We start from the raw sequence: 56,063 nt of genomic DNA, 5'->3' as shown, positions 1-56,063 counted from the left end.
CGCGCGTGGAGGACGGCGAGGTGCGGCTCGAATACATCGGCCGCGACAAGGTCGCGCGGCGCGTGCGCATCGAGTTCTCGCCCACGCCGGACAAGCTCTTCGCGGACCGCGCGGACTTTTCGGTGGCGCTTCCCGCCCAGGCTTGCGACTCGGTCTACCTGACCGTGGCGATCGCGGTCGAGCCGCTGGAGGGCGCCGCGCCCGACGCGCCGAGCGCGAGCATCATCCAGCCCGAGCATTGCCTCGCCGACGGAAAAGGGCTGCGTGTGGGCCGGGCGGCCGTGCGCGCGGCGCTCGTCGATTCGCACATCGTGATGCGCGAGCGCCGCCGCGCGACGGCGCGCGTGCGTTCGAGCAACCCGCTTTTCAACGCGTGGATCAACCGCTCGATCGCCGACCTCGGCCTGCTGACCACCGATCTGCCGACGGGCCCGTATCCCTATGCGGGCATTCCGTGGTTCTCCACGCCGTTCGGGCGCGACGCGGTCATCACCTCGCTGCAGACGCTGTGGCTCACACCCGCGCTCGCGCGCGGCGTGCTGCGCTTTCTCGCGGCGCACCAGGCGCGCGAGAACTCCGCGTTCCGCGACGCGGCGCCCGGCAAGATCATGCACGAGATGCGCAAGAGCGAAATGGCCGCCACGGGCGAGGTGCCGTTCGCGCTTTATTACGGCGGGGTGGACACCACGCCGCTCTTCGTTGTGCTGGCGGGCGCGTATGTTGAGCGCACGGGCGACACGGCGCTGATCGACGAACTGTGGCCGGAGCTCGAACGCGCGGCGGCGTGGGTATCGGGCGTGTGCGACCGCAACGCGCTCGGTCTGCTCGATTACCGGCGCGAATCGGAAGGCGGCCTCGCGAACCAGGGCTGGAAGGACAGCCACGACTCGGTGTTCCACGCCGACGGACGCTTCCCCGACGGTCCGATCTCGCTCGTGGAAGTGCAAGCCTACGCGAGCGCCGCGTTCGACACGATGGCGCGTTTCGCGACCCACCGTGGGCTGACCGAGGAAGCCATTCGTTACGCGGCGCGCGCCTCGAAAATCCGCCAGTGCGTGGAGGAAAAGTACTGGATGCCGGAGTCGGACTTTTACGGCATCGCGCTCGACGGCCACGGCGAGCTATGCCGCGTGCTCGCTTCGAACGCGGGGCATCTGCTCGCCTTCGGCCTGCCCGAATACGAGCGCGGCCGCAGCGTGGCGCGCACGCTCGAATCGGCGCTGTTCCATACGGGCTGGGGCGTGCGCACGCTTGCCGCCGGGCAGGCGCGCTTCAACCCGATGGCTTATCACAACGGTTCGGTCTGGCCGCACGACAACGCGCTCTGCGCGCGCGGGCTCGCGCGCTATGGCCACAAGGAGGCTGCGGTGCGTCTGCTGCAGGCGCTCTTCGAAGCGGCGGTCACCTTCGACATGCGCCTGCCCGAGCTCTTCTGCGGTTTCCCGCGCCGCCGCGGCGAGCCGCCGACGGCTTATCCGGTCGCCTGTCTGCCGCAGGCCTGGGCGGCCGGTTCGCCGTTCATGATGCTCGAAGCGTGCCTCGGCATTTCGATCGATGCGGCGCGCCACGAAGTGCGCGTCGAGGAGCCGATGCTGCCCGAAGGCATCGACTGGCTCGAGATCGGCGATCTGCGCGTGGGCAAGTCGACGGTCACGCTCACGTTCCGGCGCGTGGACGGCAAGGTGGTCGCGGCGGCGGACCGCAGCGACGTGAAGGTGGTGGCGTTGCTTTGACGGGCGCGTCGGGGCAGGCAGCGAGTACCGTTCCGGTAATTCCGTACCGGTTTCAGGTACGCGCCCGCAGCGCAAGCCTCGCCGTGACCTGCCCGGTTTCGACCCCCTTCGTGTTGGAAATCCGCGGCGCGTGGAAGCGCGCGAGCGCCGCGTGCTGGGCCGGCGTGCCAATGCCCAGCTGGGCCAGCACGTCCATGACGACCGCGTAGAGCGCCGTCTGGTTGCCGTCCTCCATCTTGACCGCGAGCCCCAGCGCGCGCGGCCCGGCGTGCGGGGCGGTTTGCGTGGAAGCGCGCACGCCGATCGCATAGCTGCCTTCCGCGCCGACCTTGCCGACCAGCGCGCCTTCAAACGTCTCCATGAGCGCCGTGCAGAAGCGGCCTTCGCCCGCGACCATCTCCGGGTGCGAGGTCATGGCGCGGTAGAGGCGCGCGAGCGCCGCGGTGCGTGCAGGGGCTTCGGCGGCGCCGTTCGCCTGGGCGCCGGCACTACGGTCCGCGGCGTCGGCGAGCTTGGCGTAGAGGCGCGCCAGCCGGTCGAGGGGAAAGGCGGGCGTAGGCAGGTTGCAGCCGTCGATGGCCCACTGCACGCCGTCGTCGGGCAGGCCGCAGACCTGCGCGACGGTCTGGCGCACGCGCGTTTGCAGCGGATGCCCCGGAAGGTGATAGTCCTCGATCGGAGCCTCGATGGCGCGCGCGCCCGCGAGCATGCCCGCGTGCTTGCCGGAGCAGTTGCTGCATGCCGGTCCCGGCGTGAAGTCGCGCTTGATCCAGTTGCGGTAGACGGCGTCCGACAACGGCGTGTGCGGGCCGCAGCGCATGTCCGATTCCTCGGCTGCCGCCTTCGCGAGCATCTGGCGCGTGCGTTCGACGTGCCGGTCTTCGCTGCTGTTCGAACCGCACATGAGCGCGAGGTCGGCGTCGTCGAAGCCGAAACGCTCGAGCGCCCCCGTCTCGACGACGGCCAGCGCCTGCGCAGGCTTGGCCGCCGAGCGCACGAGCGTCACGCGGTGCGGATCGCCCCACGCATAGAGCAGCCGGCCGTCGGCATCGACCACGGCGACATGGGCCCGGTGGGTGTTTTCGACGATGCCGCCACGATAGACGGTGACGGCGGGTTCGAGAGCAGGTGTTGCCATCTGGGGTTCCCCGGCGAGAGGTGCGTGAGATCGGAACGATGGTACACGAGCCGCTTATCGGTCATGGTGGTCATGGCGGCCATGGCGCGCATAGCGGCTGGCGATATGTTCCGGAATGCTTTCGGGCGTGACCACCACCACCGACGACGAAGGCGACACGGCGGCGGCGGGCAGCAGCTTGTGAAAGCGCATGACGTGCTGGCAGGCCGAGCGCATATCCTGCCGAAGGTCGTGATGCAGGATCGCCTGGATCCGGCCTTCGCGCAGCAGGCGCACATTGTCGCGGTCGAGATCGTGACCCACGAAAACCACCGGCTCGCGCTGCAGCGCTGCCAGCGCGCGCAGGATCGCGACATTCCCGCCGCCCATCGAGTAGACCGCGGTGATATCGGCATGGCGGGCCAGCGCGGCGCGCACGCGCGCTTCGGTGGCCTCGTCGAGACCATGGCCGCCGCTTGCGTCGACCAGCGCGAGATGCGCGTAACGCATGCGCAATGCCCGCCGAAAGCTGATCTCCCGTTCCTCCTCGCCACGGAAGCGTTCGTCGCTCATCGTGATCAGGACGCTGCCGGGCCGCGTGCCGGCCCACTGTCCCACGAGGTAGGCCGCCGTGGCGCCGGCGACGCGATTGTCGAGGCCCGCATAGGCGATGCGGCCCGAATGCGGAATGTCCGTGAAGATCGTGACCACCGGAATGCCGCGCTGCTGCAATTCGCCGATCGCCTCGGCGATTTCGGGGACGTCGCGCGCCTTCAGAAATACCCCGTGGCTGCCGCGACGGCCGATTGCCCGGAGGGCCGCGATGACGTCCTCCGTGGTCATGGTCTCCTGCATCAGGAAGCGCGGCCGGAAGACGGCAGGATGCAGGCCCGGCAATTCGGCTTCGAGGGCATCCCGGATTTCGTCGGCGAATCGCGAGGGCGCCTCGACCAGCACGTCGACCACGAGTTTGCGGCCGGCCGTGGCCAGTTGCAGCTCCTGCTTTTCGAGCTCCCGGATGGCTTGCTCGACGCGCTTGCGCGTGTGTTCGCGCACATGCGCCCGGCCGTTGAGCACGCGATCGACCGTTGCGAGTCCGACTCCCGCCTGTAGCGCTATCTCCTTGACCAGAAACCGGTGAGCCACGTTCGAGGCCTCCATTTTGAGGTGTTTTTGATCGATTCATGATAGCTCACGCTTCGCTCGCGCCGGTATGCTTGTTTGACACAAAAGCGGACAGGAAGGAGACGCGATGAACCGGCGTGAAATGCATGGAGAAGCAGACACAGAAGCGGACGCAGGAGAGCTTGGCCAGGGCTGGTACACGGAGTCCGGCTGCTCGCTGCACGAATTTGCGGCGCTGCTCGCGCGGCGGGATTCCCCGCCGCTGCGATTTGCCGGCGCCGTCGGGCAACAGATTCCGTTGTACGACTGCCGCGCCCTGCGTCGCGTGGTGGCGGACGAGCGGCAGCGCGCCAGGCTGCAGGCGGAATGGGCGGGCGTTCTGCGCGACGGGGCGGGCGTGCTGGTGCTGCAGCGGGCCTATGAAGACGTGGGCCCGATTGACGAAGCGACCGCCGTGTTCGAATCGATCATCCGTGCCGAACGTGCCAACGGGAACAGTGCGGGCGACCATTTCGCGAAGGCTGGCGCGAACGACCGCATCTGGAACGCCCAGGAGAAGCTCTGTCTGGAGGCGCCCGCCGTATTCGCACGCTATTTTGCCAATCCGATGCTCGCGGCGGTTGCCGAAGCCTGGCTCGGGCCCGCGTATCAGATGACCTCGCAGGTCAACGTCGTTCGTCCCGGGGGGCAGGCCCAGCTCGCGCACCGCGACTACCATCTCGGCTTCCTGACGGCTGAAGAGGCGGAGCGCTTTCCGGCGCACGTGCACCAAGTCTCGGCGTTCCTCACGCTTCAGGGCGCGGTTGCTCACAGCGACATGCCGGTCGAGAGCGGGCCCACAAAGCTCCTGCCGTATTCGCAGCGCTATGCCGAGGGGTATCTGGCGTGGCGGCGCCCGGATTTTCGCGAGTATTTCGAAGCGCATTGCGTGCAGCTGCCGCTCGAAAAGGGCGACGCGCTGTTCTTCAATCCGGCTCTGTTTCATGCCGCCGGCGCGAACCGGACGGCAGACGTCCAGCGCATGGCCAATCTGCTGCAGATTTCGTCGGCGTTCGGTCGCGCGATGGAAACGGTGGATCGCCGGCGGATGTGCGAGGCACTATTCCGCGTCCTGCGTGACGACCGCGAGGCCGCGCGGATGACCGATGCCGAGATCGAGGCAGTGATTGCGTCTTGCGCCGAAGGCTACCCGTTTCCGGCCAATCTGGACCGCGACCCGCCCGTTGGCGGCCTCGCGCCGAAGAGTCAGCAGGCCGTGCTGCGCCAGGCACTGGATGAGCGTTGGTCCGATGCGGCGCTTGCCGAGGCATTGCGGGAATACGACTGGCGGCGCCGGACCGACTGACCGACTGACCGGGCGGCAACATCCCGCAACACCGGTGGTAACATTTGTTGTCGCCTACCCAACCGTTGCCCGCATGCCCGATAGTTTCGATCAGCTTGCCGCGCTGATCCGAGCGCGCTTTGCCGAACTGAGCCCGCAGTTCCAGACGGGGGCCGCGTTCCTGCTCGATCACCCGGACGAAGTGGCCGTCTCGTCGATGCGCAAGATCGCCGAGCGCGCCAACGTGCAGCCCGCTTCGCTCGTTCGCCTCTCGCAGCAGCTGGGTTTTCCTGGCTGGAACGAATTGCGCAACCTGTTCGTCGCACGCGTGCGCACGCGGCCCGAGCCGCTCACGAGCCGCGCCCGCTCGCTCGTTGCCGGCAGTGCGAAAGACGCGCTGGCGCGCGATCTGCTCGCGGCGCAGCAGCACAATCTCGTGGCCAGCGCCGCACAGAACGCCCGCGCGATCGTCGAGGCCGTGCGCGCGCTGCGCAAGGCGAAGCATGTTCATGTGGCGGGCTTTCGCTCGTGTTACGCGGTCGCCTTCGGGCTCGTGTACGAATATCGGCTGTTTCGCCCTTCGGTCTCGCTGCTGGGCGGCGAGGCGGGCACGCTCGAAATGCAGCTGCTCGGCATCGAGCGCGACAGCGCGACGATCGTGGTCAGCTTCGCACCGTATTCGGTCGAGGCGGCGCGGGTGGCCGAAGCAGCCCTGGAGAAGGGCAGCCGGCTGATCGCGATTACCGATAGCGCGGTTTCGCCTGTCGCTCTGAATGCTGAAACGGCCCTCATCTTCACGCACGAGAGCCCGTCGTTCTTTCCGTCGCTCGTGGCCGCGACGGCATTGGCCGAATCGCTGGTCGCGCATTTGCTCGCGCTCGAAGGCGCGGAGGCTGTCGCGCGGCTCGAGCAGGCCGAGCGCTCGCTCAATGCGCGCGGTGCTTATGTGCCCTGAAGCGCGCTGAACGCGCGCTTTTCCCCCTTTTCGACTGGCAATCGCGGTTTCACCGCGACGGGGCTTTGCGCCGCCCTGTAATTCATTTGTTGTTGATGATGTAATATTGACAACATATGTTGATGAGGCGTATAAATCGCCCATAGGCAATGGCGGGCTGTCTCTCGGCGTCCTTTCCCGATCGGAAAGGCGCCAGAACGCGGGCCCGATGGAAACAGGAACATCGATGCAGGCACTGAAGTGTTACCAGTTGGGCGGCACGCCCGAGGCGATAGGGCGGCAGCTTGGCCTTCTCGCCGCCCCTATCTTCAACGCCTACATGGCGCAGAGCGCGGCATGGCAGGCGGTGAGCCGCTGGCGCGGCAGCGTGTTCGCGCAGCAGTTGCGCGTCGAGGCACAGCGTCATTTCCCGGCGTGCGTGGCCGAACTCGATGCCATGGCCGAAGCGCTGGGCTGGCCGGCCGAAGATCTATTCCTCTGGAATTGCCGCGGCGAACTGATCCACCGCGTGCCCGACGGGTGCACGACCGTTGCGACCCCTACGCCGGCGGGGGCGCTGATCGCGCACAACGAGGATGGGGATCCGTATCTGCACGGCCGCTGCTTTCTCGTCGATGTGCAGCCCGACGGCAAGCCTGGCTTCGTCAGCTTCTGCTACCCGGGCTCGCTGCCGGGCCACACCTTCGCGGCCACGCGAGCCGGCCTGGTCCAGACGATCAACAACGTGCGCATTCGTGAGCCGCGTGCCGGCGTGCCGCGCATGATGCTCGCGCGTGCCGTGCTCGACGCGGCGACGCTCGACGAGGCGCTTGCGCTCTTGCGCGACACGCCGCGCGCAAGCGGTTTTCATCACACGATAGGCGGCGCGCTGGCGGATGGCGTGCGCGTCCACAGCGTCGAGGCGACCGCGCAACGCTGCTCGATCACCGCACTGAACGCGCCGTCCGGCCACGCCAACCACCTGATTCATGCGGGTTGCGAGAGCGAAGCGCAGATCGTGACCGATTCGTCGCGCGATCGCCAGATTCGCCTCGCCGAATTGCTGCCGGCGCTGGGCGCACAGCCGGGCGGCGACGCGCTCGTCGGCGTACTGCAAGACCGGGCCGGAGGCGGCCTGCCGATTTTCCGCGACGACCCGCACGACCCCGACGACGAGAACACGCTCGCAACGGCCTGCTTCGCGATCGGCGCCGAGGGTGTCGGCTTCGGCGTCTGGCAGGACGGCCGGCGCGTGTTCGATCGTTTCATCGCTGCCGACGCGCGCCGCTAACGGCCCCGTTCCGGCGAATTCCATTTCACCGCATCGAGAGAGAATTCCATGACCCACGTCTTTCATCGGATGCCCAGGCAGACGCTGCCCGTAGCGGTTGCGGGCGAAGGCATCGAAATCGTCGACTCCGCCGGCAAGCGCTACGTCGACGCGAGCGGCGGCGCGGCAGTCTCGTGCCTTGGCCACAGCAATGCACGCGTGATCGGCGCGATCAAGCGCCAGGCGGAGCAACTGCCTTACGCGCACACGTCGTTCTTCACGACCGAAGCGTCCGAGCAACTGGCCGACCATCTCATCGCCGCCGCGCCGGCCGGCCTCGACCACGTTTATTTCGTGTCGGGCGGCTCGGAGGCCATCGAGGCCGCGCTCAAGCTCGCGCGTCAGTACTTCGTCGAGAAAGGCGAGCTCGCGCGCCGCCACTTCATCGCGCGCCGCCAGAGCTACCACGGCAACACGCTCGGCGCGCTGGCGATTGGCGGCAATGCGTGGCGCCGCGAGCCGTTCCTGCCGATCCTGATCGAGTCGCATCACGTGAGCCCTTGCTACGCGTATCGCGAGCGTCGCGAAGGCGAATCCGACGAGGTCTACGCCCAGCGCCTTGCCGACGAGCTCGAACACAAAATCCTCGAGCTGGGAGCGGAGACGGTTGCCGCGTTCGTGGCGGAAACGGTTGTGGGCGCAACGGCTGGTGCGGTGCCGCCGGTGCGCGAATACTTCCGCAAGATCCGCGCGGTGTGCGACCGCTACGGCGTGCTGTTGATCCTCGACGAGATCATGTCGGGCATGGGCCGCACCGGCTACCTGTTCGCCTGCGAAGAGGACGGCGTGAGCCCGGACCTGCTGACCATCGCCAAAGGCCTTGGCGCCGGCTATCAGCCTATCGGCGCGACGCTCGTCAGCCAGCGTATTTACGACACGATTGTCGGCGGCAGCGGCTACTTCCAGCACGGCCATACCTATATCGGTCACGCTACTGCCTGTGCGGCGGCACTCGAGGTGCAGCACGTGATTGCCGAAGAGAAGCTGCTCGACAATGTGCTCGCGCGCGGCGAGCAACTGCGGGCGAATCTGCGCGAACGGTATGCGGCGCATCCGTATGTGGGCGACGTGCGCGGACGCGGACTCTTCGTGGGCGTCGAACTGGTGAAAGACCGCGAGACGAAGGCGACCTTCGATCCTGCGCTGAAGCTGCACGCAGCGATCAGGCGCGAAGCGTTCGCGCGAGGCCTGATGGTGTATCCGATGGGCGGTACGGTGGACGGCAAGCATGGCGACCACGTGCTGCTCGCGCCGCCGTTCATCTGCACGGCGCGCGATATCGACGCCATCACGGAGCGCCTTGCCGACGCGATCGACGGCGCGCTCGTCGCAACGGGTGTGTCGCGCGCGGCGTGAGCGCGGACTTGTGCTTCTTGATCGATGGAACACTCACGGAGTTCATCCATGACGCAATCGCGGAATCCGCGGCTTCCCGCCTTCGAGGCCTCGCAGGCAACGCCGGAACAGAAGGCCGTGCTCGATGAAATCCTCTCAGGCCCTCGCGGCAACCTGAACGGGCCGTTTCTCGGCTGGATCTACAGTCCCGAGCTGGCCCAGCACGCCCAGCGCCTGGGCGCGTTCTGCCGCTATCGCACGGGCTTGCCGCTGCGCCTCTCGGAACTGGCGATACTCGTAACGGCTGCGCGCTGGCAGGCGCAGGCCGAATGGTATATCCACTATCCGATCGCGCTGGAGGCGGGTGTGCCCGTGGCGCTGGCGGAGCAGATTCGTACAGGCGCGGCTCCGCAGTTCGACGATCCCGACGATGCGCTCATCTACGCGTTCGCGACCGAGCTATACGACGCCAAACGCGTATCGGACGCGACTTACGCGCAAACGATGGAGCGGTTCGGGCGCGAGGTGACGGTGAATCTCGTTGGTTTGCTGGGTTACTACGCACTGGTGGCCATGACGCTCAACGTGTTCGACATGCGCGCCGAAGGGCAGCAGGAGCAGGGCAAGGGCGCTCTCCCGTTCCGGGAATAGGGCGCCGGTCAGGCGACCAGCCCCTCGAGTTCGCGGCCGGCGCGAGGTTCTCTTTCCCGCGCCTCTTTGGCCAGATTGACCTGCTTGGCGGAGCTGGCGACGTCGAGCAGATCGGCGTCGATGCTATAGCCGTCCCGATCGTTCAGCCAGGCAAGAATGTCGGAGAGGTGCCACAAGGAGGGGTTGCCCTCATGCACCGGTGCGGGAAAGTCCGTGGCGTGCGCGAGCATCAGTTTGCGCATGTTTTGACGAGACATTCCGGTTGCGTCGGCTGCGTCCGTCAAACCGACGAAGTCCGGCGCCGCCTCGATAAGGCGAGCGGACGGAATGGCCTGTTTGACATCCTGCAGAGCGGTACGGATAGCTGTCCAGGCGTCGGGACTCTCGCGTGTGAACGCGAGCGCGATCCGCCCGGGTTGTCCGATGCCCGGGGTGGCGTCATCGCAGCCAGCTTCGCCAAGCCGCTCGACGAGCGTTTCATGGTCGCAATCGTTCGCTGCCAGCTGGTATTTGAGGGTGAAAACGTATTCCATGAGTTACTCCGGCCCGTGAGCGCCTGCGCCACGTCGGGCATGTTCTGGTCGGTGAGTCGTGCAGTTGTTGACGACCCGCATCAGGTGCGCCGCATGATTCGCAGCGCTGCGAGGCGTGCTCTATACGCTCGTAATGCAAAATTCTCCGCAACGACAGTCCGCGTCGTTGTAGGGACAGTAAATCCGCCCCCACGCATGGCCATTGCCCTTCTTTGGCCGTACCGCCCAGCCATTCGACTCGGCATATTGCAGCGCAGCTTCTATCTCTTTTCGTGGATGCGGACGTCTCATCAACTGCCTCAGTGTATGTTTGGTGATGAAAGTTGTCAAGTGACAACCTTGCGAGAATTTCTTGGGGTGCAGGCTGATGCCGATGTGGTTCCAGAGCGGCGTGCCGTCTGGATCGGATGCTTTTTAGGGGCGAAAGAATCGGGCAATGTGACACGTATTCATTTCTGCTTGTCCCGCGGCAAATACCATGACTAATGCCGGTGGGTCTGGATTAATGAATTGTTCAAAAGATGCTTCATAGCGCATAACAAACAGTTCACAGACCGGAAAACGTTTCAGCCAGCAGTGAAGATTTCAGGTGGGAGATTATGCTGAGCGTTGCGCGAGATGACTTCAGCCAGTAACAGGCAGATTATTGCGGCACTGCAAAAGAAAATGCCGCGGCGCACGGCGTCGATTATTCACCGGGCTCCTGCTGGAGGTTTTTCCTGTCGCGGCGGCATGCCCGGTAATTCGTGCTGCTGCCACCGGAGCGGCCTCATTGGCTAATTCCCTTTTCATTCGCTTTCATCTAAAAATAACTTGCGCGAAATAATGCGTGTTGCTAGTCTTGCGAGACTTATAAAAAAAGCCGGCTGCGATTATTGTCAGACCGGTGCGCAAGCGGGGAAACGTATAACCCAGCCGGGTATGCATCAACCCATTTTCCGGGGAATCACATGCTTGATACGACCATCGACGTTGCCGAAAGTCAGCGCGCCGCCATGGCCGGAATTGGCGACGTCGTCACCCTCAAATCCGGCGGTCCGCGCATGACCGTCATGTATGCCGGCCCGGTGGGCTTTGCAGCCGGCCACTGGCTGATCTGCCAGTGGTTCGACGAGCAAGGCGAGCTGCGGCAGGACATGTTCGCTCAGGACATGGTCCAGATCGAACCTCGCTCCATTCCCGCCGGCTCGGTCAAGCTGCACGCGCCCGCTATGCGTTCTCCGTTGGGGCGCGTTTGAATTTCGCCAGTCGTTTTCGCTCGAAATTCGCTTGAAGTTCTCTCAAGGCATCCACTAGCGCCGGCGGGACGGGCTCGCCTTAGCGCTGGCCTTCGGCCGCGATTCTGACGGCGAGTCCCGCCAATACCGTTCCCATCAGCCAACGCTGGATCGTGAGCCAGGCGGGACGTCCCGCGAGGAAGGCCGCGATCGTGCCCGCTGTCATGGCTACCGTGGCATTCACCGTGATCGAAAGCGCGATCTGGATCAAGCCGAGCATGATCGACTGGACGAGCACGCTGCCGTGGTGCGGGTCGATGAACTGCGGCAGCAGTGAGAGATAGAGGATCGCGATCTTCGGATTCAGCAGGTTCGTGACGAAACCCATCAGAAACAGCTTTCTCGGACTATCCGGCGCCAGCTCGCGGACCTGGAACGGCGAGCGGCCGCCCGGCTTGAGCGCCTGCCATGCGAGCCACGCCAGGTAGAGTGCGCCGCCAAAGCGCAATGCGTCATAGGCGAAAGGCACCGTCATCAGCAAAGCGGTAATGCCGAACGCCGCGCACAGCATGTAAAACACGAAGCCGAGCGCGACGCCCCCGAGCGAAATCAGGCCGGCCTTGCGCCCCTGGCAGATCGAACGAGAAAGCAGATAGATCATGTTCGGCCCGGGGGTGAGGGCCATACCGAGCGAGACAGCGGCAAAGGCGAGGATCGGGGCGGCGTGATGCATCGTGGGCTCCGGAAGGTGCAGGGAAAGCGGGCCGGTTCGTGTGACCGGAGGGGCTTCGAGTCATTATTTCATGCCTCCGCGGACCACGGAGGCCCGTGACGCATCCGTTGGCCATCTGGACAAGCCGGCCGGCGCGGCAATCCTCAGCGCAAGCTGAATGGCGCCGTAGTCCTCAGCGTGACGGACCCTTGCGATCGCCGCTCCCACGCGCGGCTATGCGATCGGAGAGCATGCGCGAAAATCCCCCCATGCCAAGGCGCCGTTGGCGATCCCTGGTTTCCTTGGCGAGGTCTTTGGGCGGATTCGGCTGGATCGACCAGTAAAGCGCGGCCAACCAGCCGACGATGGACCAGCCGAGCACGGCATTGAAGAGCGCGATCGTCAGCAGGTCGTGACGCCTGCGCCGGTCTGCGATCAGCGCGGGCAGGAAATAGAGCACCACCGTCGCGACGAGGACGACGATATCGAAGACGGAATGGTTTGCCATGTCGACCTCCCTTTATGTGAACGTCAGCGCCGGGCTGCAGCGTAAATTCGTATTGTCGCCCTAAATGGCACGGCGCGCAGCCCCTGGCCGATCGGCCAGGGGGATATCGGCGGGCGGATGAACGGGTCTATCATCGGAGTTTTCATCGCGGGGACACAAACCATGATTTCCGATTCGACCCAGGACAGCCGGCAACTCGATCACGATGCGCTGCGCGCCTTCGTCGAGCGCAAATGGAACGACGAGATCGTTGCCGCGCTGACCGACTACATCGCGGTGCCGGCAAAGAGCCCGGCCTTCGATTCGGACTGGGCGAAGCACGGTTATATCGAGCGCGTCGTGCAGGACGCGGCATCCTGGGCTGAGCGGCAGCCGGTGCGCGGTCTGAAGCTCGAGGTCGTCCGGCTCGCGGGCCGCACGCCGGTGATCTTCTTCGAAGCGCCGGCCACGCGCTCGGGCAGCGAAGAAACGGTCGTGCTCTACGGTCACCTCGACAAGCAGCCGGAGTTCGCCGGCTGGCGCAATGACCTGGGCCCGTGGACGCCGAAGCTCGAAGACGGGCGGCTGTACGGCCGCGGCGGTGCCGACGACGGCTACGCCATCTACGCGAGCATCACGGCGCTGGCGGCGCTGGACGCGCAGGGGATCGAGCGGCCGCGCTGCCTCGGGATCATCGAAACCTGCGAGGAGTCGGGCAGCTATGACCTGCTGCATTATGTCGACGCGCTGAGCGAGCGGCTCGGCAAGGTCGGGCTCGTGGTTTGCCTCGACTCGGGCGCGGGCAACTACGATCAGCTCTGGCTTACCACGTCGCTGCGCGGCCTCGTCTCGGGCGATCTCGAAGTGGAGGTGCTCGACGAGGGCGTGCACTCGGGCTCGTATGGCGGCATCGCCCCCTCCAGCTTCCGCGTGATGCGGCAACTCTTCGAGCGGCTGGAGGACGCGGGGAGCGGCACGCTCCTGCCCAAGGGCTTCCATTGTCCGATCCCGCCGCAGCGCCTGCGCGAAGCGGAAGCCACCGCGAAGATACTCGGCGACGGCGTCTGGAAAACGCTGCCTTGGGCATGCGGCCAGGATGGTCGCCGCGTGCTGCCCACGACTACCGATTCGCAAGAGGCGCTGCTCGATTCCACGTGGCGGCCCTCGCTTTCCGTGACGGGCGCGGCCGGCTTGCCTGCGCTGACCAACGCGGGCAACGTGCTGCGTCCGCGCACGGCATTCAAGCTGTCGCTGCGCCTGCCGCCGCTCGTGGAGGCGTCGAAAGCGGTGGCCGAACTGAAGGCGCTGCTCGAGTTCGACCCTCCCTACAACGCGAAGGTGACCTTCAAGCCCGACACGGGCGCGGCGAACGGCTGGAGTGCGCCCGAACTTGCGCCGTGGCTGGCGGACGCGCTCAATGCGGCTTCGCGCGAGCATTACGGCGCGGACTGCGCTTACCTGGGCCAAGGCGGCACGATTCCGCTGATGAACGTGCTGCAGGCAGGCTTCCCGAAGTCGCAGTTCATGGTCTGCGGCGTGCTCGGGCCGAAATCGAACGCGCATGGCCCGAACGAATTCCTTCACGTGCCTTACGCGAAAAAGCTAACCGCCACGGTAGCCGAGGTGATTGCCGCCGCGCCTTGATGTACTCCAAAACGCCCTGAGCGCGCCGTTCAGGTGCGCTCGGGCGGCTGCGCGTCCGCGTGACAGGAGCAGGACTCTTCGTCCATGGGTTGCTCCAGATTCTTCATGATTCCGCATTCGCTGGTGCTGCTGTTGTGCGCGTGGCAGGTGTCGCGCAGCGTGCGCAGTTGTTGCTCCAGCGTCCGCATCGACGCGATCTGCTGGTGGATGCGCTCGATCTGGCAGTCGATGAGCTGGTTCACCTCGTCGCACGGCTGGCTCGGGTCCACCTGAAAGCGCCGCAGCATGCGGATATCGGCAAGCCCGATACCGAGCGAGCGGCAATGGCGGATGAAGTTCAGCTGCGCGACATGTGCGCCTGCGTAGCTGCGGTAGCCGTTGGTTTCGCGCGCGGGCTCGTCCAGCAATCCCTCGCGTTCATAAAAGCGCACTGTTTCGACATCGCAATGAGCGAGGCGCGCCAGTTCACCGATCCTCATGCTCGTGGCTCCCAAAAATGGCTTGACCCTGTAGCCGCTACAGGCTGTTCAATGATTGTGTCATTTTTGGGAGAAATCGGCCATGGTCACGGCTTTCAGGTTGCGGCATGCCGCGGAACGCTATCGCGCGCGCATCGAAGGGCTGGCGGGAGATCCGTCCGGCGGGGCAGCGGCGCGGGACGAGGGGCACGAGCATCGTCATGGCTGCGATCACGATCATGCCCACGGCCATGAGCATGATCACGACGACGAACACGACCAGGGTCATGAGCACGACCACCATCGCGAACACGAGCGCAACCACGAGCATGGCCATGCCAACACGCCGGCCCACGCCTGCTGTCACGGCCACGACCACGCCGCGGCACCCGGCGAGCCGCCGCCCCCGGCGCCCGACGGCACGCAACGCGCGCGCTATCGCATCGACAACATGGATTGCCCGACCGAGGAGCGGCTGATCCGCAACCGCCTCGAACCGATGCCGGGCGTCGTGCGCCTCGATTTCAACCTGCTCGCACGCGAGCTGACGGTGCACCACCGCCTCGACGATACGCAGTCGTTGATCAAGGCGCTACGCGCCCTCGACATGGCGCCGCGCGTGCACGACGAGACCGCGCCCACCACGGCCCACGTCGACGCGCCGCGCTTTGCGGGCCGCCAGAAGCTGCTGCTGGCAATCAGCGGCGTCGCGGCCGCGCTCGCCGAAGTGCTCGCATGGAGCAGCGGCCACGAGACCGGGCTGCCCGTGCTCGCCTGCGCGCTCGTTTCGCTGCTGTGCGCCGGCCTGCCGACGCTGCGCAAGGGCTGGATCGCGCTGAAGAACTTCACGATCAACATCTACTTCCTGATGTCGCTGGCGGTGACCGGCGCGGTCGTGATCGGCAAGTGGCCCGAAGCGGCGATGGTCGTGTTCCTGTTCGCGCTCGCCGAGGAGATCGAAGCGCTGTCGCTCGAACGCGCGCGCAACGCTATTCGGTCGCTGACGGCGCTCGCCCCCGATACCGCTGAGGTCTGGCAGGCGGAAGACGCCGCCCCACGTGCCGATATCGCCCCGCGCGGCCCCGGCCAGTGGCTCACGCGTGCGGTCGGCGAGGTGGCGATCGGCAGCCGGATTCGCGTGCGTACCGGCGAGCGGGTGCCGCTCGACGCCCGCGTGGCGGATGGCCGTGCCGCCCTCGACCAGGCGCCCATCACCGGCGAAGGCCTCCCTGTCGACAAGGCCGCGGGCGATACGCTCTACGCGGGCAGCATCGTCGTCGACGGGGTGGTCGAAGCCGTCGTCACGGCGACGGCGCGCGAGAGCACGCTCGCGCGCATCGCGGCCGCGGTGCAGGATGCTCAGGCGCAACGCGCGCCGACCCAGCGTTTCGTCGATCAGTTCGCGCGTTTCTACACGCCCGCCGTGGTCGCGCTGGCGGTGCTGATCGCGGTGGCCGGCCCGCTCGCCATCGGCGGCGCCTGGACCGGCTGGCTCTACAAGGCGCTCGTGCTGCTCGTGATCGCGTGCCCGTGCGCGCTGGTGGTCTCGACGCCGGTGACGGTCGTGAGCGGCCTCGCGGCCGCCGCGCGTTTCGGCATGCTCGTGAAGGGCGGCGTCTGGCTCGAACGCGGGCGGCTCCTGAAGGTCGTCGCGCTCGACAAGACGGGCACGCTCACGCGTGGCAAGCCGGTGCTCACCGACGCGCTTGCCATTGCCGGGCTGCCTGTCGAAGCGGCGCTGCGCATTGCCGCGAGTCTCGACGAGTCGAGCACCCATCCCGTGGCGCGCGCGCTCGTGTCCGGTTGGCGCGAGCGCCAGCCCGGCGGCACGCTCGAGCGCATCGACGATTTTGCCGTGCTGGGCGGCCGCGGCGTGAAGGGGCGCATCGGCGGTTCGTTCTGGCATCTCGGCAACCACCGGCTCGTGGAAGAGCTGGGACTGTGCTCGCCCGAGCTCGAAACGACGCTCGCCGTGCTCGAAGGCGAGGGCAAGACGGCCATCGTGCTGTGCTCGCCGAAGGAAGCGGTCGCCGTGTTCGCCGTAGCGGATGCCGCGCGGCCCGAAAGCAGGGCAGCCGTGCGCGCGCTGAAGGCGCTGGGGGTGCGGCCCGTGATGCTGACGGGCGACAACCCGGCAACCGCGCGGGCGATTGCGGGGCAGCTCGGCATCGACGAGGCTCGCGGCAATCTGCTGCCGCAGGACAAGCAGGATGCGGTCGCGGAACTGTCGGCGCAGTCCGGCATGACGGGGATGGTCGGCGACGGCGTGAACGACGCCCCGGCCCTTGCGCGCGCCGACATCGGCTTCGCGATGGGCGCGGCGGGCACGGCGACGGCGCTCGAAACCGCCGACGTCGCGATCATGGACGACGATCCGCGCAAGATCGCGGCGTTCATCGGCTTGAGCCGCAAGACCGCGGCGGTGCTCACGCAGAACATCGCGCTCGCGCTCGGCATCAAGGCGGTGTTCCTCGCGCTGGCGCTGGCCGGCGAGGCGACGCTCTGGATGGCGGTGTTCGCGGACATGGGCGCAAGCCTGCTCGTGGTGGCGAACGGCCTGCGCGTGCGGCGCCATTTCGGGGCGGCCCGCTGACGGGGCGACGCCGGGGCTGGGGCTACGCTCCTGGCGCTAGTGCGAAGGCCGCATCAGCCGCGCTTGCAGGGCCGCGCGCGTCGCTTCGTCGAATTCGCCCAGCAGGCTGAAGCGCCCGGCCACGAGCGTCGCCGCGGGCACGCCGTCGCGAAACACGATGCGATTTCCCGCGAGCGCCGGCACCTTCTCTCCGGGCAGCAGCGTGCCGACCAGATTGAGCGGGTCGGTGGCCGCGAGGCAAACCAGGGCGCCGTCGCCAGGGCAGCGCCGGCGCACCTCGCGCAGCAGCGCGACAGCCTCGGGCAGCGCGAACTGCTCGCCCGAAAGACCGGTGACGAAGCGGCCGCCGCGCACGTGCCCGCGCGCTTCCATGCGGTGCAGCACGCGCAGCAGATCCCGCCACGGCGGCAGCCACTCCGCCTCGCGTATCAGCAGTTGCCAGCACACCACGCCGTAGCGGCGCAGCAGCACATTGGCCACGTGCTCGAGCAGATCGGGATCGGCGCCTGGCTGGGTGCGCGCATCCGGAAGCGCCGCGACGCCTTGCTTGTCCGAAGGTTGGCCCAAAGCGGCCGCATCGGCGGCAGGCAACGCGATACGCCTCACCACCGCCCAGCGCCCCGCGTCGGCCATGCCGCCCACGAGCGGCGCAAAGCCGCGCGGGCGCCGCCGCCCCGCGTGCGCACTGCGCTTTGCCGCGGGCTTCACCAGCGCGCGCAGGCCCGCGAAACTATCGGCGTTCACGAGTCCCGCCGCGACGAGCTCGCCCAGCGCGGTTTCCAGCTCGACGCCCAGCAGATGCGCGTCGGCGGCCAGTTCGTCGAAGAACATCGCGCCGTGCCGGAGCATGGCGTCGTAGACGCGCCGCGCTCTGGCCGGCAGGCCGGCCGCGTCGGGTGTTGCGGCGAGCGCGGTCCAGCGCGCGAGCTCACGCCGCGGCAGAAGCACGACCGGCGTGCTGCGCACGGCCGACCCCGCCGTCGTGCGCGAAGGCAGGCGGCCCCACGCGAGCCACCCGGAGCGGCACAGCTCGTCGAGCAGCATGGGCGTGAAGTCGTCGATGCGCGCGGGCAGGATCTCGTCCTCCCAGGCGAGCGCCGAAGCCTCCCAGCCCTCGAATTGTGCGAGCACGGCGGCGAGCGCGTCGCGCCCCGAGCCGCGGGTTGGGGCGGCAACGTGCTGCCACTCGAACAGAAAGCGCATGAAGTCGCGGCGCTCGACCGGTTCGATCTCGCGACGCAGCTTGCGCACGGTGTAGCGATGGATGCGCGCGAGCAGGTGACGCTCGCACCATTCCTCCTCGCGCGCGCCCGGCGTGAAGCGGCCGCGCATCACCGAGCCCTGGGCTTCGAGCGCCGTCAGGGCCTGCGCGACGACGCTTGCCTCCAGCGCGAGCGGCCGCGCCACCTGCGCGAGCGTGAGCGGACCGAATCCCGACAGCCGGGCGCGCACCACTTCGACGAGGGCAGCGTCTTCGGTCCAGGTCTCGTCATAGCCAGGGGGCGCCTGTAGCGGCGGCTCGGCGCGCGCCTGCGGATAGATCGCGCGCACGCAGTTCAACCGTTCGGCTGCAATCCAGAGCGCGTCGTGCTCCGCGACCGGCAAGCGCGTCGCGCGGCCCGAGCGCGCCAGCTCGCGCAACCAGTCCGGCCAGCCCGGCTCGCGTTGCGTCTCGCTTTCGGCGAGGCACGCCAGTGTCGTGAGCGCGTCGTGCATCTCCTCGACGTCGCGTGCCTGCGGCCACGCTTCGTCACGCACGCCCGCGATGGCTTCGGCGTCGAGCGCCCCCAGGTCGTCGGCCGTTTCGGGATCGCTCCAGCGACGGCTCAGCACGGCCTGGGTGCGGCGCTCCTCGATCGGCGCGTCGTCGAGGAATGCGTAGGGGCGCGCCGTGAGGATTTCGGCGGCGAGCGGCGACGGCCCGTTCAGGTCGCGGGTCACGAGCCGCACTTTGCCCGCCTCGATACGCCGGAGCAGAGCGAGCCATGCTTCGGTATCCATAGCATCGTGCAGGCAGTCGTCGAGCGTCTGGTCCACGAGCGGATGGCGCGGAATTTCGCGCTCGCCCGCGAGATTCTCCACGCAGGCCACCTGGTCTGGAAAAACTGCCGCGAGCAGGTCCTCGCTGCGCATACGCTGGATCTGCGGCGGCGTTTTGCGGCCGCCCGTCTGACGCGGCAGCGCGAGGGCAGTGGTGGCGTTCCAGCGCCAGCGCACGCCAAAGAGCGGGGCGTCGAGCAGTGCCTGCACGAGCAGGTGTTCGGCGGTATTCGAGTGCAGGTAGCGCCATACCTCGTCCAGCGCGAAGCTGTGCGCGCCGGTGAGCGAGAGGATGATGGCGTCTTCGGTTGCCGCCGCCTGCAGTTCGAAGTTGAACTGGCGGCAAAAGCGCTTGCGCAGCGCGAGGCCCCACGCGCGGTTGATGCGGCTGCCGCAGGGCGTATGGATCACGAGCTGCGTGCCGCCCGATTCGTCGAAGAAGCGCTCCATCACGAGCGTGTCGTGGGTCGGCAGCGCGGTGAGGGCGGACCAGGCGCGCGCGAGGTAGTCGGCGATCTGGCGGGCGGCGGCCTCGGGCAGGCCGATCGTCGCGGCAAGCCAGTCGCATACGCGCTCCACGCCGGCCCGAGGCGCCTCAATGTCAGTCTTGTTTGAAATGCAACTAACAGCCAATTCCGCCTCACGCTCGACTTCTGGCGACGTCCGCGCGCGATGATCGACTTTGTCTACAGAACCAGGGGGCGCTTGCTCACCCGCCAACAGCCTTTCGACGTGGGACCTGAGGCGCCCGATGGCGACAGAAAGCTCGTCGCTGCGTCCCGGCGCCTCGCCGAGCCAGAACGGAATGTTCGGCGGCTGCCCTTGCGCGTCTTCCACGCGCACGCGTCCCGCTTCGATGCGCAAAATGCGATACGACGCATTGCCGAGCTGAAAAACATCGCCCGCGAGGCTCTCGACCGCAAAGTCCTCGTTGACCGTGCCGATCTGCAGGCCCTGGGGCTCGAGCAGCACGGCATAGTCGGCGTTATCGGGAATCGTGCCGCCGGACGTCAGCGCGACGAGCCGCGCGCCGCGGCGCGCGCGCAGCACGCGGTGCACGGCGTCGCGATGGAGGTACGCGGCGCGCGGTCCGTGCCGGCTCGTATAGCCCTCGGCGAGCATGCGCAGCACCGCGTCGAACTGTTCGCGTTCCAGCCGGGCCCAGGGCAGTGCCCGCCGCACGAGCGCATAGAGGGCGTCTTCGTCCCACGCTTCGCAGGCCACTTCGGCGACGATCTGCTGCGCGAGCACGTCGAGCGGCGCGCGCGGCACGCTCAGCCGGTCGAGTTCGCCGCGCCGCACGCAGTCCAGCAGCGCGGCGCATTCCACGAGGTCGTCGCGCGAGGTCGGAAAGAGCCGCCCCTTCGGCATGCCGCCAACCTGGTGCCCCGAGCGTCCCACGCGCTGCAGGAAGCCGGCGATCGAGCGCGGCGAGCCGATCTGGCAGACCAGATCGACGTCGCCGATATCGATGCCCAGTTCGAGCGACGCCGTCGCCACGAGCACGCGCAGCGCGCCGCGTTTCAGGCGCTGCTCGGCGTCGAAGCGATGCTCGCGCGCGAGACTGCCGTGGTGCGCCGCGACGGCTTGCGCGCCGAGCCGGTCGCTGAGGTGGCGCGCGACGCGTTCAGCTATGCGCCGCGTGTTCACGAATACGAGCGTCGTGCGGTGCTGCGCCACGAGTTCGGCCATGCGGTCGTACACGCGTTCCCAGACGTCGTTGGCCATTACCGCTTCCAGCGGCACGGGCGGCACCTCGATCGCGAGATCGCGCTCGCGCACGTGGCCGACGTCGACGATCTCGCAGACCGGCGGCGTCTGCGGCTCGGGGCCCATGCCGACGAGAAAGCGCGCCACGACGTCGATGGGTTTTTGCGTCGCCGAAAGCCCGATGCGCAGGAGCCGCCGTCCGCACAGCGCATCGAGCCGTTCGAGGCTCAGCGCGAGATGGCAGCCGCGCTTGTTGCCCGCGAGCGCGTGAATTTCGTCGACGATCACGCTGCGCGCCGTCGCGAGCATGCGGCGGCCCGATTCGGAGCCCAGCAGCACGTAGAGCGATTCGGGCGTGGTCACGAGGATGTGGGGTGCGCGCTTGCGCAGGGCGGCGCGCTCGGGCTGCGGCGTGTCGCCGGTGCGCACCGCACTGCGGATCTCGACGGGCGGCAGAGCGAGGCGCGCGAGCTCTTCGGCGATGCCTTCGAGCGGCCGTTCGAGGTTCAGGCGAATGTCGTTCGAGAGCGCCTTGAGCGGCGAGACGTACACCACGAGCGTCGCGTCGGGCAGCGCGCCGCCGTTTGCGAGGCCTTCGCGCACGAGTTCGTCGAGCGCGGCGAGGAAGGCCGTGAGCGTTTTGCCGGAGCCGGTCGGCGCGGCAACGAGCGTCGCGCGGCCGCCGGCGATGAGCGGCCAGGCAGCGCATTGAGCGGCCGTGGGCGCCGCGAAACTGCGCCTGAACCAGTTCGCGACGGCCGGATGGAAGCGCGCGAGCAGATCGTCCGCGGCGGCTTCGGGACTGAGGGTGGCAGGGGAAGGCAATGTCATGTCGACATAGGTAAGGGCGCTCGCGTGTTTGTCCAGCGCGCGCATGCGCCAGTCTCGCAGTTTTCGGGGCGGGCTGCATGGGGCGCAAGCGGCACGCGTTTCGCTGCGCTGTTGCAGGAGCCCGCCATGGGGCTCACTCCGGGACTCACTGTAGCCTGGCCGGTTTTCTGCACGCGCGCGCCGCGAGCAGTATTCTCGCCGGGGTCGGCTTTTCCCGCTGTTCTCAAACGGAGGCATCACCATGCGATACAACACTCTTGGCCGCACCGGCCTGTTCGTTTCGGAACTTTGCCTCGGCACGATGACCTTCGGCGGCGGCGACGGCATCTGGAATCAGATCGGCGATCTGCAGCAGGCCGATGCCGAACGCCTGATCGGCCGGGCCATCGACGCCGGCATCAATTTCATCGACACGGCCGACGTCTACTCGCAGGGCGTGTCCGAGCAGATCACCGGGCAGGCGCTGAAAAATCTCAAGATTCCGCGCGAACAGGTGGTGGTCGCAACGAAAGTCTTCGGCCAGATGGGCGCGACGCCCAACGAGGCGGGCGCCACGCGCTATCACATCATGGACGGCATCAAGGCGAGCCTGAAACGCCTGCAGCTCGACCATGTCGATCTGTACCAGATCCACGGTTTCGATCCGGCCACGCCGATCGAGGAGACCGTGCGCGCACTCGACACGCTCGTGCAGCAGGGGCATGTGCGTTACGTCGGCGTATCGAACTGGGCCGCCTGGCAGATCGTCAAGGCGCTCGGCATCGCGCAGCACCACGGCCTCGCGCGCTTCGAGTCGCTGCAGGCGTACTACACGATCGCGGGCCGCGATCTCGAGCGCGAACTCGTGCCCATGCTATCGAGCGAAGGGTTGGGTCTGATGGTGTGGAGCCCGCTCGCCGGCGGCCTCTTGAGCGGCAAGTATGGCCGCGACAAGGCAGGCGAGGCGGGCAGCCGCCGCACGACGTTCGACTTCCCGCCCGTGGAGCGCGAGCGCGCGTGGGACTGCGTCGATGCGATGCGCACGATCGCCGAAAGCAAGGGCGTTTCGGTCGCGCAGATCGCGCTGGCGTGGCTGCTGCATCAGCGCGTCGTGACCTCGGTGATCGTCGGTGCGAAACGCGTCGATCAGCTCGACGACAACGTGGCGGCGACGCAGGTGACGCTTTCCCGGGAGGAACTGGCGGCGCTGGACGACGTGAGCCGCCTGCCCGCCGAATATCCGGGCTGGATGTTCGCGCGCCAGGGCGAACGTCGCCGCGCACAGCTGAGCGAGTCCGGGTCGAGCCGCGGCTGACACGCGCACGGCGCGGCGGACAGCCTGACACCGTGGGGGCGCAGCATTTTGCGCCCCCCGCCGAGGCGTTACTGGGTCGCGACCTTGAGGTGATCCTTCACCGAAGCGACGCCGTCGACGTTTTCCGCAACCTGCTTCGCGGCGTCGCGGTCTTCGGCGCTCGGCACGGTGCCGGTCAGCGAAACGACGCCCTTGCGCGTCTTCACGTGAATGTGCTCCGACTTCACGTTCTTCGCGGCGAGCAGGTCGGCCTTCACCTTGGTCGTGATGGTTGCGTCGTCAACGTGCTGGCCCATGGTTTCCGAACTGGCCGCCGGCGCGGTCGAGCCGTTCGTGTCGGTCTGCGCCGCGGCGGCGAGGGCGAAGGTCATGCAGGCGATCCCGGCTGCGGTCTTGAGAGTCAGGGTGTGCTTCATGCGAGCTTCTCCTTTTGCGGTGATGTCCGCCATGACTCGTGCAAGTGCTGTGCCGCGCGGCGCGGCATGGCGTGAAGCCTGCTTTCGTCGCCCGCCGGTTCATCGCTCCGTCCGGCTCTGCCGCCCGCGCACGCGGCCCGGCTGCAGGCCGCGCCAGCCGCGAGAATTTTCCGGGTGATTGTAAAAACGTGCCGACCGGTCGCGGGGCCGCGCTCGCCTAGCAAGCGCCGATCCCGTTTCAGAACATAGACTTGTCGATACTGGCATGGGTGTTGCTTGATCCTGTTTACTTCCTCCTCACGAACGGGATTCGCCATGCCCTCCATTGCATTACACGCGCGCCAGCAGATCGCCCTGACGCCGCGCCTGCAGCAGGCAGTGCGCCTGTTGCAGCTATCGTCGCTGGAGTTCCAGCAGGAGCTTCGCGAAGCCCTCGACACCAACCCGTTCCTTGAATACGCCTCGCCCGCAGCGGAGAACGGCGAAGCTGCCGAGGCTGCGGAAGGTGCGGCGGCGGGCATCGGCGCCGTGGCGGCGAACGTCACGCCCGAGACGGTTGCCGAGCCTGCGAGCGACGGGGCGGACGAAAGCGCGATGGCGTCGGAGCCGTCTGCCTACACCGCGGAATTGCCCGTGCCCGGCACGCTGCGCACGTCGAACTATCGCGGCGCGGACGATTCGGAGTCGGAGGCATCGGACTGGGTCCGCGTGCCGATATCGTTGCGCGAGCAACTGCACGATGCATTGCGCCTCCTGCCGCTCGACGATCTCGATCGCGCCGCGGCACAGGTGGTGATCGAGGCGCTCGACGACGACGGCTACCTGCGCCAGGATCTGGCCGATCTGGCGGACGTCGAGGGCGCGGGCGACGCGCTCGACGAAGATCGGCTGCGCGTGGCGCTGCGCGTCGTGCAGACGCTCGACCGGCCGGGCATCGGCGCCCGTTCGTTGTCCGAATGTCTCGCGCTGCAGCTCGATTCGATGCCCGAGGACACGCCGAGCCGCGACCTTGCGCTGAAGATCGTCACGCAGCATCTGGAACGGCTGGCACGCCGCGAGAACGGCGAACTCCAGCGCCAGCTGGGCTGCGACGCGGGCGATCTGCAGGCGGCCTGCGCGCTCGTGCGCCGGCTCGATCCGAAGCCGGGCAACCAGTATGGCCGCGCGGACGGCGGCTACGTCGTCCCCGACGTGATCGTGCGTCAGGTGCGGGGCAAGTGGGTCGTGAGCGTCAATCCCGCCATCGAGCCGCGCGCGCGGATTCACAAGCTCTATGCGGAGATGTTCGCGCGCTCGGGAGAGACGAGCCGCTCGCCGCTCGCCCAGCAGCTGCAGGAGGCGCGCTGGCTGATCCGCAACGCGCACAAGCGCTGCGAGACGATCTTGCGCGTGGGCGAATGCATCGTCGCGCGCCAGAAGGCGTTTTTCCAGTACGGCGAGATCGCCTTGCGCCCCATGCTGCTGCGCGACGTCGCCGACGAACTCGGCCTGCACGAATCGACCGTTTCCCGGGCAACCGGCAACAAGTACATGGCCACGCCGCGCGGCATCTTCGAGTTCAAGCGCTTTTTCCCTCGCGAGCTGGAGACGCGCACGGGCGGGACGTGTTCGGCGGCAGCCGTGCGCGCCCTCATCAAGGAAATGATCGATGCGGAGGATCCGCGCGATCCGCTTTCCGACGTCGTGCTCACGCAGGAACTCGAAAAGCAGGGCGTACAGGTCGCGCGCCGCACCGTCACGAAATACCGGCAGATGATGAAGCTGCCGGCGGCGGAGATGCGCAGGCGGATCTGAACGCGCCGGGGCGGCACCGCGCCCGCGAGAGGGCCGGGGGCCGGGATGCGCGGTGTAGAATGCGAGCGATAGCTCACGTCAGCCCGGCATTCCCTATCATGACCACCACGACACGCGGTGCGCGCCGCCGCCCGGCGCCGCTCGACGCGCGCAAGCAACCGATGCAGCGCCGCTCGGCGGCCACCGTCGAGGCGATACTCGAAGCGGCGGCCCGCCTCCTCGAAACGTCCGGTCTGCCCGGCTACACGACGAATGCGGTCGCCGAGCGCGCGGGCGTGAGCGTCGGCTCGCTCTATCAATATTTCCCGAATCGAGACGCGCTGACGGCCGCGCTCATCGAGCGCGAAAGCGCGGTTTTGCTCTCGGAGGTCGATGCGGCCGCCATGGCGCCGACCTGCGAGGCCGGCCTGCTCGGCCTCGTTCGGGCGGGTGTGGCGCACCAGATGCGCCGTCCGGCGCTGGCGCGCGTGCTCGATTTCGAGGAGCGCCGCCTGCCGCTCGACGAGCGCGATGCGCGGGTGAGCGAGCGGCTCCACGCGGCGCTCGTCCGTTTGCTGGGGCTCACCGACGCGCCGCAACTGAGCGACTGCGACACGGCCGCCCATGACGTGTCGGCCATCGTGCACGGCATGGTCGACGCGGCCGGCGAACGCGGCGAGACCGATGCGGCGGTGCTTCAGGCGCGCGTGACGCGCGCGGTGATCGGCTATCTCTGGTGCAGCGAGCAGCAACGCTGAACGGCGCGACCCGTCACGCTGCGCTCAGCCGCTCGATCAGCGCCCCCGCGGCTGCGGGGTTGCGCACCTTGTAGCCGCTGATCACGTAGAGGAACACGTCGCGGCCGTCCTTCGCGGCGAGCGGCGTGCCGAACGTGGGCAGGTCGTCCGGCGTGCCGCCGCGGGCCCAGATACGTGCCCGCTGAGCCCACTTGTCGAGTTCGCCGGCGGCGTAGCCAAGCGGCTCGTTCTCGCGCGTGCCCATGATGCGCGCATAGACGAACGGCGCGCTCGCGTCGGCGATAGAGACGTAGTCGGAATCTCCCGACATCACGATCGCCGCACGATGGCGGCGCGCCAGCTCGACGAATTCCGCAGTGCAGAAACTCGCATCGCGCACCTCCAGCGCGTGCCGCAACGGCACGCCTTCTGCCTCGGCCGGCAGCCGCTCGAGAAATCGCGCGTAGTCCTCAGGATCGAACCGCTTGCCGGGCGTGAGCTGCCAGTTGATCGGGCCGAGCTTCGGGCCAAGGCGCAGCACGCCCGAGGCGAGGAACCGCTCGATGGTCGGGCCCGCTTCGGCCAGCACGCGGCGGCTCATCGCGAAACGCGGCGCCTTCAGGGCGAACACGAAATCGTCGGGGGTCTCGTCGTGCCAGCGCGCGAAGCTTTCGGGGCGCTGGGCGCCGTAGTAGGTACTGTTGATTTCGATCGTCGTCAGGCTGCGGCTCGCGTATTCGAGTTCGCGCCGCTGGGGGAGGCCATCCGGGTAGAACGTGCCGCGCCATTCCGGATAGATCCAGCCGCCTATGCCGACACGGATACGGGAAGCGGAGGGGGAAACAGCGGTGGAAACGGCGCGGGAATCGGAGGATGCGTTCATCGGGATGCGTCCGCGATATTCGGAAAGCGGCAGTGTAGCGCGCCGGAATAACGTCGGTGCCGCACCGGTCTGGGCGGAACGGTGTTCGGAAGCGTCGCGGAGTTTTGAGACTAGTCCGATATTGTCCGGCGGGCTTGGGCGTTACCTTGGAAGGGTTGCTGTAAGAGAGAGTCTCATGGAACATCAGATTTCCCACCAGCCCTGCCCGGCACTGAGCGATGAACAATGGAGCAGCGTGGCATCGCTGTTTCACGACGGGCGCCTTGGCGGCCCACGCCGCGGCCGGCCGGCCCACTGCGCGCGGGCCGTGTTCGAAGCTATCCACTGGGTGTTGTGGACCGGTTCGGTCTGGTCCGCGTTGCCGGAGAGCTATCCCGATTTTCGCACCTGTCACCGGCGCTTCAAGGGCTGGTTCGAAGCCGGCCTCGTCCAGCAGGCCATGGCGAGCCTGTATGGCGACGAGGGCCTTGCCCTGTGCGCGGCGATGAGCGCCCGCATGCAGTCCTGGCGCGCGCCGGTGGGGCGCAAGCCGCGCTTTCCTGTCGCGTCCACGCTGCGCTGGCCAATCGTGCGGCCGATCATCGTGCGCTGACCCTTCCGGGCCGGCGAGCCCGCGGTGCCCCTCCTGCGGCGCCCCTCATTCGAAGCCGTTCGCATGCCGCGCCTCGCCACGTTCCGTGGAGAGCACGGCTTTGACCGAATCACCTCACGTTTGCGCTCGTCTTTGTCCTTGCGTCCCACGGTGCGCGATACTGTTACGTTTTACACATCGATAACAGAGACAACATGGCGCATTTCGATGTATTCAACGGCGACGCGGACGGCATCTGCGCGCTGCACCAGCTTCGTCTCGCGAGGCCGGTCGAGACGACGCTCGTGACTGGCGTGAAACGGGATACGGCGCTCGTCGCGCGCGTGCCGGCCACGGCGGGCGATACGCTGACGGTGCTCGACATCTCGTTCGACACGAATCGCGATGCCCTCGTCAAGCTGCTCGAGAAGGGCGTGCGGGTCGAATACTTCGACCATCATTACGCGGGCGACCTGCCGCACACCGTGAATCTCGTCGCGCATATCGACACCACCGCCGACGTCTGTACGAGCGTGCTGGTGGATCGCCACGTGGGCGGACGCTACCGCGGGTGGGCGATTGCCGCGGCATGGGGGGACAATCTGCCCGCCACGGCCCGCTCGCTCGCCCAACAGGCCGGCTTGAGCGAGGCGCAGTCGGGGCAGCTGCGCGAACTGGGCGAGTCGATCAACTACAACGCCTATGGCGACACGGTCTCGGACCTGATGATCGCGCCCCAGACGCTCTACGAGGCGATCCGGCCCTACGCCGATCCGTTCGACTTCATTGAAGCCGAGCCCTTCCTCGGACAGCTCGCCGAGCGCCGCCACGAGGATCTCGCGCTCGCCCAGGCCGTGACGCCGCTCATCGCGCTGCAATACGGCAGCGTTGTCGTGCTGCCGGACACGCCATGGGCGCGCCGCGTGCGCGGGGTGTTCGGCAATGCGCTGGCCGTCGAGGAGCCCACGCGCGCGCACGCCGTGCTGACCGCGAATGCGGATGGCAGCTATGCCGTGAGCGTGCGCGCGCCGCTCGCCAGCCCGCGCGGCGCCGACGAACTCTGCCGCGGCTTTCCGGGCGGCAACGGCCGTGTGGGCGCCGCGGGCATCGACTGCCTCGCGGCCGACCGGCTCGACGTGTTCGTGACCGCCTTCGCGCGGGTATTCGGCCGCGGAGGCTGAGAGCATTGCAACGCCTGGCGCACTGATGCGCCGCACGCATGCCGACCGCGTAACATGGCTCCCAGGGACACCGCACATTCATCCGCGGTGCATCGCCAGGGGAGTCAGACCATGCGTGCGATGCTGTTCGACGGCACGGGTCCATTGCTGCGCGAAGTCGATCTGCCCGACCCCGAACCGGGTGACGGTGAACTGATGATCCACGTACACGCGTGCGGCGTTTGCCGTACCGATCTGCACGTCGTGGACGGCGAGCTTCGGCATCCGAAGAAACCGGTGATTCCGGGGCACGAGATCGTCGGCACGGTCGCGGCGCACGGTCGCGGCGTCACCGGGTTTGCGCCCGGCGACCGCGTGGGCGTGCCGTGGCTCGGCCACACCTGCGGCCACTGCCGCTTTTGCTTGCGCGGCCGCGAGAATCTACGCGACACGCCCGGCTTCACCGGCTATACGCTCGACGGCGGCTATGCGCAGTGCACCGTCGCCGATGCCCGCTACTGCTTCCATCTGCCGCGCCAGTACAGCGACGTCGAGGCGGCGCCGCTGCTGTGCGCCGGCTTGATCGGCTATCGCACGCTGGCGATGGCGGGCGATGCCGAGCGCATCGGCATCTACGGATTCGGCGCGGCGGCGCATATCGTCGCGCAGGTTGCACGGCATCAGGGCCGCACCGTGTATGCGTTCACCCGTCCCGGCGACAGCCAGGCCCAGCAGTTCGCGCGGCGTCTCGGGGCCGCATGGGCGGGCGGCAGCGACGAGCCGCCGCCCGAAGCGCTCGATGCGGCCCTGCTGTTCGCTCCCGTGGGCGCGCTTGTGCCCGCCGCGCTGCGGGCCGTCACGAAGGGCGGCACGGTGGTCTGCGGCGGCATCCATATGAGCGACATTCCGTCGTTTCCCTACGCGTGGCTGTGGGACGAGCGGCGCATCCTGTCGGTCGCGAACCTCACGCGCGACGACGGTGCGGCGTTCATGGCGATTGCCGCGCGTTACACGCTCGCAATCGAGACAAAGCCGTACCCGCTTGCACGCGCGAACGAAGCGCTCGCCGATCTGCGCGAAGGACGGCTGACGGGCGCGGCGGTCCTGACCCTGCGCTGACGAGCGCGTGCGGGACGGCGGCGCGCATCATGGGCATTGCCCGGGAGGTCGCGATGTACAAGGAGATTCTGGTGGCGGTCGATGGCAGCCGTAGCGGCCGCCGCGCACTCGACGAGGCCGTGAAGATCGCGAAGGCGACGGGCGGCCGCGTGCAGGCGCTGTGCGTCGTGCCGCATCCCGCCCGGCTCGTGGATGTGGCCTCGGGCTTTGCCGAGGAGCAGACGCGCCAGTCCGCCGAACGCGACGCCGCCACCCTGGCGCTCGAGGAGGCGAGGGAGGTGTTCGTGCGCGAAGGGGTGGAGGGCAGCACGCGTGCCGCCGATTCGAGCGGCGAAGAAATCGCGGCAGTGATCTACCGCATCGCGGCGGAAGACGACGTCGAGCTCGTCGTGATGGGCACGCGCGGCCTCTCGGGCGTGAAACGGCTGTTGCTGGGCAGCGTGGCGGAATCGTTCCTGCGTATGGCCGATCGTCCTGTGATGCTCGTGCGCTGCGAGGACGAGGCTGCCGCGCAAGCGCCTGCAATGAGCGTCCGCAATTCGTGAAGCGCTTCGTGCGGGTTCGGCGATTAATCTCGAAATTATCGGAAAAGGGGTTGGGTGGCGTTTGTCAGGCCGCTGTGTTTTCTCGATAAATGATCTGGATCAGCCGGTGGAGGCGCATTCGTCACGCAGAGGCCAATCTTCGTGCCTATGATGGTGAAGTGATCCCGGCGCCGCGCCGGGCATTCCGATCCTGAGAGGACCCCGCTCATGGCTACCATTCCCTTTTCCACATTCGATGCGTACCGTGTGAACGCCAGCACGGCGCTCCAGCTATTCGCGCATGGCCAGCAGTGGCGCGAACAACTCCTGAAGTTGCAGCAGCGCCGCCTCGCACGCGACAGGGCAGCGCTCGAAGACACGCTGGAATCTTTGCGCGAGGCTCATGACTGGAGCGAATTCGCCGCCGCCGGCCAGACCGTGCTGCGCGACTACGTTGGCGCGAGCACCGCGCTCTGGCAGGAGGGGGTCGCCGCCACGCTGCAGAGCGCCGGCGCGTGGAGCGACCTGGCGCGCGACCTCGCGCAGAACTGGCATGACTCGCTCGATGTGTTCCAGCCCGGCGGCGGCACGGCATCCGCGCTGCCGATGCGCGACTGGATGGCGATGTTCGAGCGTGCCGCGGGCAGCGCTCCTGGCGGCAACGGCGCGGCCGCCGATGCCTCCGTGCAGACTGCCGAGCATGCCCACGGAGAGCAGCATGGCCGCTAAGCGCATCGCATTCGTGACGGGCGGCATGGGGGGCCTCGGCGAGGCAATCAGCCGCAGGCTGCACGACGCGGGCATGATCGTTGCGGTGTCGCGCTCGCCCAGCAACGAGCGGGCGCCGGCGTGGCTCGAAGCGGAGCGCGCGGCCGGGCGGCGCTTCGAGTCGTACGAGATGAACGTCGCCGACTTCGACTCATGCCACCGCGCCGCCGAACGCGTGCTGAAAGAACTCGGGCAGGTGGACGTGCTCGTCAACAACGCGGGCATCACCTGCGACCGCACCTTCTTGAAGATGACGAAGCCCGACTGGGACACCGTGCTGCGCACCGACCTCGATGCCATCTTCAACGTCACGAAGCCGTTCGTGGCGGGCATGATCGAGCGCGGCTTCGGCCGCATCGTGAACGTGGGCTCGGTCAACGGCTCGCGCGGCGCATTCGGGCAGACCAACTATGCGGCGTCGAAGGCGGGAATGCACGGCTTCACGAAGTCGCTCGCGCTGGAAGTCGCGCGCAAGGGCGTTACCGTGAATACGGTGTCGCCGGGCTACCTCGCCACGCAGATGGTGGAGGCGGTGCCGCAAGACGTGATGCAGACGCGCATCCTGCCGCAGATTCCGGTCGGGCGGCTCGGACAACCCGACGAAGTCGCCGCGCTGGTGGCGTTTCTGTGCTCGGACGATGCGGCGTTCATCACGGGCGCCGATATCGCAATCAACGGCGGAATGCATATGCAATGAAGCCGGCGGCACGATGTGCCGTTGGCTAACTATGGCGGTCGCCGGGAGGCCGGCCGGAACGATGCGTCCCGGTCGCGCTCTGCCAGTTCAGTCGATCCCGGATAGTCATTGAGGAATCCGATTTAATCGGTTGATGGAAAAAGAACGAAGCCATTGCACTCGAATGGCACAACAATTCGCCGCAAAGGAAAATGCGGCGTGCGCATCGCTCCTGGGCGGGTCCATGCACGGCGTTGCTGTGTCACGTAATATCGCGAAACACGGCTGTAGCGAAACTGTCCGCCAGGGCGACTATGCTGGTCGCTACGGGGAGTTCTGAACAGGAGAAATTCGATGCTCAGTCACCACGAACTTGCTGCACTGCTGTTGATCCGCGATGCGGATACGCCGATCCAGGCACTCGATTCCGATTTTCTCGCACTGCAACGATATCAACTCGTCGAGATGGACGTAACCGAGCGCGATCCTGCGCTGCGCCTCACGAACCGCGGCCAGGAACTGTTGAAACGGCTCGCGCCCGCTGGCGCGGGCGGCTGAGCACCTGGGTTGGGAGCCGAGCCGCTGACATTCTCGCCATACGGTCAACAATGCCGCATACACATGCGGCATTTTTTACGCTGAATTAATAAGGATTGCAAAATGATAAAGGTCGTAATATGGAGTAAACGCCGCACCTACAACTGAAATGCTTGCCGGGCTATGCTATGCGGACCAGGGGCAGGCCGCAGCAAACCCTGGCGATGACGGATGAGCCGTGGCAGCCTTCGCAACGGCGGCCGGCGATTCACGGCACAATGGGTCGATGGGGTATATCCGCAATCACCGGTTGTGGTCAGCGAGCGCCGCGCCGCTTTCGAACGGCTACCAGGAACGATGAAGAAAAACTGGACTCTCGCATTTGCCGCAGCAGCGCTCGCGGTCGGCTCCAGCCCGTTGCGCGCGCAGGAGTTCTCGCTCTACGGCGGGGGACTGAGAAGCGGCTCCAACCATACGTACTCTTGGGCGATGGACTACACCGAGGGTTTCGGTGAGTATTTCGCGGCCAGCATCGACTGGCTCAACGAAGGCCACATTCCCGACCATCACCGCGACGGCCAGGCGATCCAGGGCTGGTTCCGCCTGCCGCTCGCGCAACGGCGCATCGTGCTCGCGCTCGGCGTGGGGCCTTATCGATACTTCGACACGGAGGCCGCCGCACAAGGGCTCGGCTACTCGAATACGCATGGCTGGGGCGTGGTCTACAGCGCGCGTGCGACCTGGTATGCGTCGAACCGGATGACGGCGAATCTGCAACTGAACCGCGTGCAGGTGAGCAACGGGCCGTCGACGACCGCGCTGCTGCTCGGTATCGGCTATCAACTCGACGCGCCCGACACGCCGGGGCCGCGCGACTGGGCCCTGCCGCGCACGCACAATGTCACGAACAACGAGATTACGCTGATGGCCGGGGAGACGATCCTCAACAGCCTCCAGTCGCAGACTTCGGCGGCGGAATCGATCGAATATCGCCGCGGGCTCTGGCATTTCGTCGATGCGACGATCGGCTACCTGCACGAAGGCAACGGCATCGATGCACGGCGCGACGGCGCCACGGCCCAGCTCTGGCTCACGCGCGCGTTCCTCGACGACCAGCTCACGCTCGGCTTTGGCGCGGGCCTTTATGCGGCCATCCATCATGGCCGCAACGGCGACGATCGCGATACGGGCGACGGGATCCTCTCCGGCCTCGTTTCGGTATCGGCGTCTTACCGCGTAACGCAGCACTGGGCTGCGCGCGTCACCTGGAACCGGGTGGTGACGCGCTATAGCCGCGATACCGACGTGATCCTGGGCGGTATCGGCTACCGCTTCTGAGGTTGCCGCCGCGAGGCTCGGCAGGAGGCAAACCGGGATCGCCCGACCGACGATCAGCCGCCGCCCGGCGGCCTGCCGCCACCCCCGCCGCCACCGCCACTGCCACTGCCGCCACCCCCCGGCGGCCTTCCGCCACCGCCGGGCGGCCGCCCGCCCGAGCTGCCGCCGGAGTTCCCCCCAGGCGGGCGCCCGCCGCCCGCGCCGGGTTGTCCCCCCGGCGGACGGTGCCCCGGGCCGGCGCCGGGCGGTCGGCCGCCCGGGCCCGATCCCGCTCCCGGAGGCCGGTGGCCGTTGTGACCCGAACCCCCACCGTGCGGCGGCGGCCTTCCGCCGTGCGAGGGAGGACGCGGACCCGGCGGGGGCGCGGGCCGCGGCGGCGGGTGCCGCATCCAGCGGGACTGGTTGCCGTACCAGGGGCGGTCGCGATAATAGCTGCCCCAGTAGGCGCCGATAGAGAACGTGACGACAGGCAGGCCGATGGTGGCGCCGTAGTTGAGGAGCGGAACGGGACTGCCCTGATACGGATAGTTCAGATAGCCGCCGTATACCCAGCCGCGCAGGCCGGGCAGGCTCACGTCGCACCAGCTATAGCCCGCGACGCAGCCCATCACCGCCATCTGCACGCCGCCCGGTACCTGCGCGACGACGGGGTAGTCGCCCGCCGGGCCCGCATAGAGATTCACGGTCATGCTCGTGATGGCCTGGCTTTGGGCGTACGCCGGTGCCGGGACCAGGAAGGTGCCGGCGAGACCGGCAAGCATTGCACCGACAAGCTGCTTGCGCATCGCAGTTGCTCCGTAGAGGGGGGAATGGCTCGAAGATCGTTGCGCTGTCAGCCATTACGGTAGCAGATCGGGTCCCTTCGGAGCGCTGCCGTTGCCAGGACGCTTTTACCGAAATTTACTTGCGCTTGAGTTTTTTCAGCAGATAGTCGCGCAGCACGATCGCGTGATTGTGTTCGACGTCGCGCGAACCGTAGAGCAGGGCGACCGGCCCCTTCGCGCAGGCTTCGGCGAGCGGCTGCCAGGCGGCGGGATTCGCGTCGAGTTCCGCCACGTAGCGCTGCTCGAACGTGTCCCATTGCGTCGGATCCTGATGAAACCACTGCCGCAGCGCCGTGCTCGGCGCGACTTCCTTGAGCCACTGCACGTGCGCGAGCGCCTCCTTGCGGATGCCGCGCGGCCAGAGCCGGTCGACGAGGAAGCATGCGTGATTGCCGGTGGGCGGCGGATCGTAGACGCGCTGGATGTCGATGATCGGCTTGCTCATGGTGCGGTCTCCCGAGGGGCGTTCGGTGGGGGAAGGGCGCGAAAGCGCCAGCGCTGCCGCCACGTGCTCGCGCAGCGCCGGCAGCACGTCGTGCGCGAACCAGCTGTGGCGCTTGAGCCAGGGCAGGTTGCGCGGTGACGGGTGCGGCAGCGGCAAATAGTCGGGCAGGTAATCGCGGGTATGCTCGACGGTTTCGGTCAGCGAGGCCTTGCGCCGTGCGCCAAGGAACGCGCGCTGCGCGTACTGGCCGACGAGCAGCGTGAGACGGATGTCGGGCAATTGGGCCAGCAGGCGCGCGTGCCACAGCGGCGCGCATTCGGGACGCGGCGGGTTGTCGCCGTCGGCGGCGCGTCCCGGGTAGCAGAAGCCCATCGGCACGAGCGCGACTTGCGAGGCGTCGTAGAAGGTCGCGCGGTCGATACCCAGCCAGTCGCGCAGGCGCTCGCCGCTCGCGTCGTCCCAGGGGACACCCGAGGCGTGAACCTTGGCGCCGGGCGCCTGCCCCACGATCAAAAGTCGCGCGCCCGGGCCTGCCTGCACGACCGGGCGCGGGCCGAGCGGCAAGCTTTCGGCGCAGATTCGGCAGGCGCGGATTTCCGCGAGCAAACGGGGCAGAGACGGTGTGGCGGGCACGATGGGGGCGGGGTGCAATGGATGGCGACGAGTCTACCAAACGCGCCGCCGTTGCCAACCGCCGCCCCATCCGTGCCGGGTCCGCGGCGGCGGGACGCCGGGCCGTGAACGCGCGTAGACTCGCACGGAAATGCCGTGCAGTAGGATGCCGGGGGCGCAGGCGCGTTTCTTGCGCACTCGCGCGGCGGCCCTCGGCCCGTGCGACCGTTCAGGCACATCGCAAGGAGGCTCCATGAGATTGCTTGCTGTTCATCCGAGCGGTCTGATGTATACGCGCGTATTCCTGCGGCTCGAACCGCTCGGCCTCGAATCGGTGGCAGGCGCGGCGCGCGAGGCGGGCCACGAAGTGCGCCTCGTCGACCTGCAGGCCGACACGCATGCCGACCTCATGCGCACGCTGCGCGCGTTCCGGCCCGAGGCGCTGTGCTTTTCCGGCAATTACCTGGCCAATATTCCCGAAATCATCGATCTCTCGAAAGCCGTGAAGGCGGTGCTGCCGGCGTGCTTCGTCTTCGTGGGCGGCCATAGCGTCTCGTTCACCGCCGGCGATCTGCTGCGCCACGCGGCGGGCGCGATCGACTGCGTGCTGCGCGGCGAAGGCGAGGCTTCGGTGGCGGCCTTGCTCGAAGCGGTGGCGAGCGGCGGCAATCTGCTCGCGGTGCCGGGCGTGCTCACGCGCGACGGATCGGGGCCGCCGCCGCGCTTCGTCGAAGATCTCGATACAGTGCGTCCCGCGCGCGACCTGCTGCGGCACCGCCGCCGATACTTCATCGGCACGCTCGATCCGTGCGCGTCCGTCGAGTTCGCGCGCGGCTGCCCGTGGGACTGCACCTTCTGCAGCGCATGGACGTTCTACGGCCGCAGTTATCGCATCCGCAGCCCCGAGGTCGTGGTCGAGGAACTGGCTGCGCTGCGCGAGCCCGGCGTGTTCATCGTGGACGACGTGGCCTTCGTCCACGCCGAGCACGGCATGGCGATTGCCGAAGCGATCCGCCGGCGCGGCATCCGCAAGCGCTATTACCTCGAAACGCGCGGCGACGTTCTGCTGCGCAACAAGGACGTTTTCCGGCAATGGCAGGGGCTCGGGCTCAAGTACATGTTTCTCGGCCTCGAGGCGATCGACGAGGAAGGGCTCAAGGCGTTTCGCAAGCGCATCAGCCTCGACCGCAATTTCGAGGCGCTGGAGTTCGCGCGCTCGCTCGGCATCACAGTCGCGATCAACCTGATCGCCGACCCCGACTGGGACCGCGAGCGCTTCGAGACGATCCGCCAGTGGTGTCTCGAGATTCCGGAGATCGTGAACATCAGCGTGAACACGCCCTATCCGGGCACCGAGAACTGGCAGCACGAATCGCGGCGCCTCACGAGCCTCGACTACCGCCTCTACGACATCCAGCACGCGGTCGTGCCGACGCGCCTGCCGTTGCCGGAGTTCTATGCGGAGCTCGTGCGCACGCAGCAGGTGCTCAACCGCAAGCACCTGGGCTGGACCGCGCTGCGCGGCGCGGCGGGCCAGGCCGCGCACCTCCTTGCACATGGGCAGACGAACTTCGTGCGGATGCTGTGGCGCTTCAATTCGGTGTTCGACCCGCGCCTGCAGATGGCCGACCACGAGCGCGCAGTGCGCTACGAGATGGCGCCGCCGCCCGCGATGAACGGCGAGGCGCGCGTCGATATGAAAGCCATCTTCATTCACGGGCCCATGGGCCGCCGGGGCCGCGGGATCGACGACGCCACCGAGAAGTTCGTCGACGAAACGCGCATGGGCACCGGTTAGCTTGCCGTGACGCCGGCGAGCCAGCCGTTCTTCGCGCTCGCCGCGGCGAGCTGCTTCGCGATGTTCTTCGCGAGCTTGGCCGTGTCGGACGAAACGGTGTCACCCTTCGTCTCCGACACGCCGTGCAGGCCGCCGCTCACGGCCGCCGACGTGGCGATCTGGCCCGCCGCCGCGCCGACGCCCGCCGTTTCCGCCATGCCGGGCATGTGGCCGCTGTCGGCGCTCGCCGAGAACGTGGCGAGCGGCTGCGGCGCGCCATAGGCGGGCCGATAGAGCACCGCCACCGTGGCCTCCACTTCGCTCTTGCCCGCGCCGAGGCCGATCACGATGCGGCGGCGGCGATTGCCCGCGTCGATCTTCTCGAACTGACCTTCGATGATGAGCGCGTTGCGGCCGTTGGGAGCCGGGCCGTCCACGCGCATGGCGGGCACACCCATCGACTGGAGCTGGTGCACGATGGCGTCGGCGAGCTGCTCGCGCGCCTTGAGCGCCGTCTGCAGTTGCTGCTGCGCGGCCGAGGTGCCGTTTGCCGACGACATGAGCTTCTGGATCAGGCCGTTGTCGTCGAGCTTGACCTGGTCGGCCGCGGCGTCGAATGCGTACACGTAGACGATTTCGGCCTTCGCCGCGGGCACCGGCCCGGTCGACTGCATGACGGGCATGGCCGAGGCGCAGCCCGCGCTGAAGATGGAGCCTGCGATCAGCGCCGTGCCCGCGAGACGCCTGGCCTTGACGACGAGGGAGTGGAGGGAGGTGTTCATGTCGATGTCCGTTGCCTGAGTGGAGCGATTAGGGGTTGCCGACGGGGTGCCGACCGGTTTCCGATACTCGCCATGTAATCAGGATTGCGAACTATCGGGGAGCGTTGCTCGACGCTTGCGGGCCGTTCGGGCCGGCTTCGTTTCGCAACGCTCAGGCGCAAGTATGAGGGGGTGCGCGCGATCGCGCCACGCGCAAATTATGTCGATTCATGTCACCGGAACGGTCGTGCGCAAACCTGGCGGCGTTCAGGCGCGCGGCATGCCGGGCGGCGCGGCGGGCGGGTCGAGCGGCAGGACGACGAGCGCTTCGAGGCCGCCGCCGTCGCGGTCGCGGAAGGTGAGCGAGCCGCCGTGCAGGCGCGCGATGCGATCGACGATCGCGAGCCCGAGGCCGGTGCCGCCCGAGTGCGTGCGCGCATTCGTGCCCCGGCTGAACGGCGCCTTCAGCCGTTCGAGTTCGGCGGCGCCGATGCCGCTGCCGCGGTCGCACACGGCCACGTGCGCGGCGCCGTGCGCGGCCCAGGTGCGCACGAGGAGGCCGCTGCGCCCATAGGCGACGGCGTTCTGCATGAGATTCATGATCAGGCGCATCACGGCGACGGGACGGAAGGCAAACGGCGGAATCGGGCCTTCCTCGAACTCGAATTCGTGCCCCAGCCCCACGAAATCCGCGACGAGCTGCCCTGTCAGCGCATTGATGTCCGCCACCTGGGGCGGCTCGCGCTCGCCGCTGCCCGCGTAGTCCATGAATTGCTGCAGGATCGTGTCGATTCGATCGAGATAGCTTTCCGACGAGGCCACCAGTGCATCGTTCGTGCCGCGCGGCAGGGCCATGGCGATGGCGAGGCGCAGCTTCGTGAGCGGCGTGCGGATGTCGTGCGACACGCCGGCCAGCATCAGCGCGCGCGTGGTTTCGGCCTGCTGCAGCGCCTCGGTCATCTGGTTGAACGCGCGGCTCACCTGGGCGATCTCGGTGGGGCCGTCGGTGGGCAGCGGCGGCGGGGTTTCGCCCGCGCTCAGGCGGCGCGCCGCGCGCGCGAGCTCGGCCAGCGGACGGTTCAGGTGCAACTGGATCAGATAGCCGGTCAGGGCCGCGAGCAGGGCGAGCACGAGCGAGAGGGCGAGCGTCGTCATGAGGCCGGCCGCCTGCGTGTCGGGCACCATCGGCATGGGCATCCACGCGGGCTCGCCCGCCGCGTGCAGGCGGATCCACAGACGCTGATCGGCGCCGCCCTGCCATTGCACGGGCATGTCGGCGGGCAGATGGCGCCGCAGTTGCGCGACGAAAACTTCGCGCTGCCACGTGCGGAAGAAGTTCAGGAGGCTGGGCGCCTGTGGGGGAATCGCGGGCGGCGGGTCGCGCTGGGCGTGAAGGCGCGCGGCGGCGGCGCGCCCTTCGGCGGGCGGCATGCCCGCAATCGCGCCGTCCAGCAGCATCACGTAGTCGGCGAAAATGGTCGAGGCGCGCTCGATGCGCGGGCGCTGCACGAAATGCAGCAGCACGGCGAGCGAGCACACCTGCGCGAGCGCGACGAGGATCACCAGCAGCGCGATATTGCGCGCGAGCAGCGAGCGCGGGAGCGTGGCGCGCATCACGCGTCGACGCCGGCCACGAGCATGTAGCCGATGCCCCAGACCGTCTTGATGAAGCGCGGCTTCGCCGGATCGTCTTCGACAATCTGGCGCAGCCGCAGGATCTGGACGTCCACGCTGCGGTCGAGCGCGTCATGGTCGCGGCCTCGCGCGCGGGCCAGCAGGTTTTCGCGGCTCACGGCGCGGTTCGGCGACGATCCCAGTGCGTGCAGCAGGAGCATCTGCGCCGAATGCACCTCGACAGGCCGGCCGTCGCGCATGAGCGTTTGCTTGCCGACATCGAAGGTGAAATCGCCGAAACGCAGCATTTGCGAGGTCACGGTCGGCTCGCCCGCCGCCATCTTCTGGCGGCGCAGCAGCGCGCGGATGCGCGCGATGAGTTCGTCGGGAAGGAAGGGTTTGGCGAGGTAGTCGTCGGCGCCGGTTTCGAGGCCGACGACCTTGTCGGCGGCGTCGCCCTTCGCCGTGAGCATGAGGATGGGCAGCGTCTGTCCTTCGGCGCGCAGACGCCTGCAGACGGTCAGCCCGTCCTCGGGCTCCATCATCAGATCGAGCACGAGCAGATCGTAGGGTTCGCGCTGCAGCAGGCGGTCGAGCTTCTTGCCGTCCGCCACCGCGCGCACCTGGAAGCCGTGGCCGCTCAGGAAGCGTTGCAGCATGTTGCGTAACTCTGCTTCGTCGTCGAGCACGACGATCCTGCTGGCCTGCTCCATCGGTGGTCTCCTGGCAACGTCTGGTCGCGCCTGATTGTGCCTGGTTGTGCCTGGTTTTAGCCGCCCTGGCGGGCCGCCATCTTCTGGCGCATGAAGTCCTCGATCTGCGCCAGCGTGACGTAGCCCTGCCGCTGCGTGTCGATCTCGTCGAAATGCTGGGCCACCATCGGCATGCCGGCCTGCGCCTGCGCGCGGGTCAGCTTGCCGTCGTGCGTGGTGTTCGCGCTTGCGAAACGCGTCTGCAACTGCGATATCGCGCGTTCGACACGGGCATTGTCGGCGCCCTGGGGCGGCATGCCCTGGGCCGAGGCCGCTGCTGAAACGATACACAAAACGAGCAGGGCAATCATCTTCTTCATGGGTTTCTCCGTGGGGTGGCCGGCATCCCTTGCCGGCCGGGTTGGGTTGAAAGCGGTGGAAAGCGGTTAAGCGGACTGCGGATCAGTTCCAGTGCGCGGGCACCCAGACGCCGCCTGCCCAGTGGGCCGGCACCCAGACGGCGGGGCGCGAGGCCGGCGCGACATAGACGCCGCGAGGCACGACGTAGACCGATTGCGGCACCGGGCGCGCGACATACACGACCCGCGGGGCCGGCGCGACGTAGACGACCTTGGGCGGCGGCGGGGGCACGACGACCACGGCCTTCGGCGGCGGCGGAACGACGACCACAGCCTTCGGCGGGGGCGGCGCGACATAAACCGTGGTCGCGGGGGGCGGCGGTGCCACCACCACCGGCGCGGGCGCCACGGCCACGCCCACGCCCACCGTTGTCACGGTGCCGCCGGCGACGACGGCCGTACCGCCTGTCGTTACCGTGCTGCCGTGCACGACCGTCGTGCCGCCCGAGGTGGTCACCACGCCGGGCGCGACGCGCGTCGCGCTGCCCGAATGCGTGACGGTGCCGCCGTCCGTGCCGGTCGCGGTGCCCGAGCGCGAGCAGGTGGAACCCGCGCAGTTCGTCGACGCCGAGTGGCTCACCGTATTGCCGCCCGACCCCGTGATCGTGCCCGACGACGAATACTGTCCCGGTGCGTCGCGCGTCACGCTGCCCGACGTCGAGGCGGTGCGTCCATCGGACCCGGTCATCGTGCCGGTATGCGAGCAGGTGCCGCTCGCGCAGCTCGTGTCGCCGGAGTGCTGCACCGAGCGGCCATTCGGGCCGACAGCGGTGCCGCTGTTCGAGAACTGGCCCGGCGCGGTGCGCGTGACGGTGCCGGTGTTGGTGGCGGCGCCGCCCCACGGCCCGACGGCGCCGCCCGCGTGCGAGCAGCTGCCGCCGCCGCACGAGCCCCAGTGGGCCGTGTTGTAGGTGCCGTGCGGCGTGTAGGCGGTGCCGTGGCCGGACCATCCGGCGAAGGCCGGCGTGCTTGCGAAGGCGAGCAGCGAAATGGCGGCGGCGGCGAGAGTGCGGGTCTTCATCAGAGGTCCTTGCGATTCGTTTCGGGTCACGCTTTGGCGTGTCCGCGGAACGAACTATAGGACCGGGACGCTCGCCAGTCGCGTCATAAACCATGTCGCGGTGTTACACCGCGGGACGGTCTTTCTGGCTACCCGATCCGGTGCATTTCCGGCGCCGCAGCCCGTGTGGCCCGTGCGCCCCGTGCGGCGGGCACGGACGGGAATCCGCCGAACGCCGTCGAGCGGCCCGCGCCCGTTTATGCCGTCGCTGCGGTTCTCGCGATGACATACGGCGACATAGTTTGTGCGTGGTTTTTCCGGGGCCGCGCTTCTAGAGTGCGTTTCATCCGACGCACCGGTGGCCCGATCCGCCCACGGCGTCTTCTTTCAACCGACAAAAGACTCATCATGATCACCACCGGAAAAATTGCGTACTACGTGACATTGTTCGTTATCGTCGTTTCGTTGATCGAAGCGTGCGTGCTGACGTGGCGCCAGCGCCGTGATCGTGCGCCGTTCGATTGGTATGAAGTCTGGCTCTCGCTGGCCGACGTCGCCGGGCGCAAGCTCTTCGCGCTCGTGCCAATTTCGCTCGCCGCCCCGGTCTTCGCCTTCGCCTGGGAGCACCGCCTTTACACGCTGCATTTCGACAGCGTCCTGCTCGCGTTGCTGATCTTCCTGGGCCAGGAGTTCTGCTACTACTGGTATCACCGCGCGTCGCACCGCATCCGGTTCTTCTGGGCGACGCATGCGGTGCACCACTCGCCCAATCAACTGACACTCTCTTCCGCGTATCGCCTCGGCTGGACCGGCAAGCTCACGGGGCCCGCCATATTCTTCGCGCCGCTCGTGTGGCTGGGCGTGCGCCCGGAAGTCGTGCTCGCGATCCTCTCGTTCAATCTGCTCTACCAATTCTGGCTGCATAACACCTGGATACCGAAGCTCGGCTGGTTCGAGTACGTGTTCAACACGCCCTCCGCGCATCGCGTGCATCATGCGTCGAATGTCGATTACCTCGACGCGAACTATGGCGGCGTGCTGATCGTGTTCGACCGGCTGTTCGGCACCTATGTCGCCGAACGTGCCGACGAACCCTGCCGCTATGGGCTCGTCACGCCCACGCGGTCGCGCAATCCGCTCGTGGTGGAGTTCGCGCACTGGGTCAGCCTGGCCCGTGACGTGGCCGCGGCGAAGACGCTGTGGGCGGCGCTGCGCCATGTGGTTCTGCCGCCGGGCTGGAGTCCGGACGGCAAAGGCACGACCACGGAAGAACTGCGCAGGCGCAGCCCCGTGACGGCGCGCAGCGAGGCCTGAGGCGGTGCTCGCATGCTTGAAGCGAATGGCGCGCTCGCATACAGTGCGCGCGCAGGCGGCCGACCGGCCGCGATGTTGAACCGAAATGGACGAGACGGCTATGGAAACGGGCGTAACAGGAGTCAAGGGCAAAGCGGTGGCGATCACGGGCGGCTTCGGCAGTCTGGGCGTCGCGACTGCGGCGTGGTTGATCGCGCGCGGCGCACGCGTGGCGCTCATCGGACGCGGCGCGGCACCCGCGAAGGACGCGCTGCCTCCGGGCGTTGGCGAAGCGGCTGGCATGGGCGGCGTCGATCTGACCGACGCCGCGGCCGCGCGCGAGGCGCTCGATGCCGTGAATACGCAACTGGGCGGGCTCGATGCGCTGCTCAATATCGCGGGCGCGTTCCGCTGGGAGACCGTGGCGGACGGCCATCCGGCCACGTGGGACCTGATGTTCGAACTGAACGTGAAGACGGCGCTGAACGCATCGCAGGCCGCGCTGCCGCATCTGCTGCGCGGCACGGCGGGGCGGATCGTGAATATCGGCGCGGGCGCCGGAGGGAAGGCCGGGCTCGGAACGGGCGCCTACGGGGCTTCGAAGGCCGGCGTCGCCCGGCTGACCGAGGCGCTTGCGGAGGAACTGAAGGACAAGGGCGTGACCGTCAACGCGGTTCTGCCCAGCATCATGGATACGCCGCAGAACCGCAAGGACATGCCCGATGCGGATTTCACGCGCTGGGTGGCGCCGCACGAGGTCGCGGCGCTCATTGGATTCTTGCTGTCGGCCGAGGCTCAGGCGATTACAGGGGCGCTGATTCCCGTGAACGGGCGCGTGTGAGCGTCAGACCGTTGCGCGGCGCCGGCCGCGCAACGGCAGTCCCGCTGACGGGGCAAGACCGGTCGGTCAACGGCCGCCGTGGGCGCCGCCCATACCGCCGCCCATGCTTCCACCCCATTGGCCGCCGCCGTGCCCGCCGCCGCCCCAGTGACCGCCGCCGCCGTGCCATCCTCCGTGCCAGCCGCCGCCATGCCATCCCCCGTGCCAGCCGTTGCCGTGCCACCAGTAGCCGTGATGGTAGTAGTAACCGCCGCCGCCGCCCCAGAAGCCGATGCCTACATCACCTGGGTAATAGCCGTAAGCGTACGGATAGGGATAGCCATACCCGTAATCGTTGTAATACGGATAGCCAGAGCCGTCGTAGTACGGATAGCCATATCCAGGTGCCACGGCGCAGCCGGCCAGCATGCCCGCTGCCACGAGTACAGAAATAAGCCGCAACACGATCTTCTCCGTCTGTTCTAATGCTTGGAAACAAAAGCACGGGGCCAGGTTCAAGCACAATTGTGTCGACAGTTTACCGGCTCGAACGACAGCGCGCTGAGACGGGCGCAGCGCGTCAGGAATTCGACAGCTTCAGGCGGTATCTCGAGGCCAGGCGGTCGATGATCCAGACGGCGAGGATCGTCGCGCCCATCAAGGGAAACACGACGCCGAGCGCAACAAGGCCCGCCTTCCACGCGCGCATGGGCGGCGCCATACGCTCGCGGGAGGGCGCGCCGAGTGTCCGCGAAGGCCGGCGCCGCCACCACATCACGAAGCCGGTCACGGCAAGGGCGCAGAGCCCGAGCGAGATCGCGGCGCAGATCGCTTGATTCAGGATGCCGAAGTATCGACCCATGTGCAGGGACGTGCCGTAAGCGATGGCTTGCGAGACGGCGCCGTAGTCGCGGTAGCGGATGTCCTTGAGCACCTTGCCGCTGTACTGATCGATATAGACGGTTCGCTCGTCCTTCGGATCGGGCGGGAAGTACGACACGGTATAGACGCCGGCGGGCGATGCGGGCAGCGCGACGTCATAGCCGCCCGGCACGCCGAGCCCCCGCATTTGCGTCACCACCTCGTCGAGCGTCCAGCGCGGCGGGCCGGCCTGGGGCCGGCCGGGCGAGCGCGGCACCGGCACGGCGCCGACGGCCCACGGCACGTTGGGCAACGGCAGGTCGTCCATCACCATGCCGGGCATCGCTTCCATGCCGTGCCCGGCGGGCTCGCTGCGGGCCGGCATGGACGATTTCATCGAAGCGTCGCCGCCCCAGGAGCCGGCCGGCGCGCCGAGGTCGGCGCGTGTGGCGAGGGCCTTGAAGTGCTTGCCCCACGAGCCGGTCCACGGCAGCCCCGTGACGACGAACGCGAGCGCGCCCACCGCGAGCCAGATGCCGATCACGCTATGCAGCCGCTTCCAGAACGGCCGGCCGCGAGGCGCAAGACGCGGGAGCAGCGCCGCGCGCCACGAGGCGCCCGCGCGCGGCCACCAGAGCGCGACGCCGGTGGCGATCATCACGAGCGTCCAGCAGGCGGCCAGCTCCATCAGCAACTCGCCGGGCTTGCCGAGCAGCAGCTTGCGATGCAGCATGCGATCGACCTGCATGAAGCGCCGGCCCACGTCGAGCGTGCCGAGCACCGTGCCCGTGTACGGATTCACGTATACGCTTTCTCGCGTTCCGCCGGGCGGCGCGAAGACGAATTCGGCGCTGCGCGCCGGGTCCGCTTCCACGTGAGCCCGGATCGGGCGCGCGTCGCGGGGCAGTGCGGCGCGTGCGCGGCCGAGCAGCGTGTCGACGGACAGGCGCGGCGTTGCCGCGGGTTCGACCACGAGGCGATGCGGATATAGAAGCGGCTCGATCTGCGGCTGGAAGCAGTAGATCGTGCCGGTGATCCCCAGCACGATCAGGAGCGGCATGACGAAGAGGCCGGCGTAGAAGTGCCAGCGCCACAGCGTGCGATAGCCGGGATGAACGGCGCCGGATGCGGCGCGAGCGGGGGAAGCGGGCAGCGAAGCGGACATCGGGGGCTCCTTTCAGGAAGGCTCGGGCGGCGCGGCGCTCAGAGGCGCAGCTTCGCCTCGCAGTAGAACGTGCGGCCGGGATAGGGGTGATAGACGAAGTAGCGTTCGTCGAAGAGGTTGTCGACGCCCACGCCGATCTCGCTCGTCTTCGTGGGCCTGAACGTGAACTTCACGTCGGCGACCGTGTAGCTGCTGGTGCCGCCAAAGACGTTCGGGTTCGTGTCGGCGTTGGTGAGCGTGTTGTACTGGCGCCCTGAATAGCGCGCGGCGAGCGTGAGCGCCGCGCGTGCGTCGAAGCGGTAGGTGGCCACGAGGTTCGCGCGCCAAAGGGGAATCCGGTAGAAGTACTTACCGACGCTTGCCGGGTTCTGCGCGTTCTCGAGAATCTTCGACTGCGTGTACGCCACGCTTGCCGCGAGGTCGAATCCGTCGATACCCACGTCCTCGCCCTGGTAACTCGTTTCCACACCGCGCGAGCGCACCTTGCCGATATTCTGGAAACTCGTGACGTTCGGAATGACGGTGGTGTCGGTCTGGCTGAAGATCGTGTTCTTCACGTCGTCCTGGAACAGGGAAAGGCGGAAGATCCCGTTCCAGTGCGCCCATTCGGCGGTCAGCTCTTTCGAGAGGTCGTCTTCGGGGCGCAGGTTCGGATTGTTGTTGACGAGGGACGAGCCGTTCACCTGGCCCTGGAACAGTTCGCTCGCCGTCGGGAAACGGTAGGCGCGGCCGATCGAGGCGCGCAGCGTGAGGTCGTCGGTGAGGTCGAACGAGAGCGAGGCTTTGGGCGAGACATGCTGGTCGCTCGCGTTCGCATACGGCACCGTCGAACCGCCCAGCGCCTGATAGCCGTCGTAGGCGCGCCAGTCCTCCCAGCGCAGGCCGTACACGAACTTCCAGCGCGGCAGGAAACGCCAGGCGTCCTGGGCATAGAGCGCCTGGGTCTGCGTTTTGCCGGCGAAAGCGTTCGCGAAGCTGCTTGCGCCGCCGTCGCGCCACGCGAGCGTGTTGTACGTCGGGTTGTCGAGGAAATAGTTGTCGTAGTGGTAGCCGAGCGTGAGCCAGTGCGCGCCGAGCCCGGCGTTCGGCCTGGCGGGCGTCCACGTCGCCTTCAGGTCGAGCGTTTTCCAGCCGGTGCCGTCGCCGAACGTCACGACGCCGGGACCGTCGCCCGGGCCGCCCTGGTTGGCCGTGCGCGCGACGCTGGTTGAAACATCGTAGTACGAAGCAGTTGCCTCGGCATTCCAGCCGGTTGCCTGATGCGTGCGCAGCGTTGCGCCGTAAAGCCAGTTTTCGCTCCACCCAAGGCTGGGTGCGAGGGCGACCGCGGGGATGGTGTATTCGTAGCCGTCGATCGCGACCTTGCCGCTGTAGACGGGATTGCCGTTCGCGTCGTAGAGGAAGGTCGAGGTGCTGCTGTTGTAGCTCTGGTGCCAGTAGCCCAGCGTCACGCCGCCCTGCACGGTGGGCGTGAAGTCGTACTGCATGCGCAGCTTGAACTGGTCCTGGATCGTATGTTCGATGCCTTCGCCGTTCACGCCCAGCACGGCGGTGGGGGCGTTGGTCTGGTTGTTGTAGAAGTACGCGCCGTGAACCGGCGTATCGCCAGGGTTCGCGGGCGTGGCCGACTGCGCAAGCGTGGCGAACTGCAGCGGCTGGCTCGTGTTTTCGAGGTGGTTGACGCCCAGCAGGTAGGAGAACTTACCGATGCGGTCGCCTATCGAGGCGCTCGTTTCGCTGCCGTTGAAGTTCTGGTTTACGCCGTAGAGATTGAAGTGCTGCGTGAACGCCTTGACGTCGGCGTCGGCCTCGAAGTGCGTCGGCATGCGCGTCGTGATCAGCACGGTGGCGCCGAGCGAGTTGCCTGGGTAGAGCACCGAAAACGGCCCGTAGATCACATCGACCTGCTGGATCTGGTCGGGGAACACCATCGACCAGCGCGGCGGGAATGCGTAGCTGTTGCCGAGCAGGTTCGACAGCAGGAGGCCGTCGGCATAGACGAGGCCGCGCGCGCTTTGCGTGTTGCTCGTGCCCCGCACGGCGATGATCGAGTTGAGGTCGCCGATGAAGCGCTTGCGCACCGCGAGGTTGGGCAGGTACTTCAGCACGTCTTCGGTGTTGACGACGTTCCATTGATCGAACTGCGCGGGCGTTACGGTTTCGACCGTGGCCGGCAGGTTCGGATCGACGGCGGGCGTGGGCGCGCCGCCCGTGTCGCCGGCCGGTGCGCTGACCCTGACGGCCGGCAGCACGGCCGTAACGGCGGCGCTCTGGGCGACTGTGGCGGACGGGGGAGCGATATCGTCCGCCCAGGCGGCGGACGCGGCGAAGGACAGGGCGAGGGGAAGCGGCAGCAGGCCGAGCGAGCCGGCGTGCGTGCGCGGCAATGCAGGCGGCAAAATGCGCGGCAATATACGTGGCAAAACGCGCTCGCGCAGGCGGGCGCATCCGCGGCGCGAATCGGACGTGGACATGAAAGCGGTTTCCTGGATGCGTTGGACGAGCGGCCGTGCGCGCGCCCGGACGATAACGGGGCGCGGCAGGACGACCGATGACGGCGGCGATCAGGAAACGGCGGGCGGGCCGCGCGGACGGCCGGAAGGGAAGGCGCCGAGCGGCGTGAAGCGGGTGGACAGCGCCGCGACGGTGTCCACCGTGACGAGGCGCGTGGCGGCAAGCTCAGGCGGCGCGAGCGGTGTGATCGCGGCCTGATGCTGGAGCAGATGGCAGTAGCCGCAGGCGCCGAAAGCGTCGTCGGGCGACAGATGCTGGGCCGTCGAGTCCCGCTGGACGGCGGAGCACAGGACGACCGCGGTGTCGGGATCGTGCGCGCGATGCGCGGCGAGGAGCTGGCTCACGAGCGGCGCGAGCACGATGAGCCACATGGCGACGAGGCCAAGCCATGCGGTCAGCAGTGCGTGCTTGCGTGGATTCATGAATTTGAAAGGAAAATCGGCGCGAAGTGTAACATGGCCGAGGATTTCTCCGGGTTTCCTCGGGAGCGGGCGAACTCGATGCGGGTTGCATGGTCTTATCTCGCCAGTGCAGGAGCGCCCGCGAACGTGACGGGCGTCACGAAGGCAACTAAGATCCATCTCCAGGACACGACAGGAACCCCTCTATGCGCCGACGCCAATTCCTCCTTCATACGAGCGCCGTGCTCGCAACCGGCAGCCTCGCTCTCGCGGGTTGCACGACCACCTCGCTCGACGGCGGCGACACCTCCGCGCAAAACGCGGCGAAGCGCCAGAGCATCGACGCGGACGTGGACGCCACGCTCGCACGTCTCTACAGCACGGTGAACGGTTCGCGCGAGCTGCTTTCGAGGGCCAACGGCATTCTGGTGTTTCCCAGCGTGATTTCTGCGGGCTTCTGGATCGGCGGGCAGTACGGCACCGGCGCACTGCGCGTGGACGGCCGAACGACGGGCTACTACAGCACCGTGGCCGGCTCGTTCGGCCTGCAGATCGGGGCGCAGTCGAAGGCCATCATCTTCGCCTTCATGAACCACGAGGCGCTCGACAGTTTCCTGAACAGCCAGGGCTGGTCGGCCGGCGCGGACGCGACGGTCGCCGTGGTGACGGTAGGCGCGAACGGCAACGTCGATACCTCGACCGCGACCAGCCCGGTCGAAGCCTTCGTGCTGACCAATGCCGGACTGATGGCCGGCGTGTCGCTGGAAGGGGTGAAGGTGTCGCGGCTCGTGATCTGATATGAGCATGCCCGCCCATACCTACGCGCAGAAGCACAAGATCCGCTTTTCCGAATGCGATCCCGCCGGGATCGTGTTCTATCCGCAGTACTTCATCCTGTTCAACGACCTGATCGAGTCGTGGATCGATACGCTGATGCCGGAGGGCTATCACGGCGTGATCGGTGCGCGCCGTGTCGGCATGCCGACCGTGCATGTCGAGGCGGATTTCAAGGCGATCAGCAGGATGGGCGAGGAGGTGTGGCTCTCGCTCGACGTCGAGCGGATCGGCGAAGCCTCGCTCACGCTCGCGTGGGCCTGCACGGGCGCGGACGGCGTGCTGCGCATGGCGGCGCGCCAGACCATCGTGACGACGTCGCTCGATACGCATCGGGCGATTGCCATTCCGGGCGATCTGCGCGCGGCGATCGAGCGGTCGGCGGCGGCCGGCCGCTGATCTTTTCAGGCGCCTCGCTCGTCGCCTGGCCGCCGGTCGACCGCATTGACTAACCCGCGAGTGCGGCCGTGAAACGCTCGAATGCGCGTTCGTCGGTGCGCTCGAAGTGCAGCGGCGTGACCGAGATACGGCCGGCATGGATTGCCGCCGTTTCCGTATCGGGGCCGTTCTCGCGCGGGCCGCGCGTGAAGCGCAGCCAGTGGTAGTCGATGCCGCGCGGGTCGATCTGCGGCACCACGTCGATGCCCTGGACGAGCCCCACGCCCTGGCGCGTGATGGTGAGCGGGCCTGCCGCGCTCGCGTCGATGTCGGGAAAGTTGACGTTCAGGCAGACGGGCCGGTCGTGCGTGACGGCCGCGAGGCGCCGGATCGTCTCGGGCGCGAGGGCGCGCGCCGTGTCCCAGCGCACGTGCTCGCGGTCGCGGAAGGTCTGGCTGAGCGCGATCGACGGCAGACCAAGCAGCAGGCCGGTCATGGCCGCGCCGACGGTGCCGGAAAACATCGTTTCCACGCCCAGGTTGGCGCCGCGGTTGATGCCCGAGAGCACGAGCGTAGGCGTTACGTCGCCCATCAGATGGCGCACGGCCATCACCACGCAGTCGCCGGGTGTGCCGAGCACGCCGAAGCGCCGCTCGCCGCGGCGGCTCACGCGCAGCGGCGAGTGCAGGCTGATCGAGTGCGAGGTGCCGCTCTGGTCGTGCTCCGGCGCCACGACCCAGACTTCGTGCGCGAGTTCGGCCGCGACGGCTTCGAGCACGGCAAGGCCGGGGGCGTCGATGCCGTCGTCGTTGGTGAGCAGGACGCAGGGGAGTTTCTGATCGGAAGCGGGCATGGCGAGTCTCTTTCGGGGTGGGGCGCGCGGGTTGGCAGCGCGGCAGTCTGTCGGTCTGACGTTAGAGGCGCGGAAGCGGCCATTATCGAAGATAAAGGGCCACTGTGCGACGGATTCGGATCCATCCGGGATAGACTAGCGCGTCGGCTCGCGCCGCCGGACCGTGCTTTCCGGTGCGAGGACCGCCATGCCTTTTTGTGACCGTTGTGATGATGCGGCCCGCGCCGCAAGGAGACCCCGTGAAGCAGCAAGACCTGCCAGACATTGCTCGAGCGCTGTTCGTCGTTGCGATTCTCTGCGCATTGACGGTCGGCTCCCTGTACGTCATGCGCCCGTTCATTCCAGGGCTCATCTGGGCGACGATGATCGTCGTCGCCACGTGGCCCGCGATGCTCGCGGTCCAACGTCGCCTCGGCAACCGGCGCGGGCTGGCCACGCTCGTCATGCTGCTGATCCTGCTGGTCGTGATCGTCCTGCCGCTCTATGAAGCGATCTCGACGCTCGCGGAGCACGGCGCCGAGATCATGGGTGTGATTCGCAAGCTGCCCGAGTACGCTTTGCCGCCGCCGCCCACCTGGGTTCATGAGGTGCCGATGGTCGGCTCCCGCGTGGCCGACGAATGGCAGACGCTCTCGGACGCCGGCCCCGGCGGATTGCTCGCGCGGCTCGAGCCCTATGTCTCCATCGCCGCGCACTGGCTCATCGGCCACGCTGCTTCGGTGGGCGTATTCGTCATCCACATGGTTATCACCGTGGTCATTACCGGCGTGCTGTACACGCAGGGCGAGAGTGCGGCTGCCTTCGTCACGCGCTTCGCGGAGCGCGTGGGTCCGCGCTACGGCGCGGAGGCCGTGCGCCTCGCAGGCGCGTCGATCCGTGCAGTGGCGCTTGGCATCGTCGTGACGGCGGTGCTTCAGTCCGCGCTCGGCGGCATTGGTCTCGTGGTGGCCGGCGTGCCGGGCGCGGGCGTGCTCACCGCCCTGATGCTCATGTTGTGCCTCGCGCAGATCGGTCCCGGACTGCCGCTGTTCGGCGGCGCGATCTGGCTGTTCGTTCACGACGCGCACGTGGCGGCGATCCTGCTCGCCATCTGGTCGGTCATGGTCGTCATGCTCGACAACTTCGTGCGCCCCGTGCTGATCCGGCGCGGCGTGAACCTCTCGATGCTGCTGATTCTCTCGGGGGTGCTGGGCGGTATGTTCGCGTTCGGCATCGTGGGGCTCTTCATCGGCCCGGCGATTCTGGCGGTGTCCTCTACGCTCTTGACCGCCTGGATCGACAAGACGTCGCCGCCTTCCATCGAGATCTCCGAATGAGTCCGTCTTGCCGCCCGGTTTTTCGCGGGCGGCAAGACGGGCAAGAGGCGAGTTCGCTGAAACAAGTCAGATAGTTGGATATTTAACGTATTACGTTGGATTATTGATTGATTTGAGCAGCATGCCGCAACGGGCCGCCCCGGTGATCACATCGCGCGCAACGCCGCACGCTTCAGCTTGCCGGTTTCCGTGCGCGGGAGAGCGTCCATGAACGCGATGACGCGCGGATATTTGTACGCGGCAACCGCGTTCTTCACGAAGTTCTGCAGCTCGCCGACCATCGCTTCGTCGCCCTTGTAGCCCGGCCTCAGCACGATAAAGGCTTTCACCACCTGCCCGCGCAATTCGTCAGGCGCGCCGATCACCCCGCACTCGGCCACAGCCGGATGCTGCATGAGCACGGTTTCCACTTCGGGGCCCGCGATGTTGTAGCCCGAGGAGACGATCATGTCGTCGGCGCGAGCCTGGTAGTACACATAGCCGTCCGCATCGATCGAAACCGCGTCGCCCGGCAGATTCCAGCCGTCGCGCACGAACTTCATCTGCCGTTCGTCGGCCAGATAGCGGCAGCCCGTTGGGCCTCTCACGGCGAGGTGGCCGGTCACGCCCGGCGCGACCGGTTGGAGCGCGTCGTCGAGGGCCTGCACGATATAGCCCGGCACGGCGCGGCCGATCGACCCTGGCCGCACCTCGGCGCCGGCCGAGGAGATGAAGATATGGATCATTTCCGTGCCGCCGATGCCGTCCACCATCTCGATGCCCGTCGCTGCGCGCCAGAGCTCGCGCGTGGCTTGCGGCAATGCCTCGCCCGCGGAAACCGTCCTGCGCAAGCTCGACAGATCGGCGTCTTTCGCGAGCGGAGCCATTTGCCGGTAGAAGGTGGGGGCGGTGAAGACGATGGTCGCGCCGAACCGCTCGATAGCCTGCAGCAGGAGCGCGGGCGTGAGCTTCTCGATCAGCACGGTCGAGGCGCCCACGCGCAGCGGAAAGCACAACAGGCCGCCCAGTCCGAACGTAAACGCGAGCGGCGGCGTGCCGCAGAACACATCGTCGGCCGTGGGCTTCAAGACATGGCGCGGGAAGAGATCGCACATCGCGAGCACGTCGCGATGAAAATGCATGCAGCCCTTCGGCGTGCCCGTCGTGCCGCTCGTGAAAGCGATCAGGCACACGTCGTCGGCCGCCGTGTCGCAGGCGGCGAACGTTGCCGGCTTGCCGGCCGCGAGACTCTCCAGGCTGCCCGGCGCGTCGTCGTGGAAGTAGCGCACCTGCTTGAGGTCCGCACAGAAGAACTCGTCGGCGGGGTCCGTGCAGCGCGCCAGTTCGTCGGCGAGCCGCACGTCGCACAGCGCCGCGCCGACCTGGGCCTTGTCGACGATCTGCTTCAGCTCCTTTGCGCGCAAGAGCGGCATGGTGGGCACCACCACGAGCCCCGCCTTCAGCGCGGCGAGCAGCGCCACGGCCATCTGCAGCGTGTTGGGGCCGCGCAGCAGCACGCGGTTGCCGGGCACGAGGCCCATGTCCTCGACGAGGACGTGCGCGCTGCGATCTACCAGCGCGCGCAGTTGCGCATAGGTCGTGGCCTCGGGCTTGCCGTCGACGTCGGACCAGATGGCCGGCGCCGCGCCGCGTCCCATCTCGATCGCGCGGTCCAGCAGTTCCACTGCGCAATTGAGCCGCGCCGGGTAGGCGACATCGGGATTGTCGAGCAGCAGCGCGGGCCACTGCGATTCGGCCGGTAGGTGGTCGCGGGCGAAGGTATCGACGTGGGCTGTCGCTTCCATGACGTCTCCAACATGGGTTCGTACTGTCTGTTGCCGTTTCTGAGGGTGTCGTTCAGGCGCTGCGTTTAGTCGGGAATCACCGCAGTGGCTTCGATTTCGACCTTCGCGTCGTCCTCGATCAGCGCGGCTACCTGGATGGCGCTCATCGCAATGTCGTAGTCGCCGATCAGCTCGCGAAACGCTCCGCCGATCTCCTTGAGCGCCGCGAGGTACTCGCGCTTGTCGGTGACGTACCACGTCATGCGCACGAGATGCTCTGGCTTGCCGCCCGCCGCTTCGAGCACGGCGACGATGTTACGCAGCGCCTGCACGGCCTGGGCGCCGAACTCGCGGCTCGTGAACCGGGCGTTCTCGTCCCAGCCGATCTGGCCGGCGATAAAGACTTGCGTGCCGCTTGCGGCGACGCCGTTTGCATAACCGCGGGGCTTGACCCAGCCGGCGGGAAGAAGCGCTTTTTTCATGTGTCGTCCGATTCGATGTATGGCGATTGCAGAGCGGGCTTATGCGCCGGCGTGGGCCTTGAGCAGGTCGCGCCCCACGATCAGTTGCTGCACCTCCGTCGCGCCTTCGTAGATGCGCAGCGAGCGGATCTCGCGATAGAGCGTCTCCACCGTGTTGCCGCTTTGCACGCCCATGCCGCCCCAGATCTGCACGGCCGCGTCGATCACCTGCTGCGCGCCTTCGCTGGCGTGCCACTTCGCCATCGCGGCCTCACGCGTGACGCTTTCGCCCTGGTCGCGCAGCCAGGCCGCGCGGTAGACGAGCAGGGCGCTGCTGTCGATCGTCAGCGCCATCTGCGCGAGCTTTGCCTGGGTCAACTGAAAATCGCCGAGGGTCTGCCCGAACATCTTGCGCGAAGCAGCGCGCGAAAGGCCTTCGGCCAGCGCGCGGCGAGCGAATCCCAGCGAGGCCGCCGCCACGGACGTGCGGAAAATATCGAGCGTGCGCATGGCGATCTTGAAGCCTTCGCCGGGCACGCCGAGCATCTGGCTGCGTTTCACGCGCGCGCCCGTGAAACGCAGGCGTGCGAGCGGATGCGGGGCGATCACGTCGATGCGCTCGGCGATTTCGAGCCCCGGCGCATCGGCATCCACGATGAAAGCGCTGATGCCGCGCGAGCCCGGCGCTTCGCCGGTGCGGGCGAACACCACGTAGAAGTCGGCGATGCCGCCGTTCGAAATCCACGTCTTCTCGCCGTCCAGCACATAGTCGTCGCCGTCCGCGCGCGCGGCGAGCGCCATGGCCGCGACATCGGAGCCCGCCTCCGGTTCCGAGAGCGCGAACGCGGCGAGCGCTTCGCCGCGCGCTACACGCGGCAGATAGCGCGACTTCTGCGCATCGGTGCCCGCCAGCGAAATGGCGCCGGAGCCGAGGCCCTGCATCGCCAGAGCGAAGTCGGCGAGGCCCGAGTGTTTGGCGAGCGTCTCGCGCAGCAGGCACACGGCGCGCGTATCGATCGTGTCGCCGTGGCCGCCGTAGGCGGTGCCGCCTACGCCGTAGCTCAGCCAGCCCGCGTCGCCGAGCTTGCGCACGAGCGCGCGGCAGGTGGCGTCGACGTCGTCGTGCGGAACATGGGCGAGATGCTCGTGCGACCAGGCTTCGATGCCGGCGGCGAGCGCGCGGTGGCGCGCTTCGAAGAACGGCCAGGCGATGGCGTCGTGCGGATTGAATTCAGCGGATGCCATCTCGTCAATCTCCCTCGAATACCGGACGCGTCTTTGCCGCGAATGCCGTATAGGCGCGGCCGAAATCGCGTGTGACCATGCAGATCGCCTGGGCTTGCGCTTCGGATTCGATCGCTTCGTCGATGCTCATGGTCCATTCCTGATGCAGCATCGTCTTCGTGATGCCGTGCGCGAACGTGGGGCCGGCGGCGAGATCGGCGGCCAGTTGCTGCGCGTCGGCCAGCAGCGTGTCGGGGTCGCACAGGCGGTTATAGAAGCCCCACGCCAGGCCTTCGTCGCCGCTTGCCGAGCGGCCCGTGTAGAGCAATTCCGCGGCGCGGCCCTGACCGATGATGCGCGGCAGGATCGCGCACGCGCCCATGTCGCAGCCCGCGAGCCCCACGCGCGTGAAAAGGAACGCGAGCTTGCTGCGCGCCGTGCCGTAGCGCATGTCGGAGGCCATGGC

The 56,063-nt window shown here is 67.6% G+C and carries 51 protein-coding genes and 2 pseudogenes (2 of these 53 cut by a window edge); 26 read left to right on the top strand and 27 right to left on the bottom strand.

Annotated elements, in window-relative coordinates; translation table 11 throughout:
• A protein-coding gene (locus BAC01S_RS10085; RefSeq protein WP_027794656.1) for an amylo-alpha-1,6-glucosidase crosses the window boundary here: on the top strand, nt 1–1,733 show its 3' portion. The gene continues 538 nt to the left of window position 1, outside the view; only the last 1,733 of its 2,271 coding nucleotides appear in the window; its start codon lies beyond the left edge, outside the window; the stop codon is at nt 1,731–1,733.
• Nucleotides 1,734–1,785: 52 nt separating this feature from the next.
• On the opposite strand, the gene BAC01S_RS10080 is transcribed toward BAC01S_RS10085, so the two are convergent.
• Nucleotides 1,786–2,871, bottom strand: coding sequence for an asparaginase (locus BAC01S_RS10080; RefSeq protein WP_027794655.1), 1,086 nt, complete (start codon nt 2,869–2,871; stop codon nt 1,786–1,788).
• A 54-nt stretch (nt 2,872–2,925) separates the two neighbouring features.
• Complete coding sequence (locus tag BAC01S_RS10075; RefSeq protein ID WP_027794654.1) at nt 2,926–3,996, bottom strand: LacI family DNA-binding transcriptional regulator; 1,071 nt, start codon at nt 3,994–3,996, stop codon at nt 2,926–2,928.
• 106 nt (nt 3,997–4,102) lie between these two features.
• Between BAC01S_RS10075 and BAC01S_RS10070 the strand changes: the two genes are divergently transcribed.
• The 5 genes from BAC01S_RS10070 (at nt 4,103) to BAC01S_RS10050 (ending at nt 9,549) form a co-directional block, all read left to right on the top strand.
• A complete protein-coding gene (locus BAC01S_RS10070; RefSeq protein WP_027794653.1) occupies nt 4,103–5,320 on the top strand; it encodes a phytanoyl-CoA dioxygenase family protein in 1,218 nt (405 codons plus the stop codon).
• Nucleotides 5,321–5,393: 73 nt separating this feature from the next.
• Nucleotides 5,394–6,254 carry a MurR/RpiR family transcriptional regulator gene (locus BAC01S_RS10065; protein WP_027794652.1) on the top strand — a complete coding sequence of 287 codons (861 nt, stop codon included), beginning with the start codon at nt 5,394–5,396 and terminating at the stop codon, nt 6,252–6,254.
• Between the two features lie 226 nt (nt 6,255–6,480).
• Nucleotides 6,481–7,524, top strand: a complete 1,044-nt coding sequence (locus tag BAC01S_RS10060; protein WP_027794651.1) for a C45 family autoproteolytic acyltransferase/hydolase — start codon at nt 6,481–6,483, stop codon at nt 7,522–7,524.
• Nucleotides 7,525–7,572: 48 nt separating this feature from the next.
• Nucleotides 7,573–8,919, top strand: coding sequence for an aspartate aminotransferase family protein (locus tag BAC01S_RS10055; RefSeq protein WP_027794650.1), 1,347 nt, complete (start codon nt 7,573–7,575; stop codon nt 8,917–8,919).
• A 48-nt stretch (nt 8,920–8,967) separates the two neighbouring features.
• A complete protein-coding gene (locus BAC01S_RS10050) occupies nt 8,968–9,549 on the top strand; it encodes a carboxymuconolactone decarboxylase family protein (RefSeq protein WP_027794649.1) in 582 nt (193 codons plus the stop codon).
• A gap of 8 nt (nt 9,550–9,557) precedes the next feature.
• Here BAC01S_RS10050 and BAC01S_RS10045 read toward each other — a convergent pair whose 3' ends face one another.
• Together BAC01S_RS10045 and BAC01S_RS35530 are read right to left on the bottom strand one after the other, a co-directional pair.
• Nucleotides 9,558–10,082 (bottom strand): helix-turn-helix transcriptional regulator, encoded by a 525-nt coding sequence (locus tag BAC01S_RS10045; protein WP_027794648.1) that lies wholly within the window; start codon nt 10,080–10,082, stop codon nt 9,558–9,560.
• A gap of 3 nt (nt 10,083–10,085) precedes the next feature.
• Nucleotides 10,086–10,376: pseudogene (locus BAC01S_RS35530) on the bottom strand (hypothetical protein).
• 656 nt (nt 10,377–11,032) lie between these two features.
• Between BAC01S_RS35530 and BAC01S_RS10040 the strand changes: the two are divergent.
• Nucleotides 11,033–11,320 (top strand): YodC family protein, encoded by a 288-nt coding sequence (locus tag BAC01S_RS10040; protein ID WP_043201748.1) that lies wholly within the window; start codon nt 11,033–11,035, stop codon nt 11,318–11,320.
• Nucleotides 11,321–11,399: 79 nt separating this feature from the next.
• On the opposite strand, the gene BAC01S_RS10035 is transcribed toward BAC01S_RS10040, so the two are convergent.
• Both BAC01S_RS10035 and BAC01S_RS10030 read right to left on the bottom strand, forming a co-directional pair.
• Entirely contained in the window at nt 11,400–12,032 is a 633-nt protein-coding gene (locus BAC01S_RS10035) for a LysE family translocator (RefSeq protein ID WP_027794646.1), read from the bottom strand.
• Between the two features lie 172 nt (nt 12,033–12,204).
• Entirely contained in the window at nt 12,205–12,519 is a 315-nt protein-coding gene (locus BAC01S_RS10030; RefSeq protein ID WP_027794645.1) for a superinfection immunity protein, read from the bottom strand.
• A gap of 162 nt (nt 12,520–12,681) precedes the next feature.
• On the opposite strand from BAC01S_RS10030, the gene BAC01S_RS10025 reads away from it, so the two are divergent.
• Nucleotides 12,682–14,142, top strand: a complete 1,461-nt coding sequence (locus BAC01S_RS10025; protein ID WP_027794644.1) for a M20 family metallopeptidase — start codon at nt 12,682–12,684, stop codon at nt 14,140–14,142.
• Between the two features lie 29 nt (nt 14,143–14,171).
• On the opposite strand, the gene BAC01S_RS10020 is transcribed toward BAC01S_RS10025, so the two are convergent.
• Nucleotides 14,172–14,621 (bottom strand): Cd(II)/Pb(II)-responsive transcriptional regulator, encoded by a 450-nt coding sequence (locus tag BAC01S_RS10020; protein ID WP_027794643.1) that lies wholly within the window; start codon nt 14,619–14,621, stop codon nt 14,172–14,174.
• Nucleotides 14,622–14,703: 82 nt separating this feature from the next.
• Between BAC01S_RS10020 and BAC01S_RS30860 the strand changes: the two genes are divergently transcribed.
• The gene (locus BAC01S_RS30860; RefSeq protein ID WP_084168457.1) at nt 14,704–17,193 is read left to right on the top strand and encodes a heavy metal translocating P-type ATPase; all 2,490 of its coding nucleotides are present in this window, start codon (nt 14,704–14,706) and stop codon (nt 17,191–17,193) included.
• 36 nt (nt 17,194–17,229) lie between these two features.
• Here the strand turns inward: BAC01S_RS30860 and BAC01S_RS30855 are convergent, their stop codons facing one another.
• Nucleotides 17,230–21,774 carry a DEAD/DEAH box helicase gene (locus BAC01S_RS30855; protein ID WP_043201827.1) on the bottom strand — a complete coding sequence of 1,515 codons (4,545 nt, stop codon included), beginning with the start codon at nt 21,772–21,774 and terminating at the stop codon, nt 17,230–17,232.
• 241 nt (nt 21,775–22,015) lie between these two features.
• Here BAC01S_RS30855 and BAC01S_RS10005 point away from each other — a divergent pair, with 241 nt between their 5' ends.
• Nucleotides 22,016–23,068, top strand: a complete 1,053-nt coding sequence (locus tag BAC01S_RS10005; protein WP_027794642.1) for an aldo/keto reductase — start codon at nt 22,016–22,018, stop codon at nt 23,066–23,068.
• Between the two features lie 68 nt (nt 23,069–23,136).
• Here BAC01S_RS10005 and BAC01S_RS10000 read toward each other — a convergent pair whose 3' ends face one another.
• Nucleotides 23,137–23,484 (bottom strand): BON domain-containing protein, encoded by a 348-nt coding sequence (locus tag BAC01S_RS10000; RefSeq protein ID WP_027794641.1) that lies wholly within the window; start codon nt 23,482–23,484, stop codon nt 23,137–23,139.
• Nucleotides 23,485–23,799: 315 nt separating this feature from the next.
• Between BAC01S_RS10000 and BAC01S_RS09995 the strand changes: the two genes are divergently transcribed.
• Entirely contained in the window at nt 23,800–25,278 is a 1,479-nt protein-coding gene (locus BAC01S_RS09995; RefSeq protein ID WP_027794640.1) for an RNA polymerase factor sigma-54, read from the top strand.
• 98 nt (nt 25,279–25,376) lie between these two features.
• A complete protein-coding gene (locus tag BAC01S_RS30850) occupies nt 25,377–26,015 on the top strand; it encodes a TetR/AcrR family transcriptional regulator (protein ID WP_043201742.1) in 639 nt (212 codons plus the stop codon).
• Between the two features lie 13 nt (nt 26,016–26,028).
• Here the strand turns inward: BAC01S_RS30850 and BAC01S_RS09985 are convergent, their stop codons facing one another.
• Entirely contained in the window at nt 26,029–26,877 is an 849-nt protein-coding gene (locus BAC01S_RS09985; RefSeq protein WP_043201740.1) for a DUF72 domain-containing protein, read from the bottom strand.
• Between the two features lie 175 nt (nt 26,878–27,052).
• Between BAC01S_RS09985 and BAC01S_RS35065 the strand changes: the two genes are divergently transcribed.
• The 8 genes from BAC01S_RS35065 to BAC01S_RS09945 all read left to right on the top strand — a co-directional run bounded on the left by BAC01S_RS35065 (nt 27,053) and on the right by BAC01S_RS09945 (nt 33,570).
• Nucleotides 27,053–27,469 (top strand): transposase, encoded by a 417-nt coding sequence (locus BAC01S_RS35065; protein ID WP_169740114.1) that lies wholly within the window; start codon nt 27,053–27,055, stop codon nt 27,467–27,469.
• A gap of 194 nt (nt 27,470–27,663) precedes the next feature.
• On the top strand, nt 27,664–28,629 hold the full coding sequence (locus tag BAC01S_RS09975; protein WP_027794638.1) for a hypothetical protein: 966 nt from the start codon (nt 27,664–27,666) through the stop codon (nt 28,627–28,629).
• 111 nt (nt 28,630–28,740) lie between these two features.
• Entirely contained in the window at nt 28,741–29,727 is a 987-nt protein-coding gene (locus tag BAC01S_RS09970; protein WP_027794637.1) for a zinc-dependent alcohol dehydrogenase family protein, read from the top strand.
• Between the two features lie 29 nt (nt 29,728–29,756).
• Nucleotides 29,757–30,272, top strand: a complete 516-nt coding sequence (locus BAC01S_RS09965; RefSeq protein ID WP_245616552.1) for a universal stress protein — start codon at nt 29,757–29,759, stop codon at nt 30,270–30,272.
• 207 nt (nt 30,273–30,479) lie between these two features.
• Entirely contained in the window at nt 30,480–30,980 is a 501-nt protein-coding gene (locus tag BAC01S_RS09960) for a hypothetical protein (protein ID WP_027794635.1), read from the top strand.
• The gene (gene phbB / locus BAC01S_RS09955) at nt 30,970–31,716 is read left to right on the top strand and encodes an acetoacetyl-CoA reductase (RefSeq protein ID WP_027794634.1); all 747 of its coding nucleotides are present in this window, start codon (nt 30,970–30,972) and stop codon (nt 31,714–31,716) included. Before BAC01S_RS09960 ends, phbB begins: the two co-directional genes overlap by 11 nt.
• 333 nt (nt 31,717–32,049) lie before the next feature.
• Entirely contained in the window at nt 32,050–32,253 is a 204-nt protein-coding gene (locus BAC01S_RS09950; protein WP_027794633.1) for a hypothetical protein, read from the top strand.
• Nucleotides 32,254–32,589: 336 nt separating this feature from the next.
• Entirely contained in the window at nt 32,590–33,570 is a 981-nt protein-coding gene (locus BAC01S_RS09945) for an adaptor complexes medium subunit family protein (protein WP_027794632.1), read from the top strand.
• Nucleotides 33,571–33,623: 53 nt separating this feature from the next.
• On the opposite strand, the gene BAC01S_RS09940 is transcribed toward BAC01S_RS09945, so the two are convergent.
• From BAC01S_RS09940 to BAC01S_RS35520, 3 genes and pseudogenes are all read right to left on the bottom strand, one after another.
• Nucleotides 33,624–34,355, bottom strand: a complete 732-nt coding sequence (locus BAC01S_RS09940) for an SH3 domain-containing protein (RefSeq protein ID WP_027794631.1) — start codon at nt 34,353–34,355, stop codon at nt 33,624–33,626.
• A 115-nt stretch (nt 34,356–34,470) separates the two neighbouring features.
• A complete protein-coding gene (locus tag BAC01S_RS35525) occupies nt 34,471–34,839 on the bottom strand; it encodes a DUF488 domain-containing protein (protein ID WP_169740117.1) in 369 nt (122 codons plus the stop codon).
• Nucleotides 34,834–35,490 (bottom strand): annotated as a pseudogene (locus tag BAC01S_RS35520) (uracil-DNA glycosylase family protein); the annotation flags it as partial. The pseudogene BAC01S_RS35520 and the gene BAC01S_RS35525, both read right to left, overlap by 6 nt.
• Nucleotides 35,491–35,704: 214 nt before the next feature.
• On the opposite strand from BAC01S_RS35520, the gene hpnR reads away from it, so the two are divergent.
• A complete protein-coding gene (gene hpnR / locus BAC01S_RS09930; protein ID WP_027794630.1) occupies nt 35,705–37,249 on the top strand; it encodes a hopanoid C-3 methylase HpnR in 1,545 nt (514 codons plus the stop codon).
• Here hpnR and BAC01S_RS09925 read toward each other — a convergent pair.
• From BAC01S_RS09925 to BAC01S_RS09905, 5 genes are all read right to left on the bottom strand, one after another.
• The gene (locus BAC01S_RS09925) at nt 37,246–38,010 is read right to left on the bottom strand and encodes a DUF4410 domain-containing protein (RefSeq protein ID WP_027794629.1); all 765 of its coding nucleotides are present in this window, start codon (nt 38,008–38,010) and stop codon (nt 37,246–37,248) included. The two genes, hpnR and BAC01S_RS09925, sit on opposite strands and share 4 nt — an antisense overlap.
• Nucleotides 38,011–38,256: 246 nt before the next feature.
• Nucleotides 38,257–39,603 carry an ATP-binding protein gene (locus BAC01S_RS09920; RefSeq protein ID WP_043201735.1) on the bottom strand — a complete coding sequence of 449 codons (1,347 nt, stop codon included), beginning with the start codon at nt 39,601–39,603 and terminating at the stop codon, nt 38,257–38,259.
• Nucleotides 39,603–40,316 (bottom strand): response regulator, encoded by a 714-nt coding sequence (locus BAC01S_RS09915; protein ID WP_027794627.1) that lies wholly within the window; start codon nt 40,314–40,316, stop codon nt 39,603–39,605. Before BAC01S_RS09915 ends, BAC01S_RS09920 begins: the two co-directional genes overlap by 1 nt.
• A gap of 56 nt (nt 40,317–40,372) precedes the next feature.
• A complete protein-coding gene (locus BAC01S_RS09910; protein ID WP_027794626.1) occupies nt 40,373–40,675 on the bottom strand; it encodes an EF-hand domain-containing protein in 303 nt (100 codons plus the stop codon).
• An 82-nt stretch (nt 40,676–40,757) separates the two neighbouring features.
• Nucleotides 40,758–41,735 carry a hypothetical protein gene (locus BAC01S_RS09905; protein WP_027794625.1) on the bottom strand — a complete coding sequence of 326 codons (978 nt, stop codon included), beginning with the start codon at nt 41,733–41,735 and terminating at the stop codon, nt 40,758–40,760.
• A 387-nt stretch (nt 41,736–42,122) separates the two neighbouring features.
• On the opposite strand from BAC01S_RS09905, the gene BAC01S_RS09900 reads away from it, so the two are divergent.
• Together BAC01S_RS09900 and BAC01S_RS09895 are read left to right on the top strand one after the other, a co-directional pair.
• Complete coding sequence (locus BAC01S_RS09900; RefSeq protein WP_027794624.1) at nt 42,123–43,028, top strand: sterol desaturase family protein; 906 nt, start codon at nt 42,123–42,125, stop codon at nt 43,026–43,028.
• Between the two features lie 85 nt (nt 43,029–43,113).
• Nucleotides 43,114–43,848: an SDR family NAD(P)-dependent oxidoreductase gene (locus BAC01S_RS09895; RefSeq protein WP_245616551.1), complete on the top strand. Its 735-nt coding sequence runs from the start codon at nt 43,114–43,116 to the stop codon at nt 43,846–43,848.
• 66 nt (nt 43,849–43,914) lie between these two features.
• On the opposite strand, the gene BAC01S_RS35780 is transcribed toward BAC01S_RS09895, so the two are convergent.
• From BAC01S_RS35780 to BAC01S_RS09875, 4 genes are all read right to left on the bottom strand, one after another.
• Nucleotides 43,915–44,292, bottom strand: coding sequence for a hypothetical protein (locus BAC01S_RS35780; protein ID WP_027794622.1), 378 nt, complete (start codon nt 44,290–44,292; stop codon nt 43,915–43,917).
• Nucleotides 44,293–44,407: 115 nt separating this feature from the next.
• Nucleotides 44,408–45,853: a PepSY-associated TM helix domain-containing protein gene (locus BAC01S_RS09885; RefSeq protein WP_027794621.1), complete on the bottom strand. Its 1,446-nt coding sequence runs from the start codon at nt 45,851–45,853 to the stop codon at nt 44,408–44,410.
• A gap of 38 nt (nt 45,854–45,891) precedes the next feature.
• Complete coding sequence (locus BAC01S_RS09880; protein WP_245616550.1) at nt 45,892–48,327, bottom strand: TonB-dependent receptor; 2,436 nt, start codon at nt 48,325–48,327, stop codon at nt 45,892–45,894.
• A gap of 90 nt (nt 48,328–48,417) precedes the next feature.
• Nucleotides 48,418–48,789, bottom strand: a complete 372-nt coding sequence (locus BAC01S_RS09875; protein WP_027794619.1) for a DUF2946 domain-containing protein — start codon at nt 48,787–48,789, stop codon at nt 48,418–48,420.
• 185 nt (nt 48,790–48,974) lie between these two features.
• Between BAC01S_RS09875 and BAC01S_RS09870 the strand changes: the two genes are divergently transcribed.
• Both BAC01S_RS09870 and BAC01S_RS09865 read left to right on the top strand, forming a co-directional pair.
• The gene (locus BAC01S_RS09870; RefSeq protein WP_027794618.1) at nt 48,975–49,565 is read left to right on the top strand and encodes a BPSL1445 family SYLF domain-containing lipoprotein; all 591 of its coding nucleotides are present in this window, start codon (nt 48,975–48,977) and stop codon (nt 49,563–49,565) included.
• Between the two features lie 7 nt (nt 49,566–49,572).
• The gene (locus BAC01S_RS09865) at nt 49,573–50,001 is read left to right on the top strand and encodes an acyl-CoA thioesterase (RefSeq protein ID WP_027794617.1); all 429 of its coding nucleotides are present in this window, start codon (nt 49,573–49,575) and stop codon (nt 49,999–50,001) included.
• Between the two features lie 49 nt (nt 50,002–50,050).
• On the opposite strand, the gene surE is transcribed toward BAC01S_RS09865, so the two are convergent.
• The gene (surE, locus tag BAC01S_RS09860; protein WP_027794616.1) at nt 50,051–50,833 is read right to left on the bottom strand and encodes a 5'/3'-nucleotidase SurE; all 783 of its coding nucleotides are present in this window, start codon (nt 50,831–50,833) and stop codon (nt 50,051–50,053) included.
• A gap of 239 nt (nt 50,834–51,072) precedes the next feature.
• Here surE and ydiK point away from each other — a divergent pair, with 239 nt between their 5' ends.
• Entirely contained in the window at nt 51,073–52,149 is a 1,077-nt protein-coding gene (ydiK, locus tag BAC01S_RS30835; RefSeq protein ID WP_407667916.1) for an AI-2E family transporter YdiK, read from the top strand.
• A 146-nt stretch (nt 52,150–52,295) separates the two neighbouring features.
• Here the strand turns inward: ydiK and BAC01S_RS09850 are convergent, their stop codons facing one another.
• The 4 genes from BAC01S_RS09850 to BAC01S_RS09835 all read right to left on the bottom strand — a co-directional run.
• Nucleotides 52,296–53,933 carry an AMP-binding protein gene (locus tag BAC01S_RS09850; RefSeq protein WP_027794615.1) on the bottom strand — a complete coding sequence of 546 codons (1,638 nt, stop codon included), beginning with the start codon at nt 53,931–53,933 and terminating at the stop codon, nt 52,296–52,298.
• 65 nt (nt 53,934–53,998) lie between these two features.
• The gene (locus tag BAC01S_RS09845) at nt 53,999–54,394 is read right to left on the bottom strand and encodes a RidA family protein (protein WP_027794614.1); all 396 of its coding nucleotides are present in this window, start codon (nt 54,392–54,394) and stop codon (nt 53,999–54,001) included.
• Nucleotides 54,395–54,433: 39 nt separating this feature from the next.
• The gene (locus tag BAC01S_RS09840; protein WP_027794613.1) at nt 54,434–55,618 is read right to left on the bottom strand and encodes an acyl-CoA dehydrogenase family protein; all 1,185 of its coding nucleotides are present in this window, start codon (nt 55,616–55,618) and stop codon (nt 54,434–54,436) included.
• A gap of 4 nt (nt 55,619–55,622) precedes the next feature.
• Nucleotides 55,623–56,063 carry the 3' portion of an enoyl-CoA hydratase family protein gene (locus BAC01S_RS09835; RefSeq protein ID WP_027794612.1) on the bottom strand. Its footprint extends 414 nt past the window's final position, so 441 of the gene's 855 nt are visible here — the last part of the coding sequence; its start codon lies off the right edge, out of view; its stop codon occupies nt 55,623–55,625.

The organism is Paraburkholderia acidipaludis NBRC 101816 (assembly GCF_000684975.1).
Lineage (GTDB): Bacteria > Pseudomonadota > Gammaproteobacteria > Burkholderiales > Burkholderiaceae > Paraburkholderia > Paraburkholderia acidipaludis.
Note: the sequence above shows the minus strand (reverse complement) of the source record. Positions and strands in the feature narration are given on the sequence as shown.

Coding starts and splice junctions, on each gene's coding strand:
- BAC01S_RS10050 (WP_027794649.1), top strand. CDS start 8,968: ATGACGCAATCGCGGAATCCGCGGCTTCCCGCCTTCGAGGCCTCGCAG.
- BAC01S_RS10000 (WP_027794641.1), bottom strand. CDS start 23,484: ATGAAGCACACCCTGACTCTCAAGACCGCAGCCGGGATCGCCTGCATG.
- BAC01S_RS10055 (WP_027794650.1), top strand. CDS start 7,573: ATGACCCACGTCTTTCATCGGATGCCCAGGCAGACGCTGCCCGTAGCG.
- BAC01S_RS10025 (WP_027794644.1), top strand. CDS start 12,682: ATGATTTCCGATTCGACCCAGGACAGCCGGCAACTCGATCACGATGCG.
- BAC01S_RS35065 (WP_169740114.1), top strand. CDS start 27,053: ATGGAACATCAGATTTCCCACCAGCCCTGCCCGGCACTGAGCGATGAA.
- BAC01S_RS09950 (WP_027794633.1), top strand. CDS start 32,050: ATGCTCAGTCACCACGAACTTGCTGCACTGCTGTTGATCCGCGATGCG.
- BAC01S_RS09870 (WP_027794618.1), top strand. CDS start 48,975: ATGCGCCGACGCCAATTCCTCCTTCATACGAGCGCCGTGCTCGCAACC.
- hpnR (WP_027794630.1), top strand. CDS start 35,705: ATGAGATTGCTTGCTGTTCATCCGAGCGGTCTGATGTATACGCGCGTA.
- BAC01S_RS09985 (WP_043201740.1), bottom strand. CDS start 26,877: ATGAACGCATCCTCCGATTCCCGCGCCGTTTCCACCGCTGTTTCCCCC.
- BAC01S_RS10030 (WP_027794645.1), bottom strand. CDS start 12,519: ATGGCAAACCATTCCGTCTTCGATATCGTCGTCCTCGTCGCGACGGTG.
- BAC01S_RS09995 (WP_027794640.1), top strand. CDS start 23,800: ATGCCCTCCATTGCATTACACGCGCGCCAGCAGATCGCCCTGACGCCG.
- BAC01S_RS10080 (WP_027794655.1), bottom strand. CDS start 2,871: ATGGCAACACCTGCTCTCGAACCCGCCGTCACCGTCTATCGTGGCGGC.
- BAC01S_RS09945 (WP_027794632.1), top strand. CDS start 32,590: ATGAAGAAAAACTGGACTCTCGCATTTGCCGCAGCAGCGCTCGCGGTC.
- BAC01S_RS09875 (WP_027794619.1), bottom strand. CDS start 48,789: ATGAATCCACGCAAGCACGCACTGCTGACCGCATGGCTTGGCCTCGTC.
- phbB (WP_027794634.1), top strand. CDS start 30,970: ATGGCCGCTAAGCGCATCGCATTCGTGACGGGCGGCATGGGGGGCCTC.
- BAC01S_RS09900 (WP_027794624.1), top strand. CDS start 42,123: ATGATCACCACCGGAAAAATTGCGTACTACGTGACATTGTTCGTTATC.
- BAC01S_RS09940 (WP_027794631.1), bottom strand. CDS start 34,355: ATGCGCAAGCAGCTTGTCGGTGCAATGCTTGCCGGTCTCGCCGGCACC.
- BAC01S_RS10020 (WP_027794643.1), bottom strand. CDS start 14,621: ATGAGGATCGGTGAACTGGCGCGCCTCGCTCATTGCGATGTCGAAACA.
- BAC01S_RS10040 (WP_043201748.1), top strand. CDS start 11,033: ATGCTTGATACGACCATCGACGTTGCCGAAAGTCAGCGCGCCGCCATG.
- BAC01S_RS09905 (WP_027794625.1), bottom strand. CDS start 41,735: ATGAAGACCCGCACTCTCGCCGCCGCCGCCATTTCGCTGCTCGCCTTC.
- BAC01S_RS30860 (WP_084168457.1), top strand. CDS start 14,704: ATGGTCACGGCTTTCAGGTTGCGGCATGCCGCGGAACGCTATCGCGCG.
- BAC01S_RS09970 (WP_027794637.1), top strand. CDS start 28,741: ATGCGTGCGATGCTGTTCGACGGCACGGGTCCATTGCTGCGCGAAGTC.
- BAC01S_RS09960 (WP_027794635.1), top strand. CDS start 30,480: ATGGCTACCATTCCCTTTTCCACATTCGATGCGTACCGTGTGAACGCC.
- BAC01S_RS09975 (WP_027794638.1), top strand. CDS start 27,664: ATGGCGCATTTCGATGTATTCAACGGCGACGCGGACGGCATCTGCGCG.
- BAC01S_RS09850 (WP_027794615.1), bottom strand. CDS start 53,933: ATGGAAGCGACAGCCCACGTCGATACCTTCGCCCGCGACCACCTACCG.
- BAC01S_RS10005 (WP_027794642.1), top strand. CDS start 22,016: ATGCGATACAACACTCTTGGCCGCACCGGCCTGTTCGTTTCGGAACTT.
- BAC01S_RS09920 (WP_043201735.1), bottom strand. CDS start 39,603: ATGCGCGCCACGCTCCCGCGCTCGCTGCTCGCGCGCAATATCGCGCTG.
- BAC01S_RS10070 (WP_027794653.1), top strand. CDS start 4,103: ATGAACCGGCGTGAAATGCATGGAGAAGCAGACACAGAAGCGGACGCA.
- surE (WP_027794616.1), bottom strand. CDS start 50,833: ATGCCCGCTTCCGATCAGAAACTCCCCTGCGTCCTGCTCACCAACGAC.
- BAC01S_RS35525 (WP_169740117.1), bottom strand. CDS start 34,839: ATGAGCAAGCCGATCATCGACATCCAGCGCGTCTACGATCCGCCGCCC.
- BAC01S_RS09885 (WP_027794621.1), bottom strand. CDS start 45,853: ATGTCCGCTTCGCTGCCCGCTTCCCCCGCTCGCGCCGCATCCGGCGCC.
- BAC01S_RS09925 (WP_027794629.1), bottom strand. CDS start 38,010: ATGAACACCTCCCTCCACTCCCTCGTCGTCAAGGCCAGGCGTCTCGCG.
- BAC01S_RS30850 (WP_043201742.1), top strand. CDS start 25,377: ATGACCACCACGACACGCGGTGCGCGCCGCCGCCCGGCGCCGCTCGAC.
- BAC01S_RS10060 (WP_027794651.1), top strand. CDS start 6,481: ATGCAGGCACTGAAGTGTTACCAGTTGGGCGGCACGCCCGAGGCGATA.
- BAC01S_RS09840 (WP_027794613.1), bottom strand. CDS start 55,618: ATGGCATCCGCTGAATTCAATCCGCACGACGCCATCGCCTGGCCGTTC.
- BAC01S_RS09845 (WP_027794614.1), bottom strand. CDS start 54,394: ATGAAAAAAGCGCTTCTTCCCGCCGGCTGGGTCAAGCCCCGCGGTTAT.
- BAC01S_RS09865 (WP_027794617.1), top strand. CDS start 49,573: ATGCCCGCCCATACCTACGCGCAGAAGCACAAGATCCGCTTTTCCGAA.
- BAC01S_RS09910 (WP_027794626.1), bottom strand. CDS start 40,675: ATGAAGAAGATGATTGCCCTGCTCGTTTTGTGTATCGTTTCAGCAGCG.
- BAC01S_RS09880 (WP_245616550.1), bottom strand. CDS start 48,327: ATGTCCACGTCCGATTCGCGCCGCGGATGCGCCCGCCTGCGCGAGCGC.
- BAC01S_RS09895 (WP_245616551.1), top strand. CDS start 43,114: ATGGACGAGACGGCTATGGAAACGGGCGTAACAGGAGTCAAGGGCAAA.
- BAC01S_RS09965 (WP_245616552.1), top strand. CDS start 29,757: ATGGGCATTGCCCGGGAGGTCGCGATGTACAAGGAGATTCTGGTGGCG.
- BAC01S_RS10065 (WP_027794652.1), top strand. CDS start 5,394: ATGCCCGATAGTTTCGATCAGCTTGCCGCGCTGATCCGAGCGCGCTTT.
- BAC01S_RS30855 (WP_043201827.1), bottom strand. CDS start 21,774: ATGACATTGCCTTCCCCTGCCACCCTCAGTCCCGAAGCCGCCGCGGAC.
- BAC01S_RS10045 (WP_027794648.1), bottom strand. CDS start 10,082: ATGGAATACGTTTTCACCCTCAAATACCAGCTGGCAGCGAACGATTGC.
- BAC01S_RS09915 (WP_027794627.1), bottom strand. CDS start 40,316: ATGGAGCAGGCCAGCAGGATCGTCGTGCTCGACGACGAAGCAGAGTTA.
- BAC01S_RS10035 (WP_027794646.1), bottom strand. CDS start 12,032: ATGCATCACGCCGCCCCGATCCTCGCCTTTGCCGCTGTCTCGCTCGGT.